The organism is Rickettsia gravesii BWI-1 (assembly GCF_000485845.1).
GTDB lineage: Bacteria > Pseudomonadota > Alphaproteobacteria > Rickettsiales > Rickettsiaceae > Rickettsia > Rickettsia rickettsii.
In genome coordinates this window covers 1-57,671 of sequence record NZ_AWXL01000005.1, presented here as the reverse complement: position 1 = coordinate 57,671, position 57,671 = coordinate 1, and the positions used below count along the sequence as shown (strand labels likewise).

The window sequence follows — 57,671 nt, the reverse complement described above, 5'->3', positions numbered from 1 at the left end:
ATTGTTTTCCTAGATTTAAAGCAAATTCCTTAGAATCTTCTATTTTATTAAGCACCGGTACAATAGCATTATTAGTATAATGCACAAAATTATTTATAACCGCACTCGGATCCGATAATTTTATTACGCTTTCTAGATTCAGAGGATTATCTATAGTAGGCATATCAATATCAATAGCAAAATTAAAATCATCCATTACAAGATTAGTTTTACCGGATAATTTTTTTGCTTCAGGATCAAACTCACCTTTTAAATTAAATTCGGAATTATTTATTTTTGCAAAAACACCCATTACTCTTTCCCCATCTTCTTGAGTAATAGGGCTAGTTAGTTTAAAAATTTTATCTAACTCAGCTCTTTTGTTTAAACCATTACTAAAGTAGCTTCCTAAAGCTTCAGCTGCCGTTTTTTGGTATGTTTCAGAAGGTTCTATAGTAGATTTAATATTTAAAGCAAAATCAAAAATTTTATCTTTTCCTATATTTAATTTATATAAATTACTTTCTACTTTTCCTTTTCTTTCAATATCACAAGCAAATAAAAACGGCTTACCTTTTACTAATTCTCCTAACATCTGCATAAAAATAACAGCATGCATATTCTCATCTTGCTTTTGATCTAGAGAAAAATTTTGAATTAATAATTTCCCAAGAGCTACTAACTCATCACTATATTTTAGTTTTAATTTGGAATTGTAAGAAATAGGTAAATTCAATATATCTAACTTTGTCAAACCATACTCAAAGAAAGCAGTATCAGAGTCATTAGCTATTTGATCTCTCAAAAATTCAAAAATTTTATCATATAAATTTCTTCTGTAATTTTCAGAAATAAAAGAAACAGTATTTTTTCCATCCAAAATTAACAAATTAAGGTTATCCGATGTCTTAGTATTAGTAATTACAGAATTACTAATATCACTCTCTGCTAATTTTTCTGCATCTAGAGAACTATAAAGAGTTGATTTATTGTCACTCAAGCTTAATTTCCAATAATCAGGTTCTCTATTAAACAAAGATTTTCTAAACCAAATTGTTGTATGATGATCAGGTGAGTAAAAAATATTTTTTTCATCTTGAGCGGTAGTAATTTTTACATTATTTCCGTAAGAATCAATTTTTGTAATATTCAAAAACGGTATATGTCTAATAACTATTTCATCAAAATAAAAATCTATAGGTTTTAACATTACTTTATTTAAAGTAACACTAAATCCATATTTATTAACTTTTATTGCATCATAAGTTATATATTCTTCATATTTATCAAAAATAGAGATAATATTTTCTTTACTTTGATGTTCAAATTTATAGGCAGCATATCCCCACCCTACTAGGATTAGAGCTATAAAGCTTATTATAATAAATCGTATTTTCATCTTTTTTACTGTAAAAAATTATTAAAAATCAGAAATGTTGTTCCTGCGTAGACACCTAATCGTCATTGCGAGCAGCCGTAGGCTGCGTGGCAATCTCGTCAAATATCCTGAGATTGCTTCGTCAATTACTTTGTAATTTTCCTCGCAATGACGAAAAATCGAACTTTGTAATAAAACCTTAAACAGTCCAAAATAGCATATATCACTTAAAAAATATATTTATTTTTCTTTTAAACGATCAGCTATTAGCTGATATGATTCAAAAACCTTATTTGGTTCTTTTTCGAGCAATTCAAATCCCAATTTTTCATTACTGTTAATATGCCATAATCTACAATTATCCGGACTAATTTCATCAGTTAACATAATGATAGATTCTTCACCGTTAAACACACGCCCAAATTCTAATTTACACTCAACAAGCCGAATCCCGACACCAATAAATAAGCCGCTTAGAAAATCATATATACGCAAAGCCTGCTCTTTTACCGCTTTAATTTCATCCCTAGTTAACCAGCCGAAATTTAATATTTGATACTCATTAACTATCGGATATTTAAATTCACGACTTCGGACCTTAAAATCAATGATAGGTTTATCAAATACATACCCTTCATCCATTCCGAATTCTTTTACAAATCTACTGCACGCTACTGATGATATTATTACTTGTATCGGGAAAACCTCAACATATTGAATTAATTGCTCCCTCATATTTATTTTTTCGATGAAATGATTTTCAATACCGATCATTTCCAGTTTATCCATTAGAAAGGAAGAAATATTATTATTAAGTACTCCTTTACCTGATATATCAACAGTCTCACCGGTTTCTAAAATAGCCTTATCGGAAAAAGCCATTATAAGTAAAAAATCTTCTTCGGCAGAATATAAAATTTTACTTGAACCTTCATATAATTTTTTTTTCATTTATTTGTCTCAAAATTCATTTTCCTCGTCATTGCGAGAAAATTACGAAGTAATTGACTAAGCAATCTCAGGAGCTTGTTATTATTTCATAAGAGTGCCACGCAGCCTACGGCCGCTTGCAATGACGACTCTGGTATACACACAAGCATATCATTAAAATCCCTGAAGATCATTCGGACCGATAATTGCCGACGTAGTAGTACCACTAAATATTTTATTTGCCGTATTAATAATATCATCAGCTTTTATGCTCATGATAATTTCCATAATCTCTTCAGGAGAAATATATTTACCGAAAACAGAATAATTTTTACCTATTTCTTCTGACTTATAGGTATTTTTCTCTTGAGCCATTTGTAAATTACTACGCAGTTGTGTTTTAGCTCTAAGAATCTCTTCTGTGCTTACTTGTTCAGTCATTTTTATTATTTCGTTTTTAATCTCTCTATATAATAATTCTAATTTATCATGTGCAGTGGATGCATAAATTGTAAACACCCCACTATCAAAATAAGCACTATTATAACTACCTACTGCATATGCTAAACCTAATTTCTCACGAATACTTAGAAATAAACGCGATGACATACCGCCACCGAATATTATAGAAAGTAGATGGGTTTGGTAAAGCTTTTCTAAATTAATATATGATGTACCTTCAAACCCTAGCACTAAACTAGTTTGCTCTAACTCCTTATTAATAAAGCCGTTTCCGCCTATATATTTTGCCGGAATAAAGCTACTTTTTACTCCTTGCTTCAAAGAAGAAAATAACTGTTCCGCTATAATTACTATTTTATCATGATCAATATTACCGGCAATTGATAAATAGAGATTTTCAGCATTATAATGTTTATCTATAAAATTAAAAAAATGTTCTTTCGTAAAAGTTGCAAGGGTTTTAGCAGTACCTAAGATTGACTTACCCAACGGTTGTTCTCTATAAACTTTATTATAAAATTTCTCATATACTAGGTCATCTGGATTATCCTGATGATGAGCAATTTCCTGCATGATCACCTGATATTCCTTAGCTATTTCCTCATCAGCAAAAATAGAATTTTGAATTATATCGGCAAGTATATTAAGTGCTTTATCACAATTTTCAGACAAGACTCGTGCATAATATACCGTATTCTCATGACCGGTATAGGCATTAAAATGTCCGCCTATAGAGTCAAACTCTTCCGCTATCTGTTTTGCCGTTCTAGTTTTTGTACCTTTAAAAGCCATATGCTCAAGAAAGTGAGATATGCCTTCCTCTTCTGCATTCTCATAACGTGCTCCAACTTTAGCAATTAAATTTATTGCTACCGAATTAACATAAGGCATATTATATGTTAAAATTGTCAAACCGTTTTTTAATTTACTAACATTAAAATTTTCTTTCATAATTTATCTTTTATTTTCTAAATCGTCATTGCGAGGAGATGCATAGCATCGACGTGGCAATCTCAGGAATTTTATATTACTTCATGAGATTGCCACACTCCTTATAGTCGCTTGCAATGACGTGTTTTGATTTAAGCGATGACTCTCTTAACTTCGTAAGCCTTAGAAATCTTGCAAAAGCAAAAATTATTGAATCTACAAAACCGTCAAAACCAAATACAAAATAGCGTCTGATAAAAAACGCTTTAAAAAACCACCATATCATTTCAGTTGTTAAACGAAAATTTGAAAGCTTTTTTCCTTGCTTAACTAAATCTTTTGCTTGCTCGCTAGAATAAAAATTTGCTTTAGTGACCAACTGCTCAATTGAAGTACCCGAATAATGATAAGCAGCTTCATCTAATAGATAAATTTTACCTGCAAAATCAACATCTTTATTAAATATTACCGAATCATGAGTAGTACTATTTACGGTATTTGCAAAGCTTGCAAATTTTTTATTATACAACCGAGTACATTTATTAAATGGAGCAAACATTCGTGGCTTTTGGTCATTACGATGCATTATTAACAGCTTTATTTGATAAGCTAAATAACGATCTTGATTATGAGAGGCAAAAATATACTCTATTTCGTCTTGTAACTCTTTAGACAACTCCTCATCGGCATCAATATTAAGAACCCAATCATTTACACAAAGGCTTTCGGCAAAAGATTTCTGTCCTACATAACCAAGCCACGGTTTTATTACTACCTTTGCTCCTAATTTTTCAGCTATTGCTACCGTATCATCAGTACTTTCGCTATCGACTACTATTACCTCATCAGTAATATTTTTTACGCTATTTATAGCTCGTGCTATCCTTGCGGATTCATTTTTGGTAATAATAAATGCTGAGATTTTTTCAGTTAATGACTTATGCATAATGCGTATACATTCTAAGAATTTTTACAACTTTTTCTTGTTTATAAACTTCATAAACCAACCTATGTTGAATATTAATTCTTCTTGAATAGCAACCACTAAAGTCACCAACGAGCTTTTCATATGGAGGGTAAATTTTCCAAGGATCAGCACTAACTATGTTTAATAAAACTTCTACTTTATTCTTTAAACCGGCTTGCACTATTTTCTTAGCATCGCTTTGTGCTTGTGTAGTATAACGAATTATATACATTTATAAAAAATTACCAATTTAATTTATCGCTACACTTTGCTATAGGCTCTGCTCGTCCTTCAATTATAGACTTATGCATATTTGGAATAGATAATAAATATAAAGTTTCTTCCATATTACGATAATCTGCTTCTGAAATTATAACTACATTATTTCTTTTACCTTTAATATAAACAGGTTTGTGTACATCAGAAACATAATCTATAAGTTTATAAAGCTTACTTCTTGCTTCGCTTGTATTATATATTTCCATTATTTTTTCCTTATAGTTATTGAGACTTAATAACGTACTATAAACAGTACGTTTTGTCAAGGTTATATTCCTACTATCACCCTAAACACCAGCTTAACTATATAAGTTAAAAGTAATGTGGATAATAATCCGCTAAGCCATAGGATAATAAACCATTGCCACCCTTTGAGACAAGAGGTTATTTTTTTAAATTTTTTAATATATCGGATGATGAGATGATTTGCCACGGAATATATAATAACAATAGAATGTGTAGCCAAGTATGACAGGTAAGAATATCCCAGCCCCTATCAACAGTAAAGACTGTGACTCCGGTGCTGCTGCTGCAGTTTCAAGCGTAACTTTATAAGGAACGATATATGGCCATATGCTTATCGCGAGCCCTAAATATCCTAATAAAAATAACAAGATCGCATAAATAAACGGCTTTACTTCTTTTTTCTGCTTAACGGCTTTAATTAACTTGATAAATATTAAAACAGTTACAATAGGTACAATAGATAAATAATAAATATTAGGTACACTAAACCAACGATGATTTATGTGGTTATTTAAGAAAGGAACCCATAAGCTTACAAGCCCCATAAAAAGTGCAACGTAAAATAAAATATATAAAGCAGCTTTATAAGCCCAATCTTGTGTTGTCTTTTCTGTTTTCAGAATAAGCCAAGTAGCACCCAAGAGTGCATAACCGAATATTAATGCTATCCCCGTCATAACGGAAAAGGGAGTAAGAAAATCAAAGCTCCCTCCTGCAAATTCTCGTCCTTCTATCTCTATTCCTTGGACAAACGTACCAAGCATTAAACCTTGACAAAAAACAGCAAGCATAGAACCGAAATGAAAAGCGTAGTCCCAAATATAACGATGACCTATATGAGCCTTAAAACGGAATTCAAAAGCTACACCACGAAATATTAGACCGAGTAACATCAATATAATAGGAATATATAAAGCCGGCATTAATAGCGAATATGCCAACGGGAAAGCCGCAAATAAACCACCGCCGCCAAGTACTAACCAAGTTTCGTTACCGTCCCAAAAAGGAGCAATAGAATTGATCATTTTATGACGGCAATCATCGGTAGGTGCAAACGGAAATAAGATTCCTACTCCTAAATCAAAACCGTCTAATAAAACATATAAACAAATAGCGGTAGCTATAAGCCCACCCCAAACAAGCGGTAAATCTATATAAGGTGCAAAATTTAACATAAACTTATTACTTTTCTAATAATGGGTTATTCAAACCACTCTCTCCGTACATTTCTTTATTATCTATCGCTTCTATACCTTGCTTTATCAAATGCATTATATAATATATACCCGCTCCGAAAATGATCACATACACTACTATAAAAGCAATTAGAGAAATAAATACATACTTGCCGAGTACCGGTGATACCGTATCCACAGTTTTTAAAATATTATATACTATATAAGGTTGTCTACCTACCTCGGTTACGAACCAACCGGCAAGTACTGCAATAAAACCTGAAGGTGACATTAATATATACCAATATTGAAACCAATGCGTAGTATATAATCTTTTCTTCAAGTAAAGATATAACCCCGCAATACCTGTAAATACCATTAAGCAACCAATTCCTACCATAATACGAAAGCTAAAAAATACTACTGCAACCGGCGGACGCTCTTCTTTTTTCCATTCTTTTAATCCTTTCACTTCACCGTCTAAACTATGCGTTAAGATTAAACTACTAGCATAAGGTATTTCTACAGCATATTTTGTTTTTTCTTCTTCCTCGTCAGGAAAGCCGATAAGATTAAAAGCTGCTCCTTTTTCTGTATTCCAAATACCTTCCATAGCCGAGACCTTAACCGGCTGATTTTTAAGAGTATTTAAACCATGCAAATCACCAATAACTATTTGAATAGGTGCAACGATTAATGCCATTAACACCGACATAAAAAGCATAATTTTAGCATGCTCTTTATAACGATTATTTAGTAAATAAAAGCTAGCTACACCACCGATAACAAAAGAAGTAGTTAAATAAGCCGCCGTAATCATATGGAAAAAGCGATATGGGAAAGAAGGGTTAAAGATAATTTCTAGCCAATTTAAAGGATCAAAGAATCCTTCGCCTCGCAGTTCAAAACCAGCAGGCGTATGCATCCAGCTACTAGCTGCAAGTATCCAAAAAGCTGAGATTATAGTACCAACGGCAACTATTAACGTAGAAATAAAATGTACTTTTTTACTGACTTTATTACAGCCGAATAACATTATACCTAAAAAAGAAGATTCGAGGAAAAAGGCAGTAAATACTTCAAAACCGAGAAGCGGACCGAGGACATTTCCAACCTTATCTGAAAAATTCGACCAGTTAGTACCGAATTGATAAGACATTACAACGCCCGAAACTACTCCCATACCGAAAGTAACGGCAAAAATCTTCACCCAAAATTTGTATATTTCTTGATAAACCGGCTTTTTTGTTTTTAACCATAACCCTTCAATTACCGCTAAAAAGCTTGCAAGCCCTATAGTAAAAGCAGGGAATATTATATGAAAACTTATGGTAAAAGCAAATTGAATCCTTGATAATAATACTTGATCAAATTCCATATTTAGACTGCTGTTTTAAGATAATAAGCTTTGTGACAATAACAATATACTCCCAGTGTAATAACGTATACTTAATACGTGAGTACCACAGTACTTATAGGACGACGTAGCCAATTTTTCAAATTAAACGAGTATACAGTATTTGATTTAATCATCCACCTTTGCTATTATTAAATTCTATCTGATTAGTTTTAACAAATTTTCCTTTTTCGGAGTTCCAATTATAATGAACATTTACTATTCTTACTTCTGTAACATTAATATCACCATTGGGCAATTGCGTTACATCATACCCTTTTCGGATAGAATCCGTAATTAATAAACTTGCTTGACAAATATATTTTACATCAAAGAACGGAGAATCGTCTTCCTTAGACTTTTCTTGTTCTTCTAAAAAATTATTAGATAATTCTTTTTCTTGCATTTCTAATGATGTTGAAGTTATTTTCTGAATTTTGTAGCATTATTTAAGGTAAGAAGCAAGACTTGTTTATTATTTTTCCACAGATTTAATATTTTTAGGTATATTTTTGCAAAATAATTAAATTAAAATATGCTCCAAAATAACACGAATTAATATATTATTTTAAAATCGAGGTACATTATCGTGATAAAATACCCTACTTTATCTAAATCAACATTTAGCTTAGGTATTTATTTTTTAAAATTCGATAAAGTTAAAATAACTTTATTGACTGTAATTTGTATTTTACTTGGTATGATTCCAGCGATTGATAGTATATTACTTCAGAAAATCATTGATTTAATAGAATCTTTCAACGATGAGAACGCTAATAATCTTTTATCTTCCATGATTTACTGGGCAGTATTTTATGCTCTTTGGTGGGAGAGTATTAATATAGCATATCGTTCATATGATTATTTGTATCTCAAGACTATGCCCGTAATAAAAGGGAAAATACTAAATGAACTTTATAATTATACCCAATATCATAGCCATAAATTCTTTCAGGATAATCTAGCAGGACATATTAGCAATCGTATTACCGAAACTGCAAGATCGTTTGAGATGATTATTTCAATATTCGGTGAAAAAATTCTTCGTAAACTTGCTATTATTGTATTTGCATTAATTGCTTTATATTCGGTACATTACGTTTTTGCTACGATATTTATTTTATGGATTACGGTTTTTTTAGGACTTAGTGTTCTTTTCTCGGATAAAATCAATAAATACTCATTAAATTATGCTAGAAGCCGATCTTTTGTTGCCGGTAGTATCGTAGATGCAATTAGCAACATTAATGCGGTTAGAATGTTTACAGCCCATAAATTTGAACGTCAACATCTAGAAACAAGAGTAGAAAATGCCGTAGCCGATGAGCAGACTATGCAATTCTTTATGTTCAAATTGCGTTATGCTCTTGGGACTTCTTGTTCAATAATGATTTTTATAATGATTTATTATTTATCTAAACTTCGTAACGAATTAATAAGCATAGGTGATTGCGTATTAGTGCTAACATTATGTATAAATGTAGCAGACAATATTTGGGATTTAACGCAAGAAATCGGTGATATGTTCGAGCAGGTCGGGGTATTTAATCAAGGCTTATCTTTAATGGCACCGCATATTATAACTGATATTGAAAACGCTACTCCATTAGATATCAAAGAAGGGGTTATTGAATTTAGAAATGTTACATTTAATTATCATCATAATAACAATTTATTTTATAAAAAATCGGTATTAATACCGAGTAAACAAAAAGTAGGACTAGTTGGATTTTCAGGTTCAGGAAAAACCACTTTTATTAGTTTACTCACTAGGTTACATGATATAGAAGAAGGAATGATTTTAATAGATAATCAAAATATTAAAAACGTAACTCAAGATTCTTTAAGAAAAGCCATTAGCCTTATACCTCAAGAACCGGTGCTTTTTCATCGTACCATTTTGGACAATATCAGATACGGGAAAAAAGAAGCTACTCTTGAGGAGGTTATAGAAGCAGCAAAAGCTGCACATATTCATGATGTTATCGATAATCTACCGGACAGTTACAATACTATGTGCGGTGAACGGGGGAATAACTTATCAGGCGGTCAGCGTCAAAGAATTATCATAGCAAGAGCCATCTTAAAAAATGCTCCTATTTTAATTCTCGATGAAGCAACAAGTAGCTTAGATAGCGAGACGGAAAGCCTGATTCAAGAGTCAATGGATTATTTAATGCAAAATAAAACCGTGATAGTCATTGCCCACAGATTATCTACTTTACTCAATATGGATAGAATTTTAGTTTTTGAAAAGGGAAGTATAATCGATGACGGTAGCCATGCAGAATTACTAAAAAATAGTAAGCTATATCAAAAATTATGGAACTCTCAAGTTAAAGGGTTAATAGTGTGAGGAGGTATTACCTATGTATTATGTCATTCCTGCTTTCGCAGGAATGACATAATACCAGCCTCAACCTTTAAACTAAATCATTATGAGCCACTGTTTCTCCTGTTGTTTCAACTTGAAGTAGTCTGCACCCTGTCATCGCTTTTATTGCACTCTCAAGTAATTCTATCTTATCTGTAGCGTTACTATCAATAATATCTTCAATTTTTAAAATGCATAAAAACTCTAAAGGCGGTATCAATTTAGCTATCTTTTCTCCTAATTCTATTAATGGTTGTTTTATAGAATCATCCGAATCCAAACTCATTTGATTTGAAAATTTATATAGTTCTAATAGGCTTTTAATATACTCATCCTTAGAAACATCTTTTGCAACCGGTAATATTGCTGCTTTCCATTGAACAAATGCAGCTAAATCTTTCTTGTCAATAGCCTTAATTTTCTTGTAATCATTCTTACGAAATGAGGATTCAAGCGTTAAAAGAGCTTTCAGAGGTTCACAAATTGCTTCCTTGTTACGGACCATTTGACCGTCAGGATCGAGTATATCCGGATTAGCACCATATTGTAAAAATACTTTTACCATATCTGTACTCTGCTTTCTATCGTTAAGCCCTCTAGTTAGGTCTACTAAACTTTTAAATACGGTTTTTTCACAACGGATAAATTCCATATTAGCACCATAAGTGAGCAATTTAGTTACCATGGCTATATTTAGGTATAGGAACGTACATATTTCTAAATAAGTCATATTGTCACCTGTTACGTAATTAGGATCCGCACCATTTTCAATTAGAAATGCTGCCATATCAAAATGTTGAGCTGTTAGGACAGTGTGAAAAACGGTCATACCGCTGTTGTGGTCAAGGATTATATTTGCACCTTTTGCAAGTAGAAGCCTTACTATCCCTTTCTGATTATTATGACACGCAAAATATAAAAAAGATTTAGCCTCACCTTCCAATGTATATACTTCTGTATTTAGATCAATATTTAAAGCGGTTAACATACTATCAACTAAATCATAATCACCTTGACAAATTGCTTTAACTATAGCAGTGTCAGGAGATCTTGCTATTTTATCTACAGTGCAGTATGCCATATTGTACACGCTAGAAATATTTGTATTTGGATCTTCAACCAAAGCTTTGAATTCTTTGACAAAACTTTCTCTAAAAAATTCATATCTTTTTATTTTATATATATTATTAAATCCCATATTTTGTTGTTCTTCTATATCTTTACTGCTTAATATCTCATGAAATTTATTTCTAATTATATCATCGGTTATCATAGTATTTCCCTTAATGATTCAATTGACAGTATTTTGTATCGTACAGAAAAAAAATCATTTTATCAACAAATAGTTGATTTATTAGTAAGCAATCAATAAACTAAAATATTATATTAAATATTGTCATATGCTGTTATAATCACTTTTTTAGCCACTAATATTTAAACAATGAAACTATCTGATTTTGACTTTGATTTACCAAGTGAACTGATCGCACAATATCCATCTAGTGAACGTGATAACTCAGATTTACTAATTGCTGTTACGCCACCTATTAAAACCAAATTCTACAACATAATAGATTACTTAAAAGAAGGGGACTTATTAGTCTTTAATAATAGTAAGGTAATAAAAGCAAAGTTAAATTTGGGGAAAAATATTACAATAAATTTGAATCAAAAATTATCAGATGATAGTTGGTCGGCTTTTGCTAAACCAGCTCGAAAGCTTCATGTAAATGATGAATTTTATTTTGATAATCATAAGGTAATTATTACCGAAAAACTTACAATGGGTGAGATTAAAGTAAAATTTGAGCTTAATGATATTTCTGTATTCGAGTTCTTAAATAAATACGGTGAGATGCCGCTACCGGTTTATATTAGGCGTTCACACTCATTATGTCATCCCGTGGCTACGACTACGGGATCCAAAAAATATTTAAATAATGACTGGATACCGTGGTCAAACCACGGTATGACAAACACTCAAAACGACAACGACCGCTATCAAACTGTCTATAGCCAAATAGAAGGTTCAGTTGCAGCACCGACAGCAGGCTTGCATTTTACAAAGGATATACTTGATAAGCTTAAGGCAGAAGGCATACAAGCTACATTTTTAACATTACATGTGGGAGCTGGAACTTTTTTACCTGTAAAAACCGAAAATATTCATGAACATAAAATGCATACCGAATATTGCTCTATTACTCCTGACACTGCTGAAATCATCAATAAAGCAAAGCAAGAAGGGAAACGTATTATCGCAGTCGGCACTACAACACTTAGAACACTTGAGAGTTCTTGCAATAACGGCATCGTAAAAGCAGGTAGCTTTGAAACCGATATTTTCATAACCCCAGGTTTTAAATTTCAAACAGCCGATATGCTACTTACTAATTTCCATTTTCCTAAATCTACTTTATTTATGCTTATATGTGCTTTTGCCGGATTTAAAGAGATGCATGAATTATATAAATATGCTATAAAAGAAGCAATGCGTTTTTTTAGCTACGGCGATGCAACGCTTTTATGTAGGAAATGATAATAACAACCATCATTGCGAGCGACTAAAAGGAGCGTGGCAATCTAGCAAAAATAACAAAAAATGCTAAAGATTAATATTTTTCACTGGATCCCGTGGTCAAACCACGGGATGACGGAGGTGAAATTGATCCACGCAACAAAGCCTTCCTGCTTTGAGCTAGGAACGACATTTTAGAAAAAAACTATAACAAACTAGATAAAAAATATTTGATTAAATCCTCTACTTCATTAATACGAGATTCAAAACAAACTGCTTTACGAGAAGAATTAAAACAGCTGACAGCAGCACTTAATAAGCCTAAAAGTTTATTCAAATTCTTTAATCAAAACAACTTAAAAAGCGGAATTTATTTATACGGTCCGGTGGGTAGCGGTAAAACTATGCTCATGAATTCTTTTTTTGAAGAATTAACCACACCTAAAATAATAATACATTATCAGAACTTTATGCAGGAAATTCATAAATCTATGCATAAATTACAAACAGCAAATCAGAAAGATACCATCCCTAAAATTGCTAAAAACTATGCTAAACAAACTAAAGTGTTATGTATAGATGAGTTTGAAATTAAAGATATTACTGATGCAATGATAATCGGTAGATTATTTAATGAATTAATAAAGCAAAATATTTTTATTTTTATAACTTCTAACACGAGTCCCAATAATCTGTACAAAGACGGATTACAACGAGAATCTTTCTTACCTTTTATAAAGATAATCAATAATACATTTTATGTTAAATATCTAGATAATCACCATGATTATCGATTTGATAAAGCGTTAGGAGTTAAAGAGGCAAGGATAATTTATCCTTTAACTTTAGAAAACCAAAACAAACTTGAAAAAATTATCACGGATATTAGTGATAATAATCTTGCTCCTCAAAATATACAGGTTCTAGGTAGAGAAATATCCTTTCAAAAAGTGCATAAAAGAATATTAGTAACAGATTATAATGAATTATTTACAAGAGACTTAAGCTATATCGATTATGTTAATATTTGCCAAAATTTCAACGTTATTATAGTGAGGAACGTTCATACTATCGATGCTAACGATACAAATACAGCCGTTAGATTTATCAACTTTATCGATAATGCCTATTTCTATAAAATACTCTTATTTATGAGCCTAGAAGATAACCCAAATAAAATATATCAAGGTTCAGCACGAGCCGCAGAATTTAAACGCACTATTTCAAGACTAAATGAAATGAATAGCGAATCTTATTTCGCTAAAAAAGCTCTTTAATTACTAATTAAAATTTATTTACAGATGACCTCTAAGAAACTTAATAAATTCATCAATATTGATCTTTATATCGTCTTCTAAATGCTCTTCTGTTGTCTGATCTACATAAAAAGGATAATAATCGCATGACATATAATTTGCCATTCTTTTATAAAAACTTCTAGAGGGAGTTATACCGTGATCAATCTCTACTACTTTGCATTTTGGAGCCGCAAAAATAAAGTTAGCAAATCCTGATCCGTGCGGTCCAATCATTATTTTTGATTTATTAAAAAGCTGGGCCTGTTCATACGGGGAGGATAGCTCTAGATATATTACTTTAAAACCAAATCTCTCAATTTTTTCTATTAATTCCTCTTCATTAACTATTTTTCGGGTAGAAGCATATTTACGAGAAATATATATTTTATCGTATGCTTTACTATTATCTTTAATAAAAATATTTCTTAAATCTTTTTTTAACCATAAAGGCAAAGGTGTACCTTTTACTGGAATAAACGGTACAGATGGAACAATTAGTCTAGTAACTTGAATTATACAGTCACTATTTACTACAAAAAGCTTATCTTCCGGTATATTTAAATAATTTAATACTATTTCTAATGACTTAATTTGCCATGAATATTTTAAATTATTAATATAGATACGATCATATTCAAGAGCTGATTCTTTTAATATAATTAATCTAGGCAAAATTTGTAGCAGCCAATGATATCAATTTTCAGAACCAGAAGATGAAATTACTGCTAATTTTCCATTAAAATATAAAGGATTTTCAGTATTAATATCTTGTTTTTTTTAATAAACGATGTTGATCACCTAAGCTTGTTTGAGTATCTTGTAGAATATAACCTTCTTGAGTTAAAATTCCATCTTCATTAATTACTGTGCCGTTTGGTAACTCTAAAATAAATTGACCAGTATTTTTTTCTTTAAATAGCTTTTTAATTTCTATGTTAGATTTTAGCGATTCTATGGAAATAAATTGATGTTTATTCTTTAATGCGTAAGCATTACTAATATAGAGAAAGGTAAAAATTATGAATATAAAATATCCCATAAAGAGAAAGAAAGATAATTAAAAATTTGTATTGCAAACTTGGCAGCGACTTACTCTCCCATGCCTTATGACATAGTACCATTAGCGCTATGAGGTTTCACGTTCGAGTTCGGGATGGGATCGTGTGTTTCACTCATGCTATAACCACCAAGCTAGCAATACAAACTTTTAAAAAGATAGATTTGTATTATAGTTTGCTGTTAATGTTGTTGCACAACTCAAAAAAATTCTTAACATCATATCTTAACTTTTACTACGATACTCAGCAAAATAATTTTCGCTGGATATCGTGGCGGGGCTACAGTATAACATTAGTTATGCAATAACATTTTTATTAGTTGATAAAGCTATTTAACCTGATAACTTTGTGAGTGGATACTACACTCTTATAGCATTAACACTATATGCATATGTAATCTCACAGCAAAGTAAATCAATCGAGCTATTAGTATCGGTTAGCTACACACATTACTGTGCTTCCACACCCGACCTATCAACGTGGTGGTCTTCCACGGCTCTAATGGGGAAGTCTAGTTTTGAGGTGGGTTTCCTGCTTAGATGCATTCAGCAGTTATCCCTTCCGTACTTAGCTACCCAGCTGTGCCGTTGGCACGACAACTGGTCCACCAGGGGTACGTCCACCTCGGTCCTCTCGTACTAAAGGCAGATCCTCTCAAACTTCCTACACCCACGGCAGATAGGGACCGAACTGTCTCACGACGTTCTAAACCCAGCTCACGTACCACTTTAATCGGCGAACAGCCGAACCCTTGGGACCTTCTCCAGCCCCAGGATGTGATGAGCCGACATCGAGGTGCCAAACGATTTCGTCGCTATGGACGCTTGGAAATCATCAGCCTGTTATCCCCGGAGTACCTTTTATTCGTTGAGCGATGGCCCTTCCACTCGGGACCACCGGATCACTATGACCGACTTTCGTCTCTGCTCGTCTTGTCAGACTCGCAGTCAGGCTAGCTTATGCCATTGCACTCTAAAAGTTGATTTCCGACCAACCTGAGCTAACCATCGCGCGCCTCCGTTACTCTTTGGGAGGCGACCGCCCCAGTCAAACTACCCACCATGCATTGTCTCGGATCCTGATTCAAGGATCTCGGTTAGATGTCAAGAACCAAAAGGGTGGTATCTCAAGGGTGACTCCACAAAGGCTGACGCCTTCGCTTCGTAGTCTCCCACCTATCCTGCACATCTGATTCCTAACACCAGTGCAAAGCTATAGTAAAGGTTCACGGGGTCTTTCCGTCTGACCGCGGGAACTCCGCATCTTCACGGAGAATTCAATTTCGCTGAGTCGATACTGGAGACAGTGGGGAAATCGTTACGCCATTCGTGCGGGTCGGAACTTACCCGACAAGGAATTTCGCTACCTTAGGACCGTCATAGTTACGGCCGCCGTTCACTGGGACTTCAATTCAGAGCTTGCACCCTTCCTTTTAATCTTCCAGCACTGGGCAGGCGTCAGACCCTATACGTCGTCTATTGACTTTGCAGAGCCCTGTGTTTTTAATAAACAGTCGCTACCCCCTAGCTTGTGCCACCTGCACATGGTTGCCCATATACAGGTCATCTTTCTTCCGAAGTTACAGATGCAATTTGCCTAGTTCCTTCAGCATCGTTCTCTCAAGCGCCTTGGTATACTCTACCTGTCCACCTGTGTCGGTTTCGGGTACGGTCTATAATGAAGGTGTTATTTCCTGGAAAATATTCACTGCACAATCAATCCAATAAGACTGTACAATTTACTATTTTCGTCACATCCTTCAGGTTCAGGAATATTAACCTGATTCCCATCGATTACGCCTTTCAGCCTCATCTTAGGGGCCGACTAACCTTGCGCAGATTAACTTTACGCAAGAACCCTTGGACTTTCGGCGAGAATGTTTCTCACATTCTTTATCGCTACTTATGTCAGCATTCTCACTTCCGATACCTCCAGCAAACCTTACGGTTCACCTTCGCAGGCTTACGGAACGCTCCGCTACCATTTATGCCAAATGCATAAACCCGCATCTTCGGTACATGACTTGAGCCCCGTTACATTGTTGGCGCAAGAAAACTTATTTAGACTAGTGAGCTATTACGCTTTCTTTAAATGATGGCTGCTTCTAAGCCAACATCCTAGTTGTTTTGGTCTTCTCACATCCTTTAACACTTAGTCATGATTTAGGGACCTTAGATGGCGGTCTGGGCTTTTTCCCTCTCGACTATGGACCTTAGCACCCATAGTCTGTCTGCTATGCTGTACTCATCGACATTCGGAGTTTGATTGAGTTTGGTAAGTCTGTGGGACCCCCTAGCTCATTCAGTGCTCTACCTTCGATGGTAATCGCTATAACGCTCTACCTAAATAGATTTCGCGGAGAACCAGCTATATCCGAGTTTGATTGGCCTTTCACCCCTAACCACAGCTCATCCCCTACTTTTTCAACAGTAGTGGGTTCGGTCCTTCAGTGGATTTTACTCCGCTTTCAACCTGGCCATGGCTAGATCACCCGGTTTCGGGTCTAATTCATCTAACTAAACGCCCTATTCAGACTCGCTTTCGCTACGCCTACACCTAACGGCTTAAGCTTGCTAGATAAACTAAGTCGCTGACCCATTATACAAAAGGTACGCCGTCACAAAACATATAAATACGCTTGCTCCGACTGCTTGTAAGCATTTGGTTTCAGATACTATTTCACTCCCCTTGTCGGGGTACTTTTCACCTTTCCCTCACGGTACTTGTTCACTATCGGTCACTAGAGAGTACTTAGGCTTAGAGGGTGGTCCCCCTATGTTCAAACAGGATTTCACGTGTCCCGCCTTACTCAAGGACTTCAAACTTTTTACCTATACGGGACTATCACCCTCTATGGTCAACCTTTCCATGTTGTTTTAGTTATTTTTTTGAAGCCACTGGCCTGGTCCGCGTTCGCTCGTCACTACTAACGGAGTCTCGGTTGATGTCCTTTCCTCCAGCTACTTAGATATTTCAGTTCGCTGGGTTTGCCTCATATAGCTATGTATTCACTATACAATACCTAATAAATTAGGTAGGTTTCCCTATTCGGAAATCTTCGGATCAAAGTTTATTCGCAACTCCCCGAAGCTTATCGCAGCGTATTACGTCCTTCATCGCCTTCTAGTGCCAAGGCATCCACCAAATGCTCTTATTATATTTACTTACGCTTTTAACTTGAGATTACATGATGCATACAGAATTAATTTCACAATTATTTTCAGTATCTACTCACGATATAAATTTTTATTATCGCGGTGTATTTAGTTTTTAGCTTTATCAACTTTTTAAACAGCTACAAAGTTTTACGTTTCAAACTTTGTGTGATGATTTTATATCTATATTTTTAAAGCTTGTCAAACACTAATTTCAAATAATTTTAATTTTATTTCTTATGAGAGGGCTTAAAGTTATTTTAACCTCTTTTTAAAGTAGGCTTTGTCGGCTTTTTGTTTAGATTTGCGGTCCCTAATTTTGTATCTACCTTACCGCCTAAATCTTCAAACAAAAACCTGCCTTTTTGTAAAACATGATTTACTGCTGTCATTTCTCCTTCTCTGTTTATCAAACCGCTTTGAGTTTTAACACACAATAATTTACCGTCTTTTCTAAAGACTAGATTCTCATCAATTGCAAAATCTTTAGTTATACTTAAATTACCGTTCTTATCAAATGTACCTAAAATATTTTTCTGTAAATCAGCAAATGTGGCATGAGCGTATAATTTTGAAATTTCTTTTATTTGCTTTGGATCGTTTATATGTTCGCCGGCTTTGTTAATAAAGCCGCTAATTTCATATTGAGATGTTTTAACATGTGGAGTTTTTTTCACAAGAAATTGAGTTTCCGTAAGTAGCTTAGTTTGATCCTCTACTTCATCATCTACTATATATAATTACTTTCCTTTTTACAGAATAAATATCACTATTCTTTTCAAGCTTTGAGGTAAAATCCTTAACGTCTCAATTATCATTAAACCTAACTTCTTTTTTATCTTTACCCATAATAATACTCTTATTTTAATACTGTATCTTTTAAAATATTTGTACCACGTAAAAATTCTTCTATATTCAAAGCTTTTTTACTCTCTTGCTGAAGTTTTTTCACTCGTAATATACCGCTTCCACAAGCTATTTCCAGCTTATCGCTAATAACGGTACCGGAAGTAAAGTGATGATCCGCATTTAAATATTCTGCTTCAAGGATTTTAATTATTTTATCATTATAACTAAAATATGCTCCGGGCCAAGGATTCATGCCCCTTATTTTACAATCTATTTTATATGCGGATTCATGCCAATTAATTTTTCCTTCTTCTTTAGTTAATTTATGAGCATACGTAACACCGTCACTTGACTGTTTTATTGGTACTATATTATCGATATTTGCAAGTGTTTTAATTAATAACTCCACTCCGAGATTTGCACATTTGTTATGCAGTTCTTCCAATGTTGCTCTTTCTTCTAAATCAAAATCTTCTTTAATCAATATATCACCTGTATCAAGCCCTGTATCCATACGCATAATACATACACTACTTTTCCGGTCACCCTCTATAATAGTACGCTGCAGAGGAGCCGCTCCTCTGTGACGAGGCAAATCGGATGGATGGATATTAAGACAGCCGTATTTCTTAGCTTCTAATATAGCTTTCGGCACAATAAAACCATATGCAATAACAACTATAATATCAGCATTAATTTTATTAATTAGATTTATTATTTCATTATTACGAAGAGTAGAAGGAGTATAAACAGGAATTTGATGCTCAAATGCTAATTGATGTATTGGAGATTTAGCTAAGTTAAGTCCTCTGCCCTTAGCTTTAGGTTGCTGTGTAAAAACAGCTTTAACTTCGTGATGAGTTATAAGTTTTTTAAGAGCGGGAACAGCGAATTCAGGCGTTCCCATAAAGATTACTTTCACACTATATTATTTTTGAGTTTCTTAAGCTTACGAAGTACTACATCTCGTTTTAAATTACTTAAATAATCAATCATAAGCTTACCTTCTAAATGATCATACTCATGCTGGATAACTCTTGCAAGCCAATCATTTGCTTTAAGCTCTTGCGATTTACCATGATAGTCTAAATACCTAATCTTTATAGATTCCGGTCTTGCCACCTCAATACGTTGCTCCGGTAATGAGATACAACCTTCATTAGCCGTAACTAGCTCTTCTGATTTTTCTATTATTTCAGGATTCACTATAAAAAGCGGATAAAAATCTTTTGGTCTTGCTACCGAATCATGATCTTTTATATCAATTACTAAAATACGTTTCAATACCCCTACTTGTACTGCTGCAAGCCCTGCACCGTCTTCATGGTACATAGTTTTAAGCATATCGTCCATAAATTTTCGTGTTTGATCGGTAAACTCTAAAACCGGCTGAGATTTCTGCTTTAATCTTTCATCAGGTGCCGTTACTATCGGTAATATTGACATAATTAAATCTTAATATTTTATTTTAATATACCATAAAATCACCAAAATGTAAAGAAAGCAAACCTGCCTGATTCCGGCAATAGTTGCATAATAAACTCACCTATTTGCAATAATTTGTCGAATTAATAATATTTAGTAAAAAATAATAGCAAATATCAGATAACATGTTAATAAATAAGTCTTGCATAAAATTAAGGAGGAATAATAATGCATTGGGGTAATATTGAAGAAATTGCCGAACAACTCGAAGAACATTGTAGCGATCAGTATAATGAAAAAAAAATTTCATTATTAAAGCTAGAGAAACTGATTAGAGATTTAAAGGACTTTGAAGATGGAGAGAAAAAAGTCGAAGAAGTTACATTAGAAGAAATTTTAGACAAATGGGAAGAATTACGTGAAGAAATTAGAGAAATCGATTAAGTAGCTTTTGAGTTATTTTCAGACATTTATAAATTAACTTTATAAAAATACATTATAATCAATAAAAATATAGCAACTGCCTGAAAAAAAACTCTTAAAGTCATTAACTTTGAACTAAATTTCTTATCAAACTTTCCTTCGATAGCCATCGACACTACCCCTATAATAAGAACCGCAACGGTTAAACCAATCGCAATTAATAACCACATCATAATTTATTACCAATATATCACTTCCCACACAAAGATTATATGCTTTTTCTCTTTTAAATCAATTATCTAATATTTGAGATTTGGTTAAAAAATTCACTAATTCTTCATAAAAAATAATAATTCAAGAAACACAAATATCTAATTTATCAAATATATATAATTCAACAATTACTTTAAAAGAAAAATAGATATTAGGCTCTTGCGTTCTTATTAATTTTTGCTCAAAAATATCTAAAAATACAAATAATTTAATTTTCTGCACGCAAGAACCTAGAGTATTTTGAGAAACCTCATCCTATTGCTAAAATATTTATTAATGCTCACGACGGAACATGACTTGCTCCATGCAAATTTACTTAAATTAAGCCTTCTGAGTTACACTATATATATTATCTATCAGTTTAACAAAAGCACCATTTCCTAAAACATTAGCACAAGTGATCACAGGATCAAATGAGATATAAAGAGCTGTAATCAGAGATATCATATTAGTATTAAAACCTAGATATTATTCAAGTATAGGGAACATTACAATAATTCCGCCACCTGGTACAGCTGCTACTGAAAATTTTGCCAATATAAAATAAAAAGTAAAAATAAAATAATTAAATAAAGTAGGTTCAGCTAATCCATAACTTTTTAGTATAGCATAAGCCAAAATCGGTATGGCAAAACAATCGCCAACAAGATGAATATTGACTGTTATTGGTACAACGGTACGAACGAGTGCTTTATTATTTGTATTATTTTCCGCTTCTATTATACTAAGTGGCATACTTATAACACTAGACATTGCACTAAATCCACTTATAGACGCTGGCATCATATTACTGAGGCTAGCTATGAATTCCTTAACTCGACAGTTACTTAAAATAAGCAAGAAAGATATAACCAAACTGAGCAAATGCGACCGTCACAAAAATGAACATATAATCTTTAATAATTATATCTAATACTTCATCAAACTGTAGTTTTACGATAAAGCCCATTATAAATATAAGGGAATTATATAGATAAACAATCACAATATTTGTGCAACAAATGCTTCTAGCTTACAAGCAAATCCAATTACAACTTCAGCACACAATTTTGAGGAAATAAAGCCTAAGATAATACTACTAAATACGATTTTATCATTAGAAATAATATTAGGAAAATTAAGCAACCATAAAGGCTTTAAGCTATCATTTTCTATAGGAGAGATCATTGATAAATCGAATTGATATATGTATATACCTACATAATGACTTATGAAGGTAGAACAAAAATTAGACCCACATACTAGTAATAATATTAAGAAAACTATACGTGTTGCATCTTTGGCTCGCATTACAACAGATTTAAAAAGTAAGCCAAAAATAATTAAAGGCAGAAATAATCCAATTATAGATTTAATAGATAGATTTATTAAATACACTAACCTTTGTACTTCTAAACTCATTAGTGGGTTTAACAATATGATAGCTATATAATAGCCATTAAAATAAGTGGCATTTTACGCAACATAAAACTTACCTAATAATAATTAGTTAATTTAAATAGATGGATATCATTAAAAGAAAGATATAGAGATATTGTTACCGGCTTAGATCGGTTGTAGTAGTAAAAAAGACTGGAAAGTTAATATTTGCATATTCATAAATTCAATATACAGTTGTTATAGAGAGAAAAATTAGTGTTGCAATACTTTTCTAGAAGTTCTTTGGGGGGTATTATTAACTAAAAGCAGATCAATTAATAAATTAACTTCATTGCGAGGAAAATTACAAAGTAATTTGTACGTCCACAATCTCAGGAGTTTTATTATTTCATGAGATTGCCACGTAGCCTATGGCTGCTCGCAAGGCATTGTTGCGTGAATCAATTTCACCTCTGCCATCCCGTGGCTTGACCACGGGGTGACACAGTGGGTTTTACCGGTCCACGCAACAATACCTCCTCGCAATGACGACTTAGGTATCTATGCAAAATGCTTTCGCAAGAATGACATCGAGAACTTTTTAAGAACTATGCGGGAATAACAACGCCTCAGCCCTTACACCTCTTCAGATTGCTCTAATCCCTCTTCCTCTAACTCACTATCTTCTTCACTTTCAGAAGTTTCAGCAATTAAAGAGACAGACACGACTTTTTCACCATCATCTAGCTTAAATAGGATTACGCCGCTAGTGTTACGTCCCGTAATACGTACTGACTCAAGTTTACAGCGAATTAACTTACCTCTATTGGTAATCAGCATTAACTCATCATCTATTTTAACCGGCATAACACCGACGACTAAACCAGTTTTGTCGTTAATATCCATATTGATTATACCGCTGCCGCCACGGTCAGTAATTCTATAACCATAAGCTGAGCTTCTCTTACCAAAACCGTTCTCAGTTACGGTTAAAATGAATTCTTCGGAATTTGCCATTTCCAAAATAGCCGGGGCAGTTAAGCTTACGCCAAGTTCTTCAGGATTAAACGCCTCACCTTTAGCAATCTCTAATCTCTGCTCCCACGGCACGGATAAATAAACATCTCTATCCTCTTTTGTACTACTAATACCTTTAAGCACAGTCATAGAAATTACGGAATCCTCTGTGGCAAGCTTCATACCTCGTACCCCATCGGAAGTACGGCTCTTAATAACACGCAGCGATTCAACAGGGAATCTTAAAGCTTTACCGGCTTTGGTAGCAAGTAAAATATGCTCGTCTTCTTTACATGGTTTTACGTCTATTAATTTATCGTCCTCATCAAGCCTAATAGCAATTTTACCGTTCGACTGAAGCTTTTTGAAATCTAATAAATCGCTTCTTCTGATATTACCCTTGGCAGTTGCAAACACAATGTTTAAATTATCCCTCTCATCCTGATTTTCAGGTAGCGGCATAATATTCGTAATATGCTCATTTGCTTTCAACGGTAACATATTAACCATCGGTCTACCCTTACCCTGCGGATTACTTAAAGGCAGTTTATACAGTTTTAAACTATAAACCTGACCGATATTTGAGAAGAACAACATAGGAGTATGGGTACTACCGACAAAAACTTGCGTGGTAATATCTTCATCACGCATTGAAAGCCCTGATCTTCCTTTACCGCCACGTTTTTGCGCACGATAGCTACTTAGAGGTACACGCTTGATATACCCGCCAAGCGTTACGGTTACAACCATTTCTTCACGCTGAATTAAATCTTCTATATCTTGATCAAATTCGCCGAATTCAATTGAAGTAAGACGAGGAGTCGCAAATTCTTCTTTAACTTTAATGAGCTCTTCCTTTAAAATTTTAAGTAACCTTGTACGAGAGCCGAGTATATTAAGATATTCGGTGATTTCCGTAGTGAGGTTCTTTAAATCCTCTTCAAGCTTGTTTTTCTCCATAGCGGTCAGGCGTTGCAATCTCATTTCTAAGATTGCCTTGGCTTGCACTTCGGTAAAGTTACATTTACCCTGCTCGTTTAACATTGCTTTATCATCAACCAACTTTACAAGAGGTAGGATATTTAATGCTTCCCACTGACGAGCCATTAATTCTTGTTTAGCTGCATTCGGGTCATTTGAAGCTTTAATAATACGTATTATTTCATCGATATTACTAACAGCAATAGTTAGTCCTAGTAAAATATGAGCTCTATCTCTTGCTTTATTGAGTAAATATATAGTACGGTTAGTAATTACCACTTCCCTAAAACTAACGAAAGCTGCAATTACTTCTTTCAAACTCATCACTTTCGGTAGCCCGTCTTTAAGAGCAAGCATAATAACACCGAAGCTAGTTTGTAGCTGCGTACATGCGTATATTTGATTTAAGACTACTTCAGCAACTACGTCTTTCTTTAACTCAATAAAAATCCTTACACCGTTTTTATTCGATTCATCACGTAAATCACTTATACCTTCTATACGCTTTTCCTTAACCATTTCAGCGATTTTCTCAACGAGCCTTGCCTTATTTACCATATACGGTATTTCGGTAATAATAATTGCTTGACGGCTATTACCGATATTCTCAATCTCGGCTCGACCTCGCATAATGATACTACCTCTACCGGTAAGATATGCCGATCTAATACCGCTAATGCCTAAAATCATTGAACCTGTAGGAAAATCCGGTCCTTTAACAACTTCAAGTAAATCTAATATTTCTATATCGTTATTATCTATATATAAACAACACGCATCGATAACCTCACCAAGATTATGAGGCGGAATATTAGTTGCCATACCGACCGCAATACCTCCGCTACCGTTCACCAATAAATTGGGAAACATTGCAGGAAGTACGGAAGGCTCTTCTTCAGAACCATCGTAATTAGGGTTAAAGCTGACAGTCTCTTTATCGATATCCTCTACGAGCTTATGCGAAACTTTGGCCATTCGAGATTCGGTATATCTCATTGCTGCCGCCGCATCACCGTCCATCGAGCCGAAATTACCCTGCCCGTCTACAAGCGGTAAACGCAAGGAAAAATCTTGTGCCATACGTACTAACGCGTCGTAAATAGCACTATCGCCGTGCGGATGGTATTTACCCATCACGTCACCGACTATTCTAGCGGATTTTCTATAAGGTTTACTAGCATGATTACCGGCTTCATGCATGGAATAGATAATTCGGCGATGTACCGGCTTTAAGCCGTCCCGAACATCCGGTATAGCTCTACTTACTATAACGCTCATAGCATAATCAAGATAAGATACTTTCATCTCATCTTCGATATTTACCGGTACTAAATTAGAAGAAGATTTATCAGTCACGATTACTTAGCCTTAAATTTAATGAATTATATTTAATAATAGAGACATAATAAATTTCTTTCAAGGATTGCTTGTATTTATAATCGTGGCATTGTTGCGCGGATGCTGATGTCATTCCTGCGTGGATCAGTTTTTTCGTCATTGCGAGAAAAATTACATAGTAATTTGACGCAGCAATCTTGAGAAGAATTCCTGAGATTGCCACGCTCACTAACGTTCGCTCGCAATGATGACTTGATATCCACGCAACAAAACCTCCGCGGGAATGACATCGAGCTGGTTTTACCAAACCACTTAATAAAGCTTGTAGTTGATATAATGATAAATTTTAAGAATGTTCCTCTTCTTGCTGTTTATACCAAAGTTCGGCATAATAGCCTTTGTGCTGTAGCAAGGTTTTATGGTTGCCCCGCTCAACTATATAACCGTTATCTAAAACGATCATCTCATCTGCATCGATAATCGTTGAGAGTCTATGGGCAATGATAAGGGTAGTATGGTGAGCCGAGATCTCTTTAAGGCTTGCTTGAATTAGCTTTTCGGTTTTAGTATCAAGCGAACTTGTTGCCTCATCAAAAACATATATTGCTGGATTTTTTAAGATGGTTCTTGCAATTGCAATACGCTGTTTCTCACCGCCCGAAAGCTTTAAGCCTCTCTCACCTACCTGCGTCTCATACCCTGCGGGTAACGTGCTAATAAACTCATGAATATGAGCATTTTTTGAGGCTGCTATAACTTCATCGTAGCTTGCTGCATTATTACCGTATGCGATGTTGTAATATATCGTATCGTTAAACAGTACCGTATCTTGCGGGACAATTCCAATAGATTTACGCAGCGATTGTTGCGTAACTTCTCTTATATCCTGACCATCAATAGTAATATTGCCGCTATTAATATCGTAAAACCTAAAAAGCAAGCGTGATATCGTCGATTTCCCTGCCCCGCTACTACCGACTACTGCTAAAGTTTTACCGCTCTTGATCGTAAAACTTATATTATGTAAAATCGGACATTCCTGATTATAAGCAAAGCTAACATTATCGAAACTAACCTCACCTTTTAAGATAATTAGCTCCTTAGCGTTCAAAGCATCCTCTACTTCTGCCGGTATATCAAGCAGCTTAAACATATCTTCCATACTAACTAGAGCGTTTTTAATTTCTCTATAAGCAAAGCCAAGTATTGAAAGCGGAATTGATAGCTGCAATAGATAAGTATTAACCATTATTAAATCGCCGACTGTCATTTTATTTTGGTTAATAGCATTTGCTGAAAGTATCATAAGGCTAACAAGCCCTAAGGATATTATAACATCCTGCCCGATATTTAAAATTGATAGGCTGTTAGTAGTTTTAGTAGCTGATTTTTCATAAGTTTGTAAAGCCTCATTAAACTTTATCGCCTCATATTCTTCATTACCGAAATATTTAACGGTTTCAAAATTCAGTAAACTATCGATTGCTCTATTATTGGCGGTGTTATCGCTTTGGTTCATTTCCCTTGCAAAAGAAATACGCCAAGTACTGATTAGGCAAGTATAACCAACATAAACTATCATTGTTATTAAAATAGTTACGGCAAACCAAATACCGTAAATATACCATAACATCCCGCTTACTAATATAATTTCTACGCTTGTCGGAAAAATATTAAATAACGAATACCGCAGTACCGCTTCAATACCTTTAGTACCACGCTCTATTGACCTACTTAAGCCCCCTGTTTTTCTAGTAATGTGAAAACGCATACTTAAATTATGCATGTACTTAAAGACATTTAGAGCAACTAAGCGAGTTGCTTGATGCCCTACTTTTGAAAAAATGATATTTCGTAATTCACTGAAAATTTGAACAAGTATTTTTGTTCCGCCATATGCAACAATAATCCCGATAATAACCGAAAGAGCAAAGTTTTTATTTAGCCCATCTATTATATATTTATAAACAATAGGAACGAAAATATTTATTACTTTAGCTATGACTAGACAAATAAGAGAGGTAACAATACGCAGGCGTATATCAAAATCCTTCGACCATAAATACGGCAGAAGTAGATAGAATGAATTTTTGCGAGTTTTGTTTTTGGACATTTTGAAGTTTTTGTAGTTTTCAGCATCATTGCGAGCGACCATAGGGAGCGTGGCAATCTCATGAAATAATAACAAACTCCTGAGATTGCTTCGTAATTTCCTCGCAATGACGTTTTTATTAATTACACTCCGGCAGCAGGTGAAGTCTTCTTTGGCTGATTTTCTAACAGCTTATCTAGCCTTCTCTCTTTTTCAAGATCAAACAGAGCATCACAACCGCCAACATGCATATTATCTATAAATATCTGCGGGACGGTCTTTTTTCCACCGGATTTCTTAATAAATTTTTCTTTCTCTTCCTGAGTAAAATTACTTACTTCAATTTCCTCATAAGCAACATTTTTCTCATCAAGTAATGCTTTAGCTTTTATACAATAAGGACAACTAGCGAGAGTATAAATAATAATTGTGTATAATCTAGCTTTATTCATAATTGTTATATTTTTTTGTTAGATTTTAATATATTATCTTAAACTATAGTTTTTAAAGCAAGTAAAAATGCATGAATAATTTTTCTATTATCTCAGAATATAAACCGGCAGGCGATCAACCAAAAGCAATAGATGAAATTATAGCAGGGTTAAGTAGCAAAAAACGCTCACAAATGTTGCTTGGTATTACGGGATCAGGCAAAACCTTTACTATGGCAAATATTATAGAGAGAACTAATCGTCCTACTCTTATTATGGCTCATAATAAAACTTTAGCTGCCCAAATCTATTCAGAGATGAAATCGATTTTTCCAAAGAATGCCGTTGAATACTTTGTCTCATATTATGATTATTACCAGCCCGAAGCTTATATAGCACGCACCGATACTTTTATAGAAAAAGACTCATCAATTAACGAACAGATTGATTTAATGCGTCATGCCGCTACAAGATCGCTATTAGAGCGTCGTGACGTTATAGTAGTTTCTTCCATTTCCTGTATTTACGGGCTTGGCTCTCCCGATTTATATTACCAAATGATGGTTAATCTAGAGCCTGGTCAAAGCTACCCTCGTGATCAGCTACTAAACGATTTGATAAATCTACAATATGAGCGTAACGATATCGGATTTGAGCGTGGCTGTTTTAGAGTTAAAGGCGACAACATCGATATTTTCCCCTCACATTACAGCGATAAAGCTTGGCGTTTATCGTTTTTCGGTAATGAACTCGAATATATCCATGAATTTGATCCCCTAACAGGTGAAAAACTTGCTAAGCTCGATAAAGCTATGGTTTTTGGTAATTCACATTTTGTGATGCCTCAAGAAACAGTTAATAATGCCATATCAGGTATTGAAGAAGAATTACAAAAACGCTTAGAGTTTTTAAAGTCACAAAACAAACCACTTGAAACTCAAAGGCTAAATCAACGTACTCAATATGATCTTGAAATGTTAACGGAAACCGGCAGCTGTAAAGGCATTGAAAACTACTCTCGCTTTTTCACAGGACGTAATGCCGGTGAGCCGCCTCCTACATTATTCGAATACCTACCAGAAGATGCATTATTATTTGTTGATGAAAGCCATATATCCGTACCGCAAATTAGAGCGATGTATAACGGCGATCGAGCAAGGAAAGAAGTTTTGGTAGAGCATGGGTTTCGTCTACCCTCTGCACTTGATAACAGACCTTTAAAATTTGAAGAATGGGAAAAATTTAGACCACAAACTGTGTTTGTATCTGCAACTCCAGGACCGTTCGAGTTAGAAGAAACCGGCGGCACGGTTGTAGAATTGATTATCAGACCTACGGGGCTGCTTGATCCTGAATGTATTATCAAACCCGCTACTAATCAAGTTGAGGATTTAATTAGCGAAATTCAAACCACTATCGCTAAAGGTTTTCGTGTTCTAGTCACCACCTTAACTAAAAAAATGGCAGAAGATTTAACTGCCTATTTGCAGGAGCTAAAATATAAAACTTCTTATTTACATTCTAACGTTCATACTCTAGAGCGTATAGAGATTTTACGAGATTTAAGACAAGGTACTATTGATATTTTAGTCGGTATTAATCTATTAAGGGAGGGGCTTGATATCCCTGAATGCGGCTTAGTTGCTATACTTGATGCAGACAAAGAGGGGTTTTTGCGGTCGGAAGTATCGTTAATACAAACAATAGGAAGAGCTGCAAGAAATAGTGCGGGTAGAGTTATACTTTATGCCGATAAAATGACTAAATCTATCGATAAAGCCGTTAGTGAAACGTTGCGTAGAAGGCAAATTCAGCAGGAATATAATGAAAAACACGGCATAACCCCAAAAACCATCAACCGTGCTATTCACGCTTTAGCAGAATTTGAGAAAATCGATAGTAAGCTTGATAAAAAACAAGCTCATACTTTATTTGATAATCCTGCTAAGCTAAAAACCCATATTGATAAATTAAAGAAAGAAATGCTTAAAGCCGCAAGTAATCTTGAATTTGAACAAGCCGCAAAACTTCGTGATCAGCTAAAAACTCTAGAAGAGGCGGCACTCGAGTTGAGTTAATGGTGTGCGTTGTGGATACCAAAATCGTCATCGTCATTGCGAGGCAAAACTGTAAATTTTGACACAGCAACCTCAGGAGTTTGTTATTATTTCATGAGATTGCCACGCAGCCTACGGCTGCTCGCAATGACGATTCAGTGTCCACACAGGCAATACCATTAACAACACCTAAAACTCCTACGATGATACGGTGATAAGCCGTGTATATTAATAGCTTTGATATGTTCTTTGGTACCGTAGCCGGAATTTTTGTGCCATAAATATTGGGGAAACTTAGCACTTAAGTCTAGCATCAAACGATCCCTAGTAACTTTTGCAACAATAGAAGCCGCAGCAATCGATAATGATAAATTATCACCGTTAATTATACTGACAAATCTTTCATCCTTAAACTGCATATTACCATCAACTAACACTATTGCTGGCTCAAGGCTAAGATTTGCCACAGCAATAGAACAAGCTTTTTTAGTTGCCTCTAATATATTAATATTATCAATTTCGGTATGAGAAATAATAGCAGTTGCCCAAACATAATTACTAGTGATTTGTTCATATAGTAATTCTCTTTTCTTTTTGGAAAGCTTTTTAGAATCTTTAATGCCCGTTATAATATTGGCGTTATCTATCATAACGGCACTTGCTACTACCGGACCTGCGAGCGGTCCTCTACCTGCTTCATCTATACCTGCTACAATACAGTTATGATATTTTTTTTCAAAATGTAATAGATCTACTTCCATAATTGTATTTTTTTAATTTTTGATATATGATAGAGCAGTTTAGAATTACAAAAAAGGAAAAGTGCAAAATTATTTTCAATTATTAGGACTTCCGCAAGAGTATAATATTAATTTAAAGATATTAGAAAAGCAATATTTTGCTATGCAGGTAAAATATCATCCCGATAAAGCAAAAACTTTGCAGGAAAAGGAACAAAATCTAATTACTGCGGCTGAATTAAATAACGCTTACTCTACTCTTAAAGATGCCTTAAAGCGTGCTGAATATATGCTGCTTTTGCAAAATATAAATTTGAATGACGAAAAAACACGTAGTTTACTTTCGCCGCTAGAATTAAGCATATTCTGGGATGAAATGGAAATAATCGAAAATACTATCTTATTTAGTGATTTAGAAAAAATAAAAGACAAATATGAATTAATGAAAAAGCTTGAAATTGATTCTTTAAAACAAGCTTTTGAAGAACAAAATCTATCAGACGCAACTATAAAAACTAGCAAGCTTAAATATATTGGGACATTGCTACATAAACTGCAAGAAAAAATAAAATCATGCAAATAATAGAAATTAGGGAACTGGAGCAAGCTGATTTTAAGCAAGAACGGCAAATAGCAGTCGGTATCGATTTTGGCACTACTAACTCATTAATAGCTATTGCAGCTAACAGAAAAGTTAAAGTTATTAAATCTATAGATGATAAAGAATTAATCCCAACTACTATAGATTTTACAAGTAACAATTTTACTATAGGTAATAATAAAGGACTGCGTTCTATTAAAAGACTATTCGGTAAAACATTAAAAGAAATTCTAAATACTCCGGCACTTTTTTCGTTAGTTAAAGATTATCTAGATGTAAATAGTAGTGAGCTTAAGCTAAATTTTGCAAATAAACAACTGAGAGTCTCCGAAATTGCAGCAGAAGTTTTTATTTACCTAAAAAATCAAGCAGAAGAACAATTAAAGACTAATCTAACTAAAGCAGTAATAACAGTACCTGCACATTTTAACGATGCAGCAAGAGGCGAAGTAATGCTTGCGGCTAAAATAGCAGGTTTTGAAGTATTAAGGCTAATTGCCGAACCTACTGCAGCTGCCTATGCTTACGGCTTAAACAAAAATCAAAAAGGCTGTTATTTAGTATATGACCTAGGCGGTGGCACTTTTGACGTATCTATTCTTAATATACAAGAAGGTATTTTTCAAGTTATAGCAACAAACGGCGATAATATGCTTGGTGGCAACGATATAGATGTAGTAATTACACAATATCTTTGCAATAAATTTGATTTACCTAATTCTATAGATACTTTACAACTTGCAAAAAAAGCAAAAGAAACTTTAACATATAAAGATAGTTTTAATAACGATAACATATCAATTAATAAGCAAACATTAGAGCAATTAATTTTACCCTTAGTAGAACGTACTATCAATATAGCTCAAGAGTGTTTAGAGCAAGCAGGAAATCCAAATATAGACGGAGTTATTGTAGTAGGGGGTGCAACCCGCATTCCTTTAATAAAAGACAAATTATATAAAGCATTTAAAATAGATATTCTATCAGATATCGATCCTGATAAAGCAGTTGTATGGGGGGCTGCATTACAAGCAGAAAATTTAATAGCACCCCATACAAATTCATTATTGATTGATGTAGCACCTTTATCGCTGGGTATGGAATTATATGGCGGTATAGTTGAAAAAATCATCATGCATAATACTCCGATTCCTATTTCGGTAGTAAAAGAATTTACGACTCATGTCGATAATCAAACCGGTATACAATTTCATATATTGCAAGGTGAACGTGAAATGGCTGCCGATTGCCGCAGTTTAGCCCGATTTGAATTAAAGGGACTTCCTCCTATGAAAGCAGGATATATTAGAGCCGAAGTTACTTTTGCTATTGACGCAGACGGTATATTATCCGTTTCTGCTTATGAAAAAATCAGCAATACATCACATGCTATAGAAGTAAAGCCAAATCACGGTATTGATAAAACGGAGATTGATATTATGTTAGAAAACGCGTATAAAAATGCTAAAATAGATTATACTACAAAATTATTACAAGAAGCAGTAATTGAAGCAGAGGCTTTAATCTTTAGCATAGAACGTGCTATAGCGGAATTAACAACTTTATTATCGGAAAGTGAGATATCTATAATTAATTCTTTATTAGATAATATAAAAGAAGCCGCACACGCTAGAGATCGGATCTTAATTAATAATTCTATTAAAGAGTTTAAATCCAAAATAAAAAAATCTATGGATACAAAGTTTAATATAATAATTAATGATTTGCTAAAAGGCAAAAATATCAATCAAATTAAATAGCCTCAGTTATATATAATATATTATCTATAATCGAATTAATTTAGATAAGGAAAAATAAGAAGAATGTCAGGAAAAATAAAAGTAACATTTATTATAAATGATGGAGCAGAAAAAACAGTAGAAGCACCAATAGGGCTTTCTATTTTAGAAATTGCCCATAGTAACGATCTAGACCTTGAGGGAGCTTGTGAAGGATCGCTTGCTTGTGCTACTTGTCACGTTATTTTAGAAGAAGAATTTTACAACAAATTAAAAAAACCTACGGAAGCAGAGGAAGATATGCTTGACTTAGCCTTTGGTCTTACCGATACTTCTAGATTGGGATGTCAAATTATTTTAACCGAAGAATTAGACGGCATAAAAGTACGCCTTCCTTCTGCTACTCGTAATATAAAATTATAATGGATTAAAAAAGTGATACGTAAAATACTTCTTTTTGTGTTTTTAGCCTTTACTATAATATGGTTTGCAACTGCATATACTATAAAAAATAACGTTGTAAGTTTAATTAAGAATTCTGAATCCGATAATCTTAAAATATCTTATAATGCAGTTAAGTTTTCAGGCTATCCTTTTAATTGGAAAATTACCGTAACGGATCCTAAAGTAAAATTAATTGATCATGTAAATTCTAAAGAATTTACATGCGAAAATATTGTCCTAAATATAGCTTTTAGTACTAAAAGCGCCGCTCTTAATTGCGGTCCTTTTATTAGAGAAGTCGATAATTACGGCGACAAAACATTTACCTATGATGTACGCAGCGATGATGACATAAAGGGTATAGGAAAATTTAATAAACCTTTATATAAAATATCAAAAGATGAGAATTTAAAAGAAATATTAAAATCAATTCAGTTAAATAATAAAGCATTATTGATATTTAAAGATAATCAAGAAATCTTTAAAATTAATGATTTAGCATTTCTTATAAGAAAACAGAATTTAGCAAGTGAGGAAAATATATCCTTATTTTTAAACATGAATTATTATTCAGAAAAAGACATTTTGAATTTTAAAAATGCTAATTTAGATATTGCTGCTTCTTTAAAATTTGCTGAAGACGGAGAAGATTCAGCTATTTTACAAAATTTTAATATAGAAAGATTTATTTTCACTTGTGATAATGATTCTAAAGTTAATTTAAACGGTACTTTACAACTCTTTGCCAATAAATTACCGAAAGGAAAACTATATTTTGAGCTGGAAAATTATAATTCCATAGTTGATAAATTATTACCGAATAATATTATTTTTTCTAAGAAAATAATTAAAACAATTATTGCTAAAGCAATTAATAAAGCTTCCGACACACAATTAAATACAGAACAAAACGATTTAAATTCGGCTTACAACAATATAGAAAAAGCCAAGTTTGATATTGAGTTTTCAGACAAAGGAATAAATATCGGTTCTATTAATTCATTAGAACTAAAACTTGGTGAACATAAAGAAGACCAAAATACCGCAAATAATTCAAATTAGTTTTATGAACAATTTTAAACTAGCAACTATTATTAGCATATTTCTTATTTGCAGTAATATTTATGCTGCTCCAAAAGTCATTAAAATCGGTACCGGCTCTATTTTAAAAGGATATTATGCTATTGGACTTGATTTATGCAAGACTATTACAAATGACAATAAAAATAATGAACATATTAAATGCGAAGTTGTTACAACAAACGGTAGTATAGAAAATTTAAAATTATTACAACAAGGCAAAATTGATTTAGCCCTAGTGCAAGCTAATATTGCAGTAGAAGCATATGAGGGCATAGGTTATTATCACGATCAAGAAAAAATGCAAAATTTACGTCAGGTGCTTAATCTACATGATGAGTTTTTTACGGTTATTGTAAAAGATGAGGATAAAATAAAGGTTTTTGCTGATATTGACGGAAAAAAAATAACTAACGGTCCGGCATTTTCCAGTAGTAATATTACTTATGATGCCGTACGTTCTTTATATAAATTTGCTAAGGAACCTGAAGAGCTACACATTAATTATGAAGATTCTAGTGATCAATTCTGTAATAAGGAAATAGATGCTATAATAATGATGGTTGGACATTCTAACCCCTTAGTAAATTTAATAGCTAATAAGTGTGAAATTAATTTCGTTTCAATTGACAATGATAAAATAACGGAATTAATAAAACAAAATAGAGCTTTTCATAAAGCCATACTTCATAAGGGCTTATATCCAGGGATTACCGATGATCAAACTACAGTAAAAGTATCGGCAATTCTAGTAACTAGAGATGAGACGAATCGTGATATTTTAGATAAATTTATCGGAGCTTTTCATAGAAACGTAGCAAATTTTAAACTTTCTAATTACTTATTAAATAACCTGGACATTAACTATTTCGCCGATACTAAAAATTTTGTTCTACCAAAACATGATTCAGTAAGAAACAAAAACTAACAATATCTTATGTCTGAAAATACTATATTTAAAAATATACTTATACCTATAGATTTAAATGATAAAAAATCTATAAAAGGTATTCTTTCTAAGGCTTTAATGCTTGCGACGAACTTTCAAGCAAAATTACATTTTATGTATGTAATTCCTGAATTCGGTATGAAAATGTTTGAAGATTATTTACCTAAAAATTGGAGAACGAAGAAAAAAGAAAAGTATAAAGCTCAAATTAAAGAGCTTATCAAACAATATATTCCCGATGAAATTGAAACAGATTATTATATAGGTAACGGTGCCGTTTATGATGAAATAATTAAGCACTCTAATGAAATTAAAGCCGATTTAATAATAATCTCTGCAGTCAGACTACAATTAAAAGATTATATGCTTGGACCTAATGCTTCTAAAATCGTCCGTCATTCAGATATATCAGTGTTAGTAGTAAGAGACGAGTAATAAGTATTATTTACGACTCGTGGGAGTGCATTGCTAGCGTGGGTCCAAAATCGTCATTGCGAGCAGCCGTAGGCTGCGTGGCAATCCACAAAAAATAAAAAAAAATGCTATAAATTAGCATTTTTTACTGGATTGCTTCGTCAACACTTACAGTTTTTTCTCGCAATGACGATTTTGGCTGTTATAACTTCACTTTCAACTTCACAAAGCCTTGATGGCTTTGATATTTCTTTTGTAAATGACAGTTATATTCAAGTAATACGCTTACATTATCTTTTTCAGTTAAAACGCTAGCACCGATATTATAAGCGACTTTAGGTTGCTTCAGTAATGCGATAGTTTCATTAACTGCTCTATCTTTCCATTTTACTTTAGCATTAAGTTTTTTACTATTATCATTAAAGTAATGTTCTACAGATGCTTGAAGTGCAGGCGTAACACTGAAACCTTCAGCTATTTTCTGCGGTGCTAAAGCTACCTTACCGCCTAAAATACCGCTCCATAAATGCTGCTTTTTAGAAGCAATACTCAAATGCTGAATACCTACATCACTTTCTTGATATGTATCGTCTTTAGAGTGGCCGTATCTTATAACAAGATTTGGAGTAAGAGTAATATCACCATTCATAAGATGATTATAACTTAATAAAGTTTCAAAGTTATAATTATTATTCTTATATTTACCGGTTGCAATAGTACCTAAACGGTTGATTTTACTCTTTACTATATTATGATTGTAAGCAAACATAGCTTGTATCATAAAGTTTTTCGGTAATTCTTTTTGTCCATATAAAGTTACGATATGGCTATCGGTATTAGTATTTGACCTGCTACCGTTAGATTTAAACTTTGAATCCAATTTAGTATAAGCAATACCAACTAAATCTTTGTAGTTATTAGAACCAATATCAAAACCTATAGTACCGCCCGAAGCATGACCTTTATAACCGGCAAAACCTTTTTGCGTATTAGTACCATAAGTACCTGCAATCCAAAGGCTTTTATCTAACACTTTTTCATCTTCATCACCCGCAGCAACCGCAGCACTAGAGAACATTCTATGCGATATAATATTACAGCTCATTTGAGTGATATCATGAATCGGATTATATATTGCTCCAATCATTTCTTCGTCTTGTTTTACTGCATTTTGCATTTCTACAACTTCAGCAGCTTCAACTCTTACAGCTTCAGCAATGCTTGCTTCTGCGGCTTCCTTTATAGAAGCAACTACTTTTGCCTCCTCTTCTTGTCTAGCTTCCTCTTGCTTCGAGTTTTCAAGGCTAACTTCAGAATCCTTAGATTCTGATTTATTTGTACTACTAGATACTTCTACTTTTGTTCGCTCCTATATTATAATCATCATTTTCATAATCTTCTTCAATGTTAAAATCATCTTCATCATCATCAAAGCCTTCAATATTGCCCTCTACAGGAACAATCCTCTCTATACGTTGAACAATTATAATTTCTGCACCAGTATGTGGAGCTTCTTCCACCGGAGGCGGAACTACCCCTACATCTTCCATATTAATAACTACCGGTACCGGTGCTAGTGGAGCTGCAACTGCAGAAACAGCTATTACCTCTTCTGCGTCCTCTTCAGGATCTACCGGTAAAACCAATGGTGCAACAGGAGCCACAGAAGCAACAGCAGGAGCTACTACAACTACTCCACCATAGCTTACGTCTCCATTTTGCTACTGCTTGTGCTGCTGCTGACTCAGGACGTCTTGTAGCAACTTCTGCTTCATTTACAGCTGCCGCTTCTATAATTGCTGCTAACCTAGAATTATTCGCTTTAAGTTGCTGCATTAATCCTGCATCTTGATTCATTCTAACACATAGATTTCTTGTGTCCTGATCTATACCACTTGCTACTTCTCTTTTAGGACCTATGAACTCAATATTGGTTCCTTCTTTTATAGCTTGAGCTAATTGATTTATATCACCATCAAGTGCATCTGCATTTTTAGTTGTATATTTCTCAAAAACTTCTTCTACAATTAATGCTTTTAGTTTTTCCTTTCCTTGAGTCTTTATTGCTAACTCTCTTTTTAAATCCGTGTCAACTGAAGCTGCTATAGCTTGAACAGCAGTTTCGTATTTTTTCCCCTATTTTAGAAGTAGGAGCAATATAAGCTACTGCTACTGCAACCGCAGCATTTTTTTTAGGCAAAAGATTTTCGATAGGCTTTAGACTGTTCCTCTTTCTGACTAAACCGTCCATACCAAGCCCATTATATCCTACCCTCGTAGATAGTGGCGGTCCACCTGCTACCACTATTACCGGTGCAACAACAGGGGTATGAGCAGCTTTCGCTGCTTTTACTCCTTTTAATACCGCTTCTATTTTCTCATCACTTATTACATTAAGAAATTTTACAATTGCCTCTTTTGAGAAATCTTTAGTATTAGGTATTAAAGCTTTCATTTTTGCATTAAAATTATTTTGTACGGCGTCTGTTATATTTTTCTCTGTAATGGTTTTAGAAGCTTGATATAAACCAGCTGCATTATCGGCTAAAACTTTTCTTAGTAATCTAGCGTTAGTATCAACTGCCGTTTCATAAATTCTTGATAATGTTGCCGGTACAGCTTTATTTTATAAAAATGTTAGCCGCTATCTATATTACTTTTCACTGTTAAATTAACAATATTGTTATTAATCCAATTATTTATTTGAGTATTTACTTCGTTTGCTTTAGGAGTAAGGGCTATATTATCACGTACGTCTCCTTTATTAAGAGCTAGATCTAGTACATCGGAACATTTTAAAGTATTAAAATTATCAACAATTCTCTCTATTTCATTATTTAAAGAATTTGCACCTAAAACATTTTCATTTTTAGCAATATAATCTATTCTTGATATAATTGTTTTCTTATCTTGTAGTGCATCTTTTATTTTTATTTCAGTACTTCTTGCCGTAATATGATTTTGTAAGTCCAGCGGTAATTTATCAAAAGTATAGTTTAACGGTCTATTGCATTATGTTCTTCTTCATTAAATAGCTCTTTAAAAAATTCCTTGTTGGCTATTTTATTATTTAAAGTTAAAGCTTGCCTTGAAATTTGCTTTATTACATCATCATCTTTTAGTCTATTCTAAATATTCTCAGCTTTTATCATTAATTGTGCTTTATCAGGCTTTGCTTCTGAAAATAATGCTAAAGACTCAAGTGGACTTTTCCTTTCTTCTAAAGTTAAAAGTGTTTTGATAGTAATCCCTAAATCTGTTTCTGCACCTAATGTTCTTACTTCTAGCTTCCCGGGATTTCCATTATTTTTAGCTAAATACATCTCATTATGAAATATTCTGTCTAAAGTATTCGGAGCTACAAGAACTTCTGCAACTGCTCTGCCTACAACCGGTGCCGGTGCAGCTATTCTTCCCCTTAATGCAGCATCTCCTTTTGCCTTTAGATTTATAACCTGCTAATTTTAGTTCATCATCACCTATGGCATCTAGATTTGCTATATCCCTAGCTATTGCAAGTCTTATACCTACACCTGCCGGAGGAGGCGGTACTACTCCTGCCATTGCTTGAGGTGCTATATTACAAGACCTACTAGACCCTCATTATCTATTCTTATTTCACCTACAGTCTTTTTTAGGACAAGTGCCAGATCACTCATTGTTAAAGCATCGAAATTATTTATCAATGCCTGCATTTTCTTACCATCCAAATCTTTAGTTATTAAACCGGCATCTTTTAAAATCTTGTTATAACTTTTTAGATCTTGCTCATCAACTACCTTATCGTTTTCATTCACTATCTTAATTTTACCGTTATCAATATATGCTTCTTTTAATTTAGCCATCTACTCTAAATAATTAACTACTATTGCAGGATCAGCTAACTTCATTACGGATTGTCTTATGGGAATACTAGATTGTTTAGACTTAAGCTCAACTAAGTTTTGATTAACATAGTTTTTAAATTGATCTAATAATTTATGTTTTGCTTCCGGAGTAGCGACGCTTTTAAACTTATTTAATAAAGGGCTGTTTCCTAATTCAGAGTATTTAGCATTAATATCGATGCTTCTTACAGTAGGATCAGTAATATTAGTACCAAAAAATACATGTTCAAAAGCTTCTGTTGTTAAAGGAGCTTCAACATAATTATTTACAACTTTTAAATCGTCATTAGCATCTACACCGCCCGTCATAGCTATATATTTTAACTGCTCCAAAGGTGTATTTAAATTTTCTATGTTATTAAAATGTATAGCCTTTTTAATTTTATCGTTAATACTGACAACATTTGCCCCTTCAGCTTTAGCAAGGATTTCCAATACTTGAAGTCTATTTTCTAGAACCATCTCTTGCGCGTTACATCCTGTTTCTACTGCTGTATTACCTGTTAAATCAACAACTTCAACACCGGCTGCACGTGCTTCTCTTCTTTCTCTAGTACCGTTAAGTACAGGAGCAACTGCTTGAAGTCTAGTGACTTCTATTATTGCGTTATTGAATAATCTTCTTTCCCTCGGCATAAGATCGTCAACAAGGTCACCAAAATCCGTACGGTCCTGAATTCCTTTTATAACATTAAGCTTTTGAGCAGGAGTTAATATTTGGTAGTCAGCAGTATGGTTCAATATATCATAGATCTCTATATCGGCTCTTGCTTCCCCGGTCACAGCGGTAAGGATTGCAGCATTAGCACAGCTAAGTAAGAATAATTTTGTAAGTTTAGAATTTATAGATTTAATATTTTTTTCCATAATATCTAATTTTTCTTTAATAAATCTTAACAATTACTTAAAATATTAATGCTTTTTTGTTATTAAAGATAATGATACATGAAGAAATATTATGTCAAAAATTTATATTGATGGGCTATAAAGTAGGATAGTAACGTGGATTTTATGTGATATTTTAGTATTTATCGGAAATGTAAAGCTTTTGTTAACATTTAGTTAATTTATTAAAATCTTGTAGGACATTATACGATATTACTTCTATACATGCAAGCTATATTATTAAAATTTTCATTATTTTTAAAATGCTTTATAATGATTGTTATATAACATGATGTCATTCCCGCATGAATACCCAAGTCGTCATTGCGAGCGAACGTTAGTGAGCGTGGCAATCTCAGGAATTGTTCCAATATTGCTTAGTCAAAACTTACAGTTTTTCCTCGCAATAACGAAAAAATCGTTCCACGCAACCGCGTTTTCTTGCCTACGCGGGAATGACCTTACACTATAAGGTATATACTTTGTCTCTCAAAACCAAATTACTTTTTATTACAATCAGCGGCATTATAATATTATATTTTGTTATTCCTCCTGCGCCTTTACTTAAAGACATAAGTTTCTCACAAAGAGTATTTGACCGAAACGGCGAGTTAATGCGTATTTCGCTTTCTAAAGACGATAAATATAGGATATTCACTCCTATACGTGAAATACCGGCAAGTTTTATAGAAGCAGTACTATTATATGAAGACAAGCATTTTTATGAACATTTTGGCGTTAACCCCATTTCTTTAGCCAAAGCTTTTTATTCTACTTATTTACAGAATAATCGTAAAATAGGCGGCTCTACTATAACAATGCAAGTAGCACGTTTAAGATATGGAATAAACTCTTCTACTATTCTTGGTAAAATCCATCAAATCATTAAAGCTATTCATGTAGAGCTACATTATCCAAAAGATGAAATCCTAGAAGCTTATCTAAATCTAGTGCCTTACGGTAGTAATATTGAAGGGATAGCAGCCGGCAGTTATATTTACTTCAATCGTGACCTAAAAGATTTAAATTTGATCGATATTCTAAGCCTTGCAGTAATCCCACAAAATCCGCTTAAAAGAGGCGGGAATGATATTAATATTTTTAAAGCACGTAAATATCTATTTACCGAGTGGCTCACGATTCACCCACAAGATATTATTTATAATAAGTTAATTAGTTTGCCGATTAAATTTAATCAAAATAAAAAACTTCCTTTTATTGCACCGCATTTTACTTTAGACATACTAGCAAATAATGATAGCCCTATTATACGCACTACTATAGATAAAAATCTGCAAGCTACTATAGAAAAACAAGTTCAGCTATATATTAATGATCGGAAAAAATATGGCATTAATAATGCCTCCGTAATTCTTATTGATTTTACTACTATGGAAGTGCTTGCAAGTATTGGCTCCGGAGAGTTTTTTAATAACGATATTTGTGGACAGATTAACGGCACTAAAAGCCATAGATCTCCAGGCTCAGCTTTAAAACCGTTTGTCTATGCACTTAGTTTTGATCAATCACTAATACATCCGTTAACTTTACTAAAGGATACACCTACTTACTACGATCATTATAAACCGGAAAATTTTGATAGTAGGTTTGCAGGCGGTTTAAGTGCTAGAGAATCGTTAATAAAGAGCCGTAACGCACCTGTAATATTTCTGGCGTCTAAGTTAAAAAACCCAAATTTTTATGAGTTCTTACAACAAGCAAAAATTAGCGGCTTACGAAAACCTGAAAATTACGGTTTATCTATAGTACTCGACACAGCAGAAATTACTCTTGAAGAGTTAACTACTCTTTATGCTATGCTTGCTAATTTCGGTACTTATAAACCGCTTAGAAAAGTATTGGATTCTACTATGTCATTCCTGCGAAAGCAGGAATCCATAAAAAATGACCTAAATGTTGGAACAAAAATTTCATATGATTTACTGGATTCCCGCTTTCGCAGGAATGACACAGGAGAGGACAAGGGTGACACGGACACCGTACTACTATCCCCCGAGGCAAGCTATTTAACACTTGATATTATAAAAGATACGACTCGTCCTATTACCTATAATAATACAAGGCATAACTTACCGATTTATTGGAAAACAGGTACTTCCAGCTCATTTAGAGATGCACTTAGCGCTGGCATATTCGGAAAATACGTACTTGTTGTTTGGGTTGGGGATTTCAAAGGGCAAACTCACGGAACATTTACGGGTAATATTTCTGCAGCCCCTTTATTCTTTAATATTATCGAGTCCATATCTAGACCAAATAAAGATGAGGATTTAATCCTTTCAAAAATTAATGCACTAAATATTACTAAAGTAAAAGTTTGTGCAGATACGGGAGATATCGATAACAATATGTGTCCGGTTAAAGCAGAAACCTTATTCATTAAAGGCAAATCACCGATAAAACAATCCGGTATTTATAGAAAAATGTTGATAGATTTAAAAACTGGTATGCCTGTTTGTAACTTTATTAAAGGACAAACAGAATATAAAACAGTAAATTTATGGCCAACAGATATGCTTTCGGTTTATCAAAAAGCAGGAATACATATATTACCGAAACCGATACCTACAAACCATTGCAATAGGTTGATAAATTGGCATCATCAAAAACCTAAAATTATATACCCGTTAAAAAATTCCGTACATTCAATTAAAAATAGTGATAACATTACTTTTAGTGCGATTAGCAATAATAAAACCAACAACATTTTTTGGTTTGTGGAAAATGAATTAATAGCAACTGCAAAACCAAACGAAGCAGTAATATGGAAAGCAAAAGCCGGTGAATTTATTATTAGAGCTATCAGCGATAGCGGCGAAAGCGACAGTATAAAAATTTATATTAAAGAATAGATTAGCGATTATATATGAAATTTCCACAGAAATTGATATTAAACCTTTCACAGAAGAAGAAACTGCTCTTGATTCTTTAAAAGCAAATATTCTGAATGCATTGACTGAAGTGAATTATTTACTAATACCAGCAGGCAAAACACCAGAAGCTACAGTAGTAATAGGATTACCTTATAGCGGGAAAAGCACATTTTTAAATGCTCTTGAGAACAACCTTAAGATTATCGAAAACGGTGAAGAATTTACATTTGATAAATTATTTGATTTTGAAACAACACCGGAAATTCAGCATAAATATGAACCGGCTATATATGATCCCAAAAAATTTGAAATTGCAGAAAAAGTATTTTGGGAATGCTCTAACGAAGTACCCGATACAGTGCAAGAGTTAATCAATGTATTTTTCATTAAAAAGCTAGTTCAAATGACCGATAAATTAAAATTTATCATAGTAGCAAAAGAAGAGACCGTAAAATCCCCTAGTATCTTTAACAGGATTATAGAAGACTTTAAAAATATTTTTCCTACAGAAGAACACAAAAAATTAAAAGGAAATGTCATATGCGTAATAACACAACATAATGAAAATAATCATGAAAACATTATACCGATGTTACAAAATAGCATTGCTATTAACAAGAATATATTAGAATTCTCTGATATAAAACTTTAAACCTACTTCTCAAAATGGGGAAATAAACCTCTCTCTAGAACTAAAACACCTAGAAGAGAGAAAAGGAGTACAAAATTTAGAGATAAAGAAGCTAAGTTCATTGCTAAAGGAACAAGACAGTCTGATAGAAAATTTACATACATAAATACAGATAAATGTAGAATGTATAATTAATACTATCCAATCAATTTTTGAAGACTTTAATGTATATACACCTCTTAACTACTCAAAATTTTTAGATAATAACTATGAGAGGTATATTAAACCATATTTACCAAGTTCTCCAATACAATATCCGGCTATAGAAAAAACTCTTTCTTGTTTTGAAGGATTAGCACAATTATCAGAATTTCAAGCTATCATATTAAACAAACAAGCTAATAACCTTATAGGGTGTAATATTTCAAATTTTAGACTCTATTGAGAAATTCACAGACAATAAACCGGTTATTCAAGCTTACCGATATGTATTAAACCTACAAATTAAAGAATTATCATTATTTGAAGAAATGTTATCTACAACATGGTCTCAATCCAATGATTGCTATAGTTCCTTAATTGAAATATGTGATTTATTCATACAAAATAACTATCTATCTTCTATAAAAAATATAGAATCTAAACACGATCAACCAGTGCAATATTATAAAGAAGCCATAGAGTGGTTAAATAAGTACTCGGACAAAGCAGAGGTGACTCAACTATAGCTAGCTGCTACTCTAAAATAGGCGATATATTGAGCAAAGAAGAAGATTATAATGGAGCTTTAGCTAATTATAATACAGCTCTAACATGTAATGAAGAACTTAAAGAAATGTACAATAAAATCGGCGATATGCTATTTAACTTAGGACGCGAAGACCCAGCTATCATATTTTATAGAAAGAATAATAAATTAGACTCTATATTAAAATGTTATGACAGTCTTATAAATAAGGCTGAAAAGCCTATAAAATATGATTTATATATGGCCCAAGGAAACGAACTTTGCTTTCAAAAACAACAGGAAACAGATGCTGCAGAATCATATTTTAAAGCAGCTGGTGTTGTACGTGATCCTCAAAAACAACGAGATGCAATGCTTATGGCATACAATACTTTCTTAGGAAACCCAAATAATAACGCAATTCAACAAACAGATATTTCAGAACAACAACAAAGCGAGGGATATCTTAATGGTATAATCGGCGATATTATTGATCTGTGACCGTTCACTGATGTTAAGCGGCTTATTATTCCTCTCTGTCATCCCGTGATTTATTCACGGAATCCAGTAAAACATGTAGTGTAGGTAACAATATTGAAGTTATTTTTTCTGGACCCCGTGGTCAGGCCACGGGGTGACAGTGAAAAACCCATGAACGCTCACATTGATCTATCTACCTCAGTAAATCATTTATGCTTACTTTAGCTCTAGTAGTTTTATCGACTTGTTTTATGATAACTACGCAATAAAGTCCAGGCTTACCGGCTTCCTTAGCAGGTAATACTCCTGGAACTACAACGGAATAAGCCGGAATTCTGCCGTAAATAATTACACCTGTATCTCTGTATACTATTTTTGTAGAGCTACCGATAAACACCCCCATACTAATTACTGCTCCTTCCTCTACTATTACACCTTCTGCTATTTCCGATCTTGCACCGATAAAACAATTATCTTCAATGATAACAGGCTTTGCTTGCAACGGCTCAAGCACCCCACCTATTCCCGTACCGCCTGAAATATGGCAATTCTTGCCAATTTGAGCACATGAGCCGATAGTAGCCCATGTATCAATCATTGTTCCCTCATCTATATAAGCACCTATATTAATAAAAGAAGGCATAATTACAACATTTTTAGCTATATAAGTACCGGTTCTAACAACAGCTCCGGGCACTTTGCGTATAGCTGCTTCTTTGAATGTATTTTTATCAGTATCTGCAGAAAATTTAGGAGCAACTTTGTCATACCAACTATTATAATTGTTATTATAAAGTTGTGATTCTGTAGTGATAAAATATAGCAATATAGCTTTCTTTACCCATTCATTAACTTGCCAACTATTTTCTTTCTTTTCACAAACACGAATCGTACCTTGATTTAAGCTTTCTATACTATCATTAAGAGTTTGCTTTAATGTTATAAGCTTTGAAGAATCTTGAAGGAGTTTGTCCTTAATTTGCCAAGCTTCTTCAATTTCTTTAATAAGAGAGGACATATCTTTTAACTGTTTTATTGCCAAAAATAATAAATGAGATTATCATGAAGTCAAACATAATAATTATAATTAACTATGTATATTACTTGCCCAAATTGCCAAACAAGATTTATTGTTACAAGCAATCAAATAGGTATTAACGGACGACGAGTAAAATGTTCCAAATGTAGCCATTTGTGGTATCAGAAATTAGACTATAATACTAGTACATTAAATGACTTTAAAGATAAAGTAAACATGGGAACTATTAAAACTCCTATTAAAAATCATTACAATGCTAATGTGCCGGTTATTTTACCGTATATTCCTCCTAAGAAAAAATATAATATATTTCCAATATTATGGACTAGCTTTATAATTTTTTGTTTAGTGATATTACTAATAGATAGCTTTAAATTCTTAGGTAAATATGATCAATTAAAGATAGAAGAAATTAATTTAGGCAAATCTCGTCATATAGACTGTATGAAGATATTTTATAAATTATCTAATGAGTCTGATTATTTAATTTCCGATCCTATAATCAAAGTGAGAGTAATGGATACTAATAATCAAGCTTTAGATGAATATGTATCAATTACAAAACTACAAACAAAAATCCCTGCAAAACAAGCAATATATCTAGAAATGAATATTGAAGGGATCCCTATTACAGCAAAATATATTGATATTGTTATAGGTAATAGATTAGGCCTTTTATTTAAGTAAAGACGTTGTTGCATAGACCGACAAAATCCACTGTCATCCCGTGGTTTAACCACGTGGTCCATCAAAACAATTAAAACACTATTGAGTATTGTATGAATGTTGCCGTTGACCTGAGTATAAAGGCAATTGATGTCATTCCCACGTAGGCGGGAATCCAGTAAAACATATAAAAACTTGTTTTTTATATGTTTATTTTTATTAAATATGTAACCTATATTAAGGTTGTCTTGTCCCTGCCTTTGCAGGAATGACACACTAAACGTTCATACAATAGAGAGTCAAGCCACACTATAACACCTAACGCATTTTTCAACCCACGCAACGATGCCATGTGGGAATGACATAGGGGCTACGCAACAACATCACTTAAAAATACCCATAAGCTGAAGCTTATGGGTATTACTAAAGATATAATAATTTTTTCGTGTATTAGGACACACCACACTTTGAGCTACTAGTAGTATCACTTGATACCATATTAACAATATCTGGAGCTTTAAATAATATAATGATTGCAGTAACTACCACTAACGCTACTTCCCACTGCAATTTTCCTCTTAATGTTTGAATTCCCAGAACAATTATACCGACAACAGCTATACTTCTTGCAGTATTGCCTCTGAATACTTTAATTAACTTACATAATGCATCACCTACAGGATCGCTATCACTACTACCTAAGCTATCAAAAGCTACCATAATAATAGCCACGCTTAGAATAGTAAATAATATGCGTAATGATAGATTATAATCGATTAATTCTTCGTTTAATTTACGAATAGGAAAGTTCATATGTTTTACCTCAATAAAATAATTAGCATTTAAAAAATAATGTATAATTTATTTATACATAAATCAACTCCTAAATATATGCAATTTTAATTAATATGCAAAAATATTTTAAAAACACTTATTTTAAGTAACATTATAATCACATATAGTATAATTTAACTTCCAAATATATAAACAAACGTAAATAAAAATAACCAAACCACATCCACAAAATGCCAGTACCATGCAGCACATTCAAACCCTAAATGTCCATTACCTTCTGTAGTAAAATCTCCTCTTTTTGCTCTAAAGTAGCAAATTATTAGAAATATAGTGCCTATAATTACATGAGCTCCATGAAAACCTGTGGCCAAATAAAAATTAGAAGCATATATACCATCTGTAAATTTAAACGCCGCATGGTAATATTCATATGCCTGCATAGTTGTAAAAAATATTCCAAGCAATATGGTAAGAGCAAGTGCAGTTACACAATCTTTTTGATTTTTTTCTTCTAAGGCGTAGTGAGCCCAAGTAACGGTAGTGCCTGATAAGAGTAGTATTAAAGTATTGATAAAAGGAATATCAAACGGCTCAAAAGTTTTAATTGTAGGTGGAGGCCAAATGCCCTGCTTTACAACCCATACACCGTCTAAAAGACCTACGGGTGATAGACTTGATTTAAAAAAAGAAGCAAAAAATACACCAAAAAATACTATTTCCGTTAAGATAAATAACGCCATACCTATTTGTAAACCTTTTCTAACAGGACTAGTATGCTGATGTTCGACTATTCCTTCTTTCACTACATCTCTCCACCAAGAATATAAACAGTAACCTACTGAAATAATCCCTGCAAATAAAATATATATATTAAATTTGTAGCCATGCATGAACGAGACGCCGCCTATAACCAAAAGAAGTAAAGCAAAAGATGTTAGGACGGGCCAAGGGCTTGGGTCTACTATATGGAATAAGTGCGATTTAGTAATAGAATATGAATTATTTAAAATTATCTTTTGACTCATATTGTTATTTTATATTTCCTAATTATCACCAATAACAAACTACAAAAGTAATCTGCTATTCGCATGAGTGAAAATAAATATAAATTATTATTGATGTAAAAGCAAATGCTAGAAGCAGATTATATAGAAAATATACCCCGTAACTCAGAATTACATTATTTATTATTAATGACAACTAAAATCTCTTGACTCTTTATATTATTCAACTAATATATAGACCGCTAATAATGTTTAAGCTCCATTGTTGCAAGACCAATCTGTCAAAACTTAACATTAAGTTACGCCAGGGGTCTATTATTATAAGTGAGTAAAATCATGAAGTATAATGGAGGTTGTTGTCTTACAGCAACGGAGCTTAACCCCTGGCACCTTTATTTATTAATTCTAGATTAGGTTTAGGCATAAATTAAATAAAGGAATTGCGAGTAGTATTAGCTATGTTTGATAAAAATAAAGATTTATTAATTCTAAAAAATACAAATGCAAAAAATAAAGAAAAAATTTAAAAAAAGTTTTTCTTTTCATCACCATTTCTAATAATATTATTAATGTTTTTTTATTATCTTCTTAATATCTTAGAAGTAAAATATTTCTAGATTTTTCAACTAATTAAGCTGTTAACTCTAAATTGTCTTACTTAAAATTATAGAGATACGACAAATTATCTTCACTATTTTACTAGTTATTTCTGCAAATATTGCCTCAGTACTATCATTCATTATAGCAATATTTTTATGTTCAATTTCATCAAGTCGAAATTTAATAATATTATTTAATAATTCTGGCTCAACATTTTTATTTTCTAAATAATTTATTTGCTGTTCATAATGCTTTTCTATTACTTCTTCTACACTCTCGGTAATAAGCATCACCGTTTTTATTCCCATCAAGGAAGATAAAGCACCAAGTAAAAATCCGTAATGATGCCAAAAAAATAATAAAAACGTGGGTCTTACTTCTTTTTCCAGTAATTTTTTTTCAAAATAATTTAAATGCACTTCTTCGTGGTCAAGCATTTCTTTAATCAATGTATGATCATTTTGAGATTTAATATATTTTAGCTGTCCTTGATAAATTCTTTTTGCACCATATTCTCCGGCATGATTAACTCTAATTATCTCGTGAATTTGTTTGTCAGGGTCAGAAAAATCAGGTCTAGGCATAATGTATACTCGTTTAATTTGAAAAATTGGCTACGTCATCTTATAAGAGCTACGGTGCTCACGTATTAAGTATACGCTCCGCTCCTCGCCTTATAGTCTCCTTGCTCTTTTCCAAATTAAACTTCGTCTACTCTTCATTTACTTTGGAGTATACTTTGGAATAAATCGAAACTAGCAGGGTTTAACTTATAATCCACTTCTGCCTGTTGTAGCACTTTTAAAGTCTTTAGACATTCAGTGAGGCTAAGACCGTTTGCTATCTTCGTAAAATCATTAATATACTGATAGAAAATTGGTGGTGATAATGATTTTATTGCGAGTTCCAAACGCTCACCGTTTTTTACTTTCGACAAAACTATATATAAATTTAAATAATGCCTTATTAATGCTCTAATAATTAAAACTTCATTGATATTTTGTTTTTTTAATATATCAAGCTCTTGCAGAAAATTACTATAATCTTTTTTTGAAAAATACATTGCTAAATCACTGCCATTTGCCGTAATTTCGCTACTTATAACTTCTAGAACATCGTTTAAAGTAATTTCGCGTGCGTCGTGAACAAAATATATTAATTTATTTATTTCGCTACAAATTAAATCATGATCACCTTTTAAATGAGCTTTTAAATAAGTGATAGCTTCTTTACTTATAATTTTATTAGTTTTTTCTACTTTACCTAAAATAATTCGTTCAATTTTTGCTTCATCGTCATGATAACAAGCAACTGCCGCTAAATATTCTTCCGTTTCAAAAAACTTTCTAATGCTCCCACTAGAAGTCATTTCTTCACCTATAAATACAGGAAAATTTATATAATCACTGCTTAGAATTGTTTTTAAATTCTTATCGATTGAATTCCCAACCGATCTAATTTTAATTAATTCTTTTTGACCAAAAAAATTAGACGAATTAAGTAATATTTCTAAAGATGAAATATTAAGCTCTGCGTATTCTATAGAAGTTTGTAGCATATTTAAGCTTTTTACTAAATGCTTACAAATTTTTTCTATATAACCTTTATCAGGACCATATAGTAAAAGAGCTCTAATCTTTCCGGATGTTATTAGCTCAAATAATCTACCTATTTGTGAAAAATAAAATTTCATAGCTTAACTATTTCCGTGTAAAATATAAAATTAATCTGCTACGAATTTCTTCTGCTGCTTGATATGCTAAGTCTACTCCTGTTTCATCTCTTTCAACATTTGTTGCATATGGTGTAAAAATAGCATTATATGACGTGTTTTGGTAAAACTTCTCTTCAATTAAAACCTTTTGGCTTTCTATATCAATTAATTTATATCTAACTAATTGATTAATATATTTCCTTAAAACATTGGAGTTTTTTTCAATAGTAGCAGGCATAGTTGTTGCGATAAGCTTTACTTTAAGCAGGTATTTTGCTTGTGCTTTCTGAGGTAAAATACTAGTTAAACGATGATAAAACTCAGCTCCTTCAATTGTTCGAATCGGTTCAACTTCAATAGTTTCTAAATCATTATTTCTACTGTATTTTTCACTATATACCGGTTTTAAATTACAACTGCTCATTAGAAAGAATATAATTATTACAAATAAAGAACGCATATATTAATTAAAATTGTTTTTTATATTAATAACAGTTTATTTCGATTTTGTGAAAGAAAATTATAATAATTAGCATTTATTAATATTTATAGTAATAATATGTTAATTTATGTTGACATTAATAAGTGATGCTTGTATGCTGCCACTTCAAAATTTTTAAGGTATTAGATGTTATTAACTAAACTTGTTCTAAGTATTCCAACACAAATACAAATAGTATTGGTAAAAATAAAAACATATTTTCTCTTCCTAAAAAAAGTAACTTTAACAAAATATAGCTCATATAGCTCAACAGAAAGTATTAAAACACTCAAAGTAAATACAGATGAAACTAAAACTGTAAAGATTACGAAAAAGGATTTAGAAAAATCTTTTGAGTTATATGAAGAAAAATTGATAATATTAGCACAAAAACTATCATCACAAACATCAATTAGTTATGATGCTTATAACCCTCAAACAGAGTATTACCCATTGATAGGAGAAGATGGAAATATCAAGTATATCCCTACTACTGAATTATAATTTTTTAAGCTTTAAATTTAATCGGTCAGTTTTACATACTTACCGTTTTTTATTAAAGAACTCTCTATATCTTCCTTGCAAATCTAATACTCTATGTTAAATTTACAAGGAAGATGCTTGTCCGATAATTTACAAATTTTTTATACAAGCTCCATTATTGTATGCTTATTTTTTCCAATTATAGACATATCATCTTCTAAATATTTGTGCATATCTTCTGCCCAACCGTGCCATGGTTCTATATTAAGCCAGTCTATAATATATCGTTCACAATTTTGCAATATTTCTAATATTTCTTTACTAGTATTATAATATGATGGAGTAAGACCTGAAGCATCTTTGATCATTACTAAATAAGGATTTTTTGCTAATAAAGCTTTTATAATCTCTTTGTTAGCAATTCCTGTAACTGCTGAATGTAACACTGTTGAATCGTTATAGGTTATCCCTGTTACGTATTTAGTTAATTCTAATATTTTTTCAACTAATGTTTGTTCTTTATCCTCAACCGCATCATGTAAGATATACTTATTTTTTTATCAAATAGAAATGCTTTTAGTGCATCTTCATCATTCTTGTCTATTAATGCTTTGAATTTTCTTAAGAAGCTTCTTTTTTAGAAACATCCCTCTCTATATCATCATCTGAACGTGGTGATGTTAGTGAATCCTGAGTATTAGAGTTATTACTATTTTTTGTACAAAACTTAAAAAAAGATGTTTTTTGTTTTATCTACTGTAGGTATTTGTTCTTTAGTCATTAATTCTCCTAAATTTATTAATTATTTTAGGAGGAATTGTTAATTAGCTATGTTTCTTAGGTAGTGAGTAAGGGGCGTTTTTTCTGTCATTGCGAGGAAATTGCATAGCAATTGACGAAGCAATCTCAGAAGTTTGTTATTATTTCATGAGATTGCCACGCAGCCTACGGCTGCTCGCAATGACGGTTTTAGTATGTATCCACCATGCAACAATGCTGTCTGGCTTTTGCAGGAATAACATAAAGAATATTTATCAATCCACACAAAAATGACCTAGTTGGCGAACTACTCTGAGCTAATTTGCAATTCTCTTAAAATATAAGATTATAAATTTAAGAATAATAACGCAATAAACCAAGTTGAATTATATATTACTTCATTGATTAAGAATTGTTAATTTATCACAATGTCACTAGTTACTGAAGTTTTATATTTTCCATATCCCAATCATGAGAAATAGTATTATACTTTAATATATAAGGCTTAGTATCTATAGAATCTAGAGTTATATCAGCAATCATATCATCATGTGACGAGATAAGTTCATTATAACCGAAATTAGCATAATAAGGTTGATAATTTTTAAATCTAACCGTTATAAACTTCTCTTTAGTAATAGCAGGTAAGAATTTCACCAAATCATCAAGATTACTTAAAGCTAAATCTTTCATCTCAAAAATTTGCAATCTATAAACATTTTTATAATCTTTAGTAAAAAACGTTGGTATAGAGCTAAAGCTACTACCGGATTGAACGGAAGCTATACTTAGAGCTTTAAGCGGAATACCTGATTTATTACTAAAATAATCATCGGCTTCAAAAAATACTGCACCGCCGAAATTTATCATTTTAGCGATTTTATTATTGTTCACATCATATAAATCTACTGCTTGTTCTAGCTTTTTTCCATCACGAAATATAGTAAGTTTAATAGCTATTCCTTTGAAATTATCCATTTCTCTATCAAATAATGCTAGATTGCCGCCGAGTTCCTTATCATTAACTGCCCAAATAATATCACCGGCTTTTAAAGATTTTTCGGCAGGTGATCCAGCTAAAACTGCCTTAACGCTTATCACTCTATTTCTACTATCAGGAAATTTCTTTATATATTTATCCATTTCTTCTTTAGGGAAATTGTGATGTCTAACTGCTTTATTTAAAGAATATAACTCGCTTATTATTCCTATATGTTTTCTGCCTGGTTGTTTATTATTCTTTAAACTTTCTAAAGTGCGAGCTACATAATCACCGTGCAGCGCTAGAGAATGAGTTTTACCGCCACCATATAATACTCCTATAGCCTCAATCTTATCGTTTAATACCGGTGAACCGCTAGCACCTCCTGTAGTATTTAAATTAATAACATAAGTACATTGCGGCATTAAACCTTCAATATTATAAAGATCGGACAAATAACCGGTATGGAAAGAAAAACCTTTCGCTTCTGTGTTACCGACTACAAAAACCTTTTGATTTAATTTTGGAAGTTCGCTTGCAAAAGATATTTGCGTTGCTGATGCCGGTATATCTTTACTCTCTACTTTTAAAACGGCATAATCTTGCCAAATATCGTAATAGATAAGTTTTGCTTCTGCCTGCTCACCGTTATAAAAAGTAACAAAATAAGTTCCGATAGACGCACCGCCGACAACATGAGTATTAGTAATTATATAACCGTTGTTCTTATCGTTGATAAATCCCGTTCCAGTCCAACTACTTGTATCGTCATATGCCGATACGGCAATTCTAGTATCGATCGTTACGATTGCTTTCTTTGCTTTTTCAAATATAATAGTGCTTGTTTCGCTAGATGCTAAAACTATATTATTTAGGAAAACTAAATTAATAATAAATAAAAGTTTTAGTAAAATCGGTAGTTTTTTCATTGTCACCTCTTGTAAAATCATTTAAGCCGCACTATATCAAATCAAAAGTCATAATAAAATAAAAAAAGAAAACGAGGAATCTTATGGGAAAAGTAATAGGTATCGACCTTGGGACTACCAACTCTTGTGTTGCGGTCATGGAAGGTAAAGAACCAAAGGTAATAGAAAATGCAGAAGGTGAAAGAACTACGCCATCAATAATAGCTTTTGCAAACGGCGAAAAATTAGTCGGGCAATCTGCTAAGAGGCAAGCAGTAACTAACCCTCGCAATACTATATATGCGGTAAAGCGATTAATCGGTAGAAATTTTATCGATCCTATGGTTAGGAAAGACCAAGGTATTGTACCGTATAATATAGTTAAAGCCGATAACGGGGATGCATGGGTCGAAGCGGATAATAATAAATATTCACCAAGTCAAATTAGTGCATTCATTTTACAAAAAATGAAAGAAACTGCTGAGAATTATTTAGGGGACAAAGTAACACAAGCAGTAATTACCGTACCTGCTTATTTTAATGATGCACAGCGTCAAGCAACGAAAGATGCCGGTAAAATAGCAGGTCTTGAGGTCCTTAGAATAATCAACGAGCCGACTGCTGCAGCTCTTGCTTACGGTTTCGAGAAATCGGCAAGTAAAACTATTGCAGTATACGATCTTGGCGGCGGAACATTCGATGTTTCAATTCTTGAGATCGCTGACGGTGTTTTTGAAGTGAAATCAACAAACGGCGATACATTCCTTGGCGGTGAAGATTTCGATACAAGAATATTAAACCATTTAATAGATATATTCAAAAAAGAAAACGGTATAGATTTAAGTAAAGATCCTTTAGCACTTCAACGTTTGAAAGAAGCCGCGGAAAAAGCTAAGAAAGAACTATCTTCTGCAGTAACTACCGATATTAATTTACCTTATATTACAGCTGATAGTAGCGGTCCAAAACACTTAAATATTAAATTTACTAGAGCTGAACTAGAAAAATTAGTAGATGATTTAATTGAAAAAACAATTGAGCCTTGCCGTAAAGCATTACAGGATGCAGGTTTTAAAGCTTCTGATATTCAAGAAGTAGTATTAGTAGGCGGTATGACTAGAATGCCGAAAGTACAAGAAGCCGTAAAAAAATTCTTCGGACGTGAGCCACATAAAGGCGTAAATCCCGATGAGGTTGTAGCTCTCGGTGCTGCTATTCAAGGCGGAGTACTTAATAAAGAAGTAACGGATATATTATTATTAGACGTTACACCTCTATCCCTTGGCATTGAAACTCTTGGCGGCGTATTTACAAGATTAATCGATCGTAATACTACTATACCTACTAAGAAAAGTCAGGTATTCTCAACTGCTGATGATAACCAGCATGCCGTAACTATTAGAGTATTCCAAGGTGAACGTGAAATGGCAAAAGATAATAAATTACTTGGTCAGTTTAATCTCGAAGGTATACCTCCTGCACCAAGAGGTTTGCCGCAAATAGAAGTAACGTTTGACATTGATGCTAACGGAATAGTGCATGTTTCAGCTAAAGATAAAGCAAGCGGTAAAGAGCAGAAAGTAACTATTCAAGCTTCCGGTGGTCTTAGCGATGCGGAAATTGAACAAATGGTTAAAGATGCCGAACAAAATGCTGATGCAGACAAAAAGCGTAAGGAACTTATTGAAGCAAAAAATGCTGCCGATAGTTTAGTTTATTCTACTGAAAAAACTCTTACAGAATATGGCGATAAATTATCATCAGACAATAAAGGAGCTGTTGAAGAAGCACTAGCCGCTTTAAAAGCCGTGCTTGAGTCGGAAGATGTTGCTTTGATTAAAGAAAAGACCGAAAGTTTAACTGCAGCTAGCATGAAAATCGGTGAAGCGATGTATAAAGCACAAAGCGAGAGCCAAACTACTGAAGAAAGTGCCGCTAATGATGAAAAAATAGTAGATGCCGACTTTCAAGATGTAGAGAAGAAGTAGAAGTAATTTCGTCATCGCGAGCAGCGGTAAGCTGCGTGGCAATCTCGTTAAATATCCTGAGATTGTTTCGTCAAATTACTATGTAATTTTCCTCGTAATGACGTTACAATCTCATTTTATAAATTAAATTATGTCACAAAATTATTACCAAATACTAGGGGTTAGTAAAACAGCTAGCCAAGCTGACCTTAAAAAAGCCTACCTCAAGCTAGCCAAGCAATATCACCCTGATACTACTAATGCTAAAGATGCTGAAAAGAAATTTAAAGAAATCAATGCCGCTTATGATGTTCTAAAAGATGAGCAAAAAAGAGCTGCTTATGACCGTTTTGGACACGATGCTTTTCAAAATCAACAATCACGAGGGGGAGGCGGAAATCATGGCGGTTTT

Annotated in this window: 55 protein-coding genes, 2 rRNA genes and 4 pseudogenes (1 of these 61 running past the window's edge); 20 read left to right on the top strand and 41 right to left on the bottom strand. The window is 33.0% G+C overall.

Annotation, left to right across the window (positions count from 1 at the left end):
* The 9 genes from RGRA_RS0102105 to RGRA_RS0102065 all read right to left on the bottom strand — a co-directional run.
* Positions 1-1,378: the 5' portion of a hypothetical protein gene (locus tag RGRA_RS0102105; protein WP_017443255.1), read on the bottom strand. Its footprint begins 209 nt before the window's first position; 1,378 of the gene's 1,587 nt are visible here — the first part of the coding sequence; the start codon lies at positions 1,376-1,378; the stop codon falls past the left edge of the window.
* A gap of 219 nt (positions 1,379-1,597) precedes the next feature.
* Complete coding sequence (locus tag RGRA_RS0102100; protein ID WP_014408318.1) at positions 1,598-2,308, bottom strand: phosphoribosylaminoimidazolesuccinocarboxamide synthase; 711 nt, start codon at positions 2,306-2,308, stop codon at positions 1,598-1,600.
* Between the two features lie 153 nt (positions 2,309-2,461).
* The gene (locus RGRA_RS0102095) at positions 2,462-3,700 is read right to left on the bottom strand and encodes a M16 family metallopeptidase (protein ID WP_017443253.1); all 1,239 of its coding nucleotides are present in this window, start codon (positions 3,698-3,700) and stop codon (positions 2,462-2,464) included.
* Positions 3,701-3,776: 76 nt separating this feature from the next.
* A complete protein-coding gene (locus RGRA_RS0102090) occupies positions 3,777-4,625 on the bottom strand; it encodes a glycosyltransferase family 2 protein (protein WP_017443252.1) in 849 nt (282 codons plus the stop codon).
* Positions 4,618-4,878 carry a Txe/YoeB family addiction module toxin gene (locus RGRA_RS0102085; protein WP_017443251.1) on the bottom strand — a complete coding sequence of 87 codons (261 nt, stop codon included), beginning with the start codon at positions 4,876-4,878 and terminating at the stop codon, positions 4,618-4,620. Before RGRA_RS0102085 ends, RGRA_RS0102090 begins: the two co-directional genes overlap by 8 nt.
* Before the next feature lie 10 nt (positions 4,879-4,888).
* On the bottom strand, positions 4,889-5,131 hold the full coding sequence (locus RGRA_RS0102080) for a type II toxin-antitoxin system Phd/YefM family antitoxin (protein WP_017443250.1): 243 nt from the start codon (positions 5,129-5,131) through the stop codon (positions 4,889-4,891).
* Between the two features lie 195 nt (positions 5,132-5,326).
* Complete coding sequence (gene cydB / locus RGRA_RS0102075) at positions 5,327-6,346, bottom strand: cytochrome d ubiquinol oxidase subunit II (RefSeq protein ID WP_017443249.1); 1,020 nt, start codon at positions 6,344-6,346, stop codon at positions 5,327-5,329.
* 7 nt (positions 6,347-6,353) lie between these two features.
* On the bottom strand, positions 6,354-7,724 hold the full coding sequence (locus RGRA_RS0102070) for a cytochrome ubiquinol oxidase subunit I (RefSeq protein ID WP_017443248.1): 1,371 nt from the start codon (positions 7,722-7,724) through the stop codon (positions 6,354-6,356).
* A gap of 151 nt (positions 7,725-7,875) precedes the next feature.
* On the bottom strand, positions 7,876-8,148 hold the full coding sequence (locus RGRA_RS0102065) for a DUF2671 domain-containing protein (RefSeq protein WP_010976947.1): 273 nt from the start codon (positions 8,146-8,148) through the stop codon (positions 7,876-7,878).
* 183 nt (positions 8,149-8,331) lie between these two features.
* Here RGRA_RS0102065 and RGRA_RS0102060 point away from each other — a divergent pair, with 183 nt between their 5' ends.
* Positions 8,332-10,098 carry an ABC transporter ATP-binding protein gene (locus RGRA_RS0102060; protein WP_017443247.1) on the top strand — a complete coding sequence of 589 codons (1,767 nt, stop codon included), beginning with the start codon at positions 8,332-8,334 and terminating at the stop codon, positions 10,096-10,098.
* Between the two features lie 67 nt (positions 10,099-10,165).
* Here RGRA_RS0102060 and RGRA_RS10225 read toward each other — a convergent pair whose 3' ends face one another.
* Complete coding sequence (locus RGRA_RS10225) at positions 10,166-11,389, bottom strand: ankyrin repeat domain-containing protein (protein WP_017443246.1); 1,224 nt, start codon at positions 11,387-11,389, stop codon at positions 10,166-10,168.
* 168 nt (positions 11,390-11,557) lie between these two features.
* Between RGRA_RS10225 and queA the strand changes: the two genes are divergently transcribed.
* Positions 11,558-12,655 (top strand): tRNA preQ1(34) S-adenosylmethionine ribosyltransferase-isomerase QueA, encoded by a 1,098-nt coding sequence (gene queA, locus RGRA_RS0102045; protein WP_017443245.1) that lies wholly within the window; start codon positions 11,558-11,560, stop codon positions 12,653-12,655.
* 212 nt (positions 12,656-12,867) lie between these two features.
* Entirely contained in the window at positions 12,868-13,911 is a 1,044-nt protein-coding gene (gene zapE / locus RGRA_RS0102040; RefSeq protein ID WP_330216856.1) for a cell division protein ZapE, read from the top strand.
* Between the two features lie 18 nt (positions 13,912-13,929).
* Here zapE and RGRA_RS0102035 read toward each other — a convergent pair whose 3' ends face one another.
* The 7 genes from RGRA_RS0102035 to def all read right to left on the bottom strand — a co-directional run bounded on the left by RGRA_RS0102035 (position 13,930) and on the right by def (position 20,440).
* The gene (locus RGRA_RS0102035) at positions 13,930-14,604 is read right to left on the bottom strand and encodes a glycosyltransferase family 61 protein (RefSeq protein WP_017443244.1); all 675 of its coding nucleotides are present in this window, start codon (positions 14,602-14,604) and stop codon (positions 13,930-13,932) included.
* Positions 14,605-14,692: 88 nt separating this feature from the next.
* Complete coding sequence (locus RGRA_RS13120) at positions 14,693-14,971, bottom strand: hypothetical protein (RefSeq protein WP_017443243.1); 279 nt, start codon at positions 14,969-14,971, stop codon at positions 14,693-14,695.
* 37 nt (positions 14,972-15,008) lie between these two features.
* Positions 15,009-15,123, bottom strand: a 5S ribosomal RNA gene (gene rrf / locus RGRA_RS0102025).
* 272 nt (positions 15,124-15,395) lie between these two features.
* Positions 15,396-18,156 (bottom strand): 23S ribosomal RNA (locus tag RGRA_RS0102020).
* 249 nt (positions 18,157-18,405) lie between these two features.
* Complete coding sequence (locus RGRA_RS0102015; protein ID WP_017443242.1) at positions 18,406-18,822, bottom strand: hypothetical protein; 417 nt, start codon at positions 18,820-18,822, stop codon at positions 18,406-18,408.
* A gap of 182 nt (positions 18,823-19,004) precedes the next feature.
* Complete coding sequence (gene fmt / locus RGRA_RS0102010; RefSeq protein WP_017443241.1) at positions 19,005-19,916, bottom strand: methionyl-tRNA formyltransferase; 912 nt, start codon at positions 19,914-19,916, stop codon at positions 19,005-19,007.
* A complete protein-coding gene (gene def / locus RGRA_RS0102005; protein ID WP_017443240.1) occupies positions 19,913-20,440 on the bottom strand; it encodes a peptide deformylase in 528 nt (175 codons plus the stop codon). The genes fmt and def overlap by 4 nt, the downstream gene beginning before the upstream one ends.
* A 207-nt stretch (positions 20,441-20,647) precedes the next feature.
* Here def and RGRA_RS0102000 point away from each other — a divergent pair, with 207 nt between their 5' ends.
* A complete protein-coding gene (locus RGRA_RS0102000; RefSeq protein WP_017443239.1) occupies positions 20,648-20,863 on the top strand; it encodes a Fe-S cluster assembly protein IscX in 216 nt (71 codons plus the stop codon).
* 26 nt (positions 20,864-20,889) lie between these two features.
* Here RGRA_RS0102000 and RGRA_RS0101995 read toward each other — a convergent pair whose 3' ends face one another.
* The 4 genes and pseudogenes from RGRA_RS0101995 to RGRA_RS08425 form a co-directional block, all read right to left on the bottom strand.
* The gene (locus tag RGRA_RS0101995; RefSeq protein ID WP_010976936.1) at positions 20,890-21,075 is read right to left on the bottom strand and encodes a twin transmembrane helix small protein; all 186 of its coding nucleotides are present in this window, start codon (positions 21,073-21,075) and stop codon (positions 20,890-20,892) included.
* 121 nt (positions 21,076-21,196) lie between these two features.
* Positions 21,197-21,337, bottom strand: coding sequence for a hypothetical protein (locus RGRA_RS08440; protein WP_017443238.1), 141 nt, complete (start codon positions 21,335-21,337; stop codon positions 21,197-21,199).
* Positions 21,338-21,436: 99 nt separating this feature from the next.
* A pseudogene (locus RGRA_RS10220) lies at positions 21,437-21,955 on the bottom strand (cation:dicarboxylate symporter family transporter).
* 141 nt (positions 21,956-22,096) lie between these two features.
* Positions 22,097-22,282 (bottom strand): transporter, encoded by a 186-nt coding sequence (locus tag RGRA_RS08425; RefSeq protein ID WP_236609760.1) that lies wholly within the window; start codon positions 22,280-22,282, stop codon positions 22,097-22,099.
* 43 nt (positions 22,283-22,325) lie between these two features.
* Here RGRA_RS08425 and RGRA_RS10215 point away from each other — a divergent pair.
* Positions 22,326-22,594, top strand: a pseudogene (locus RGRA_RS10215) (hypothetical protein).
* A 516-nt stretch (positions 22,595-23,110) separates the two neighbouring features.
* Here RGRA_RS10215 and gyrA read toward each other — a convergent pair.
* The 3 genes from gyrA to grxC form a co-directional block, all read right to left on the bottom strand.
* Entirely contained in the window at positions 23,111-25,828 is a 2,718-nt protein-coding gene (gene gyrA, locus RGRA_RS0101965) for a DNA topoisomerase (ATP-hydrolyzing) subunit A (protein WP_017443307.1), read from the bottom strand.
* Positions 25,829-26,156: 328 nt separating this feature from the next.
* Complete coding sequence (locus RGRA_RS0101960) at positions 26,157-27,923, bottom strand: ABCB family ABC transporter ATP-binding protein/permease (protein WP_034419545.1); 1,767 nt, start codon at positions 27,921-27,923, stop codon at positions 26,157-26,159.
* A gap of 122 nt (positions 27,924-28,045) precedes the next feature.
* Positions 28,046-28,354 (bottom strand): glutaredoxin 3, encoded by a 309-nt coding sequence (gene grxC / locus RGRA_RS0101955; RefSeq protein ID WP_017443305.1) that lies wholly within the window; start codon positions 28,352-28,354, stop codon positions 28,046-28,048.
* Between the two features lie 71 nt (positions 28,355-28,425).
* Here grxC and uvrB point away from each other — a divergent pair, with 71 nt between their 5' ends.
* The gene (gene uvrB, locus RGRA_RS0101950; RefSeq protein ID WP_017443304.1) at positions 28,426-30,411 is read left to right on the top strand and encodes an excinuclease ABC subunit UvrB; all 1,986 of its coding nucleotides are present in this window, start codon (positions 28,426-28,428) and stop codon (positions 30,409-30,411) included.
* Between the two features lie 158 nt (positions 30,412-30,569).
* Here uvrB and RGRA_RS0101945 read toward each other — a convergent pair whose 3' ends face one another.
* Positions 30,570-31,151 (bottom strand): ribonuclease HII, encoded by a 582-nt coding sequence (locus RGRA_RS0101945; RefSeq protein WP_017443302.1) that lies wholly within the window; start codon positions 31,149-31,151, stop codon positions 30,570-30,572.
* A 61-nt stretch (positions 31,152-31,212) separates the two neighbouring features.
* On the opposite strand from RGRA_RS0101945, the gene hscB reads away from it, so the two are divergent.
* The 6 genes from hscB to RGRA_RS0101915 all read left to right on the top strand — a co-directional run bounded on the left by hscB (position 31,213) and on the right by RGRA_RS0101915 (position 36,378).
* On the top strand, positions 31,213-31,713 hold the full coding sequence (gene hscB / locus RGRA_RS0101940; protein ID WP_004996487.1) for a Fe-S protein assembly co-chaperone HscB: 501 nt from the start codon (positions 31,213-31,215) through the stop codon (positions 31,711-31,713).
* Positions 31,704-33,491: a Fe-S protein assembly chaperone HscA gene (gene hscA / locus RGRA_RS0101935; protein WP_017443301.1), complete on the top strand. Its 1,788-nt coding sequence runs from the start codon at positions 31,704-31,706 to the stop codon at positions 33,489-33,491. Before hscB ends, hscA begins: the two co-directional genes overlap by 10 nt.
* 63 nt (positions 33,492-33,554) lie before the next feature.
* Positions 33,555-33,893: a ferredoxin family 2Fe-2S iron-sulfur cluster binding protein gene (locus RGRA_RS0101930; RefSeq protein ID WP_017443300.1), complete on the top strand. Its 339-nt coding sequence runs from the start codon at positions 33,555-33,557 to the stop codon at positions 33,891-33,893.
* 12 nt (positions 33,894-33,905) lie between these two features.
* On the top strand, positions 33,906-34,976 hold the full coding sequence (locus RGRA_RS0101925; protein ID WP_017443299.1) for an RP198 family tick cell line-upregulated protein: 1,071 nt from the start codon (positions 33,906-33,908) through the stop codon (positions 34,974-34,976).
* A 4-nt stretch (positions 34,977-34,980) separates the two neighbouring features.
* Positions 34,981-35,922, top strand: a complete 942-nt coding sequence (locus tag RGRA_RS0101920) for a TAXI family TRAP transporter solute-binding subunit (RefSeq protein WP_017443298.1) — start codon at positions 34,981-34,983, stop codon at positions 35,920-35,922.
* 9 nt (positions 35,923-35,931) lie between these two features.
* A complete protein-coding gene (locus tag RGRA_RS0101915) occupies positions 35,932-36,378 on the top strand; it encodes a universal stress protein (protein WP_024547240.1) in 447 nt (148 codons plus the stop codon).
* A 181-nt stretch (positions 36,379-36,559) separates the two neighbouring features.
* On the opposite strand, the gene RGRA_RS0101910 is transcribed toward RGRA_RS0101915, so the two are convergent.
* From RGRA_RS0101910 to RGRA_RS14230, 8 genes and pseudogenes are all read right to left on the bottom strand, one after another.
* A complete protein-coding gene (locus RGRA_RS0101910; protein ID WP_017443355.1) occupies positions 36,560-37,534 on the bottom strand; it encodes an autotransporter outer membrane beta-barrel domain-containing protein in 975 nt (324 codons plus the stop codon).
* A 166-nt stretch (positions 37,535-37,700) separates the two neighbouring features.
* Positions 37,701-38,021, bottom strand: coding sequence for a hypothetical protein (locus RGRA_RS13115; RefSeq protein ID WP_236609758.1), 321 nt, complete (start codon positions 38,019-38,021; stop codon positions 37,701-37,703).
* A complete protein-coding gene (locus RGRA_RS13110; RefSeq protein ID WP_017443353.1) occupies positions 37,981-38,214 on the bottom strand; it encodes a hypothetical protein in 234 nt (77 codons plus the stop codon). The genes RGRA_RS13115 and RGRA_RS13110 overlap by 41 nt, the downstream gene beginning before the upstream one ends.
* Positions 38,215-38,446: 232 nt before the next feature.
* The gene (locus RGRA_RS11670; protein ID WP_017443352.1) at positions 38,447-38,812 is read right to left on the bottom strand and encodes a hypothetical protein; all 366 of its coding nucleotides are present in this window, start codon (positions 38,810-38,812) and stop codon (positions 38,447-38,449) included.
* Positions 38,813-39,485: 673 nt separating this feature from the next.
* Positions 39,486-39,680, bottom strand: a complete 195-nt coding sequence (locus tag RGRA_RS0101895; RefSeq protein WP_017443351.1) for a hypothetical protein — start codon at positions 39,678-39,680, stop codon at positions 39,486-39,488.
* 4 nt (positions 39,681-39,684) lie between these two features.
* Complete coding sequence (locus RGRA_RS0101890; RefSeq protein ID WP_017443350.1) at positions 39,685-39,921, bottom strand: hypothetical protein; 237 nt, start codon at positions 39,919-39,921, stop codon at positions 39,685-39,687.
* A gap of 11 nt (positions 39,922-39,932) precedes the next feature.
* Entirely contained in the window at positions 39,933-40,202 is a 270-nt protein-coding gene (locus RGRA_RS0101885; protein ID WP_017443349.1) for a hypothetical protein, read from the bottom strand.
* A gap of 402 nt (positions 40,203-40,604) precedes the next feature.
* Positions 40,605-41,027, bottom strand: a pseudogene (locus RGRA_RS14230) (cell surface protein); the annotation flags it as partial.
* Between the two features lie 584 nt (positions 41,028-41,611).
* On the opposite strand from RGRA_RS14230, the gene pbpC reads away from it, so the two are divergent.
* From pbpC to RGRA_RS0101860, 4 genes and pseudogenes are all read left to right on the top strand, one after another.
* Positions 41,612-44,002: a penicillin-binding protein 1C gene (gene pbpC, locus RGRA_RS0101870; protein ID WP_017443347.1), complete on the top strand. Its 2,391-nt coding sequence runs from the start codon at positions 41,612-41,614 to the stop codon at positions 44,000-44,002.
* 379 nt (positions 44,003-44,381) lie between these two features.
* Positions 44,382-44,652 (top strand): annotated as a pseudogene (locus RGRA_RS14225) (hypothetical protein).
* Between the two features lie 532 nt (positions 44,653-45,184).
* Entirely contained in the window at positions 45,185-45,382 is a 198-nt protein-coding gene (locus RGRA_RS12075) for a hypothetical protein (protein WP_162146305.1), read from the top strand.
* A gap of 29 nt (positions 45,383-45,411) precedes the next feature.
* Positions 45,412-45,882 carry a hypothetical protein gene (locus RGRA_RS0101860; RefSeq protein ID WP_017443345.1) on the top strand — a complete coding sequence of 157 codons (471 nt, stop codon included), beginning with the start codon at positions 45,412-45,414 and terminating at the stop codon, positions 45,880-45,882.
* A 172-nt stretch (positions 45,883-46,054) separates the two neighbouring features.
* Here the strand turns inward: RGRA_RS0101860 and dapD are convergent, their stop codons facing one another.
* Entirely contained in the window at positions 46,055-46,879 is an 825-nt protein-coding gene (dapD, locus tag RGRA_RS0101855) for a 2,3,4,5-tetrahydropyridine-2,6-dicarboxylate N-succinyltransferase (RefSeq protein ID WP_017443344.1), read from the bottom strand.
* 75 nt (positions 46,880-46,954) lie between these two features.
* On the opposite strand from dapD, the gene RGRA_RS0101850 reads away from it, so the two are divergent.
* Positions 46,955-47,587, top strand: a complete 633-nt coding sequence (locus RGRA_RS0101850; protein WP_017443343.1) for an MJ0042-type zinc finger domain-containing protein — start codon at positions 46,955-46,957, stop codon at positions 47,585-47,587.
* A 429-nt stretch (positions 47,588-48,016) separates the two neighbouring features.
* On the opposite strand, the gene RGRA_RS0101845 is transcribed toward RGRA_RS0101850, so the two are convergent.
* From RGRA_RS0101845 to RGRA_RS0101820, 5 genes are all read right to left on the bottom strand, one after another.
* Complete coding sequence (locus RGRA_RS0101845; protein WP_017443342.1) at positions 48,017-48,379, bottom strand: TrbC/VirB2 family type IV secretion system protein; 363 nt, start codon at positions 48,377-48,379, stop codon at positions 48,017-48,019.
* A 155-nt stretch (positions 48,380-48,534) separates the two neighbouring features.
* Positions 48,535-49,386 (bottom strand): cytochrome c oxidase subunit 3, encoded by an 852-nt coding sequence (locus tag RGRA_RS0101840; protein WP_029662581.1) that lies wholly within the window; start codon positions 49,384-49,386, stop codon positions 48,535-48,537.
* Between the two features lie 623 nt (positions 49,387-50,009).
* Positions 50,010-50,549: a demethoxyubiquinone hydroxylase family protein gene (locus RGRA_RS0101830; protein WP_017443340.1), complete on the bottom strand. Its 540-nt coding sequence runs from the start codon at positions 50,547-50,549 to the stop codon at positions 50,010-50,012.
* A 134-nt stretch (positions 50,550-50,683) separates the two neighbouring features.
* Positions 50,684-51,658: a DNA polymerase III subunit delta gene (holA, locus tag RGRA_RS0101825; protein WP_017443339.1), complete on the bottom strand. Its 975-nt coding sequence runs from the start codon at positions 51,656-51,658 to the stop codon at positions 50,684-50,686.
* Between the two features lie 7 nt (positions 51,659-51,665).
* Positions 51,666-52,139 (bottom strand): hypothetical protein, encoded by a 474-nt coding sequence (locus RGRA_RS0101820; protein ID WP_017443338.1) that lies wholly within the window; start codon positions 52,137-52,139, stop codon positions 51,666-51,668.
* 168 nt (positions 52,140-52,307) lie between these two features.
* Between RGRA_RS0101820 and RGRA_RS0101815 the strand changes: the two genes are divergently transcribed.
* Positions 52,308-52,664, top strand: coding sequence for a hypothetical protein (locus RGRA_RS0101815; RefSeq protein ID WP_017443337.1), 357 nt, complete (start codon positions 52,308-52,310; stop codon positions 52,662-52,664).
* A 140-nt stretch (positions 52,665-52,804) separates the two neighbouring features.
* Here the strand turns inward: RGRA_RS0101815 and RGRA_RS08395 are convergent, their stop codons facing one another.
* Positions 52,805-53,089 (bottom strand): hypothetical protein, encoded by a 285-nt coding sequence (locus tag RGRA_RS08395; RefSeq protein WP_017443336.1) that lies wholly within the window; start codon positions 53,087-53,089, stop codon positions 52,805-52,807.
* Positions 53,090-53,840: 751 nt separating this feature from the next.
* Positions 53,841-55,334, bottom strand: coding sequence for a S1C family serine protease (locus RGRA_RS0101805; RefSeq protein WP_024547239.1), 1,494 nt, complete (start codon positions 55,332-55,334; stop codon positions 53,841-53,843).
* 62 nt (positions 55,335-55,396) lie between these two features.
* Between RGRA_RS0101805 and dnaK the strand changes: the two genes are divergently transcribed.
* Together dnaK and RGRA_RS0101795 are read left to right on the top strand one after the other, a co-directional pair.
* The gene (gene dnaK / locus RGRA_RS0101800) at positions 55,397-57,280 is read left to right on the top strand and encodes a molecular chaperone DnaK (RefSeq protein ID WP_017443334.1); all 1,884 of its coding nucleotides are present in this window, start codon (positions 55,397-55,399) and stop codon (positions 57,278-57,280) included.
* Positions 57,281-57,410: 130 nt separating this feature from the next.
* A partial coding sequence (locus tag RGRA_RS0101795; RefSeq protein ID WP_029662579.1) for a DnaJ domain-containing protein occupies positions 57,411-57,671 on the top strand: 261 nt, incomplete at its 3' end.

What these genes read in the sequence shown, in the direction of transcription:
- RGRA_RS12075 (WP_162146305.1), top strand. Translation starts at nt 45,185, where the DNA reads ATGTTATCTACAACATGGTCTCAATCCAATGATTGCTATAGTTCCTTA.
- RGRA_RS0101840 (WP_029662581.1), bottom strand. Translation starts at nt 49,386, where the DNA reads ATGAGTCAAAAGATAATTTTAAATAATTCATATTCTATTACTAAATCG.
- RGRA_RS0101910 (WP_017443355.1), bottom strand. Translation starts at nt 37,534, where the DNA reads ATGCAAAATGCAGTAAAACAAGACGAAGAAATGATTGGAGCAATATAT.
- dnaK (WP_017443334.1), top strand. Translation starts at nt 55,397, where the DNA reads ATGGGAAAAGTAATAGGTATCGACCTTGGGACTACCAACTCTTGTGTT.
- RGRA_RS0101895 (WP_017443351.1), bottom strand. Translation starts at nt 39,680, where the DNA reads ATGTATTTAGCTAAAAATAATGGAAATCCCGGGAAGCTAGAAGTAAGA.
- RGRA_RS0101885 (WP_017443349.1), bottom strand. Translation starts at nt 40,202, where the DNA reads ATGGCTAAATTAAAAGAAGCATATATTGATAACGGTAAAATTAAGATA.
- RGRA_RS0101945 (WP_017443302.1), bottom strand. Translation starts at nt 31,151, where the DNA reads ATGGAAGTAGATCTATTACATTTTGAAAAAAAATATCATAACTGTATT.
- RGRA_RS0101830 (WP_017443340.1), bottom strand. Translation starts at nt 50,549, where the DNA reads ATGCCTAGACCTGATTTTTCTGACCCTGACAAACAAATTCACGAGATA.
- uvrB (WP_017443304.1), top strand. Translation starts at nt 28,426, where the DNA reads ATGAATAATTTTTCTATTATCTCAGAATATAAACCGGCAGGCGATCAA.
- RGRA_RS0101890 (WP_017443350.1), bottom strand. Translation starts at nt 39,921, where the DNA reads ATGGCAGGAGTAGTACCGCCTCCTCCGGCAGGTGTAGGTATAAGACTT.
- dapD (WP_017443344.1), bottom strand. Translation starts at nt 46,879, where the DNA reads ATGTCCTCTCTTATTAAAGAAATTGAAGAAGCTTGGCAAATTAAGGAC.
- RGRA_RS0102080 (WP_017443250.1), bottom strand. Translation starts at nt 5,131, where the DNA reads ATGGAAATATATAATACAAGCGAAGCAAGAAGTAAGCTTTATAAACTT.
- RGRA_RS08425 (WP_236609760.1), bottom strand. Translation starts at nt 22,282, where the DNA reads ATGATCTCTCCTATAGAAAATGATAGCTTAAAGCCTTTATGGTTGCTT.
- RGRA_RS0102100 (WP_014408318.1), bottom strand. Translation starts at nt 2,308, where the DNA reads ATGAAAAAAAAATTATATGAAGGTTCAAGTAAAATTTTATATTCTGCC.
- RGRA_RS0101845 (WP_017443342.1), bottom strand. Translation starts at nt 48,379, where the DNA reads ATGAACTTTCCTATTCGTAAATTAAACGAAGAATTAATCGATTATAAT.
- RGRA_RS11670 (WP_017443352.1), bottom strand. Translation starts at nt 38,812, where the DNA reads ATGAAAGCTTTAATACCTAATACTAAAGATTTCTCAAAAGAGGCAATT.
- RGRA_RS0101930 (WP_017443300.1), top strand. Translation starts at nt 33,555, where the DNA reads ATGTCAGGAAAAATAAAAGTAACATTTATTATAAATGATGGAGCAGAA.
- holA (WP_017443339.1), bottom strand. Translation starts at nt 51,658, where the DNA reads ATGAAATTTTATTTTTCACAAATAGGTAGATTATTTGAGCTAATAACA.
- RGRA_RS0101920 (WP_017443298.1), top strand. Translation starts at nt 34,981, where the DNA reads ATGAACAATTTTAAACTAGCAACTATTATTAGCATATTTCTTATTTGC.
- RGRA_RS13110 (WP_017443353.1), bottom strand. Translation starts at nt 38,214, where the DNA reads ATGAATCAAGATGCAGGATTAATGCAGCAACTTAAAGCGAATAATTCT.
- RGRA_RS0101995 (WP_010976936.1), bottom strand. Translation starts at nt 21,075, where the DNA reads ATGATGTGGTTATTAATTGCGATTGGTTTAACCGTTGCGGTTCTTATT.
- RGRA_RS0102070 (WP_017443248.1), bottom strand. Translation starts at nt 7,724, where the DNA reads ATGGAATTTGATCAAGTATTATTATCAAGGATTCAATTTGCTTTTACC.
- queA (WP_017443245.1), top strand. Translation starts at nt 11,558, where the DNA reads ATGAAACTATCTGATTTTGACTTTGATTTACCAAGTGAACTGATCGCA.
- RGRA_RS0102090 (WP_017443252.1), bottom strand. Translation starts at nt 4,625, where the DNA reads ATGCATAAGTCATTAACTGAAAAAATCTCAGCATTTATTATTACCAAA.
- RGRA_RS0101915 (WP_024547240.1), top strand. Translation starts at nt 35,932, where the DNA reads ATGTCTGAAAATACTATATTTAAAAATATACTTATACCTATAGATTTA.
- grxC (WP_017443305.1), bottom strand. Translation starts at nt 28,354, where the DNA reads ATGAATAAAGCTAGATTATACACAATTATTATTTATACTCTCGCTAGT.
- RGRA_RS0102095 (WP_017443253.1), bottom strand. Translation starts at nt 3,700, where the DNA reads ATGAAAGAAAATTTTAATGTTAGTAAATTAAAAAACGGTTTGACAATT.
- RGRA_RS0102000 (WP_017443239.1), top strand. Translation starts at nt 20,648, where the DNA reads ATGCATTGGGGTAATATTGAAGAAATTGCCGAACAACTCGAAGAACAT.
- RGRA_RS0101960 (WP_034419545.1), bottom strand. Translation starts at nt 27,923, where the DNA reads ATGTCCAAAAACAAAACTCGCAAAAATTCATTCTATCTACTTCTGCCG.
- RGRA_RS0102065 (WP_010976947.1), bottom strand. Translation starts at nt 8,148, where the DNA reads ATGCAAGAAAAAGAATTATCTAATAATTTTTTAGAAGAACAAGAAAAG.
- RGRA_RS13120 (WP_017443243.1), bottom strand. Translation starts at nt 14,971, where the DNA reads ATGGGATATTTTATATTCATAATTTTTACCTTTCTCTATATTAGTAAT.
- hscA (WP_017443301.1), top strand. Translation starts at nt 31,704, where the DNA reads ATGCAAATAATAGAAATTAGGGAACTGGAGCAAGCTGATTTTAAGCAA.
- RGRA_RS0101820 (WP_017443338.1), bottom strand. Translation starts at nt 52,139, where the DNA reads ATGCGTTCTTTATTTGTAATAATTATATTCTTTCTAATGAGCAGTTGT.
- RGRA_RS0101815 (WP_017443337.1), top strand. Translation starts at nt 52,308, where the DNA reads ATGTTATTAACTAAACTTGTTCTAAGTATTCCAACACAAATACAAATA.
- def (WP_017443240.1), bottom strand. Translation starts at nt 20,440, where the DNA reads ATGTCAATATTACCGATAGTAACGGCACCTGATGAAAGATTAAAGCAG.
- RGRA_RS10225 (WP_017443246.1), bottom strand. Translation starts at nt 11,389, where the DNA reads ATGATAACCGATGATATAATTAGAAATAAATTTCATGAGATATTAAGC.
- RGRA_RS0101805 (WP_024547239.1), bottom strand. Translation starts at nt 55,334, where the DNA reads ATGATTTTACAAGAGGTGACAATGAAAAAACTACCGATTTTACTAAAA.
- RGRA_RS0101850 (WP_017443343.1), top strand. Translation starts at nt 46,955, where the DNA reads ATGTATATTACTTGCCCAAATTGCCAAACAAGATTTATTGTTACAAGC.
- RGRA_RS0102085 (WP_017443251.1), bottom strand. Translation starts at nt 4,878, where the DNA reads ATGTATATAATTCGTTATACTACACAAGCACAAAGCGATGCTAAGAAA.
- cydB (WP_017443249.1), bottom strand. Translation starts at nt 6,346, where the DNA reads ATGTTAAATTTTGCACCTTATATAGATTTACCGCTTGTTTGGGGTGGG.